Genomic DNA, 47,217 nt, shown 5'->3' with positions numbered 1-47,217 from the left:
AGTACGTCCAGTACGAGGACTTCCGGCCGGCACACCGAGAGCACGCACCGGACGCCGCTCCTTGACGGGCAAACGTTGCCTGCCGCGGCACTAGAGGTGAAGACCCCCGCCAACCGCGGCCCCGGCCGCGCAGGGGAGGGGCCCGGCCATCGACGCCGCCGTGCCGGAGGCCTCGACGAAGCCCACGAGAGTGGGGTACGCGAGGTGCAGTACCGCCCAGCAAGAGCTCCAGAGCCAGCTCGACTCCCTCGCCGAGGCCGGGTGCGACCCGGTCTTCTCCGAGAAGATCAGCACCCGGATCAAGGTGCGGCCCGAGTTCGTCAAGGCGATGGACTTCGCCCGCACCATCAAGGAGGCCGTCCCCCACCAGCGGGTGATCTGCACCGTGCACGAGATGAAACGCCTGGGCCGCGGCGCCGCCGAGCTCCTGGCCATCGCCGAGGACCTGCGCCACCACGACATCGAGCTCGAACTCCTCACCGGCCCCCTCCAAGGGGTCTGTGACCCGTCCGGTCACGGCGCCGCCCTGTTCGCCTTCTTCGCCGGCATGGCCGAGTCCGAGCGCGAGTACATCCGGGAGAAGTCTCTGGAAGGCCAGGCGTCCGCCCGCGAGCGCGGCCGTCACGGCAGGCGCCCCAAGGTCGTCGACAACGACATGGCCGACTACGCCCGCGCCCTGCGCGCCCAGGGTGTCCCCGTCCCACAGATCGCGAACAAGCTCGTCATCCCCTCGGGCAAGAACAAGGGCGAACACCCTCGGTCGCCACTGTCTACCGCCTCCTCGCCGAAGCCGACGGCAACGCCGACGAGTGAGTTGGTGGGCCAATCAGGGCTTCAAGATCATCTCATTGCCCCTTTGCCGCGTATCTCGGAACCGTCGCGAATCGCATCTGACGCGAACTGGATGCGCATTGTGCTGTGTTGGCCGGGTCGACATGGAAAAGTCGCTGATCAGCGGATAGCACCCCTGTCACATGCCCGCTGAGACGGTAGCCGAAGGGTGAGGCCGCGCCGTTGCGCTTCACTCGATCGGATGGCTGGCCTGCCGTTCCCGTCCGGCTCTCGCATCTGATGCGAGATTCTCGCGCTCAATGCGACCAACGGAGCGTGACGAAATGGTGGGCAAGGACGGGGTGGCGCCAGGGGCCGTGCGGCTGCATCTGGCTGACGGGTTACCGCTGTTGCGGCCCGAGGAGCAGGTCTTCGAAGCAATGCTCGATGGCTGGCGGAACCAGCAGTTGGCGCGGAACCTCGCGGTATCGACCATCAACGGCCGAGAGCGGAAGGTGCGGGCGTTCGCCGCGCACGCGGATGCCTTTCCGTGGAGTTGGTCCTCGACGCTGGCGGACGACTGGTTCGGCGATCTTCGGGCGGTCGGGGGCTGCGTCCGCTCGACCCTGCGCGGCTACCAGGTAGCAGTGCGGCTGTTCTGCGATTACGCCACCGACCCGGCCTACGGCTGGGCGGCCGAGTGCGAGCGCCGCTTCGGTACCCATCCGATCCAGGTGTGTCACGAGTGGAACACCGCTGTACACATGCAGGAGTGTGAGGCCGAGGCCCCTAAACGGGCATTCACCCGGGACGAGTTGCAGGCGTTCTTCGACCACGCCGACGACGAGGTGAGCCGGGTCCGTGGCCGTGGCCGGAAGGGCTGGCTTCCCGCGTTCCGCGACGCGATGCTGTTCAAGACTGCGTACGCCTACGGGCTGCGACGTAACGAGACCCGGATGTTGGACACGGCCGACTTCGGACGCAACCCCGAGGGGGTGGAGTTCGGCGAGTACGGCGTCTGCTACGTCCGGCACGGCAAGGCGAAGAAGGGCTCACCTCCGAAGCGCCGCAGCGTGCTGACCGTGTGGAAGTGGTCGGCCGAGATCCTCGAGCAGTGGGTCAGCGAGGTGAGGCCCGCGATGCGACACGCGGACGGGCCCGCGCTATGGCCGTCCGAACGTGGCCGCCGGGTCGGACTGCAACGGCTCGACTCCCGCTTCGCCACCTACCGCGACGACCTCGGCCTGGATCCGGTCCTGGATTTCCACTCGCTGCGAAGGTCCTATGTCACCCACTTGATCGAGGACGGCTGGGATGCACTGTTCGTGCAGCAGCAGGCCGGCCACGATCACGCGTCCACCACGGCCATCTATACCTGCGTGTCCTCCGACTTCCGCACCCGCACGCTGCGTCGCGCCCTGGACGCCACGGTCGAAGCCGCGCTCAAGCCCGCGAGGGGAGCCTGATGAAACGCCAGGTCAGCTATCAGTGGCGGCTGCGCGAGCGGATGGCCGCCGCCGGGATGTTCACCACCAGCGAGCTCGCCCCGCCCCTCGCCGAGCGCGGCATCAATCTCTCCCTCTCGCAGGTCCACCGCCTGGTCACCGGCACTCCCGAGCGGCTGTCCCTGCCGGTACTGGCCGCGCTCTGCGACATTTTCGACTGTACTCCGGCTGATCTGATCGCCACCAGGGCGGAGAACGCTGCCGTCCGCAGGGTCGCCACCGGCGACGCGGTCGTCGACCTGTCGGCTGTCCGGCCCAAGCGCGCCCGCATCCGGCCCGAAGGATGAGCCGCACCCGCGTCCGCGCCAAGGACCTGTTCTGCGCACGATGCCGACGGGCGGTGCGAGTGGGGGCAAACCACTGGCCGGAGGGCTACCTCTGCGGTCGCTGCTTTGGCCAAGCCCTGGAAACCTACGGGGCTTGCGCCGGCTGCGGCGTTGATCGGCTGACCCCGGGGATCGCTGCCGACGGCGGCAGGCTCTGCACCGACTGCGCCGGTGGCCTCGGTGACTTCACCTGCGAACGGTGCGGCCAGGAAGCGCGACGCTACCGCCGAGGAGTCTGCGGGCGATGCGTCTTGGCCGAGCACCTCCACGAACTACTCGACGATGGCTCTGGCAGCATCCGGCCCGAACTTCTTCCGCTGTTCGACATGCTCCGACAGATGAGACGCCCTTGGGGCGGGATCACCTGGGCCAAACTGCCTCATGTTCAGCGCAATCTGCAGGCCCTGGCCCGCAGCCAAGTCCCGCTTACCCACGAGGGGCTGAGCCAGCTCATGCCCTGGCGATCGGTCGCCTACCTGCGCGATCTCCTCGTGCAGTGCGGCGTCCTGCCGCAGGCCGACCGGCACTTGCTGCTGTTCCAGCGGTGGCTTGCCGAGAAGCTGTCAACCGTCAGCGATCCCGAGCACAGCAAGCTTCTGGAACTCTTCGCCGCCTGGCACGTCGAACGCCGTCTGCGCACCCTGGCCGGTCGCGGCCCGCTCACCGGCAGCCAGACCAAGCAGGCCCGCAACGAGTTCCACCTTGCCATCACCTTCCTCGACTACCTTGCTCAGGGCGGACGGGCCCTCGCCGACTGCACACAGACCGAGATCGATGGCTGGTACGCAGGCGGCTACACCGCCCGACGCCTCACCCACACCTTCCTTCGCTGGGCCATGCGATCCCAACACATGGCCGCCGTCACCCTTCCGCACCGCTCGACAGACAATCCCGCACCGATCACCCAGCAACAGCGACTTGCGCTACTGCGACAACTCGTCAACCGCGACGACGTCCCGCTCCAGGACCGCGTGGCCGCTGTCCTTGTCCTTCTTTACGCGCAGCCCCTGACGCGGATTTCCAGACTCAGCACCGACGACGTCCAGCACGAGGACGGCAACGTCCTCGTGCGGCTCGGCGACCCATCGTCGCCTGTTCCCGCGCCGTTCGACAGAATGCTGCTCGACTACCTGGGACAGCGGCCGAACACCAGGACCGCGACCAACCCCGAAGCCCGATGGCTCTTCCCTGGACGCCGGGCCGGACAACCCATGACCCCAGAAGCTCTGGCACCTCGGCTCCGCAACCTTGGCTTCCCGACCCGGCCAGGCCGCACAGCCGCGATTCGCCACCTCGTCCTCCAGGCCCCCGCCCCGGTGATCGCCAGGATGCTCGGCTACAACGACGACCACACCACCCGGATCGCCGAAGAGGCCGGAGGAACTTGGCGGCACTATGCCCCCGGTGACCACCGGCGGTGACTACCGCCCGTCAGACGCTGCTTGACCTTGCCGCTGGCGGCAGGGTTGCACGATGACCGGCATGAACAGCACCGCACCGCAGAGCAGCAGGATCGTCGCCGTCACCGGAGCCGGCACCGGGATCGGCCGGGCCACCGCCCACGCCTTCGCCGCCGAGGGCGCCCACGTGGTCGCGATCGGGCGGCGGGCCGAGCCCCTCGAGGAGACCGCGGCCAGGCACGACCGAATCACGCCGCTGGCCGCCGACATCACCGCCGAGGGCGAGCCGGATCAGATCATCCGGGCCGTGCTGGAGACACACGGCAGGCTGGACGTTCTGGTCAATAACGCAGGCATCGTGCGCAGCGGCGCCCTCGGCACGCTGACGCCAGAGACGATCACAACTCAGCTTGCCACCAACCTCGTCGCCCCCATCCTGCTGGCCCAGGCCGCGCTGCCGCTCCTGGAGAAGTCGGGCGGGGTGATCGTCAATGTCAGTACGTCGGTGGGGCAGCGGGCCTGGCCCGGCAGTTCGGTTTATGCGGCTACCAAGACCGCTTTGGAGTTGCTGACCCGCAGCTGGGCGGTCGAGCTGGCACCCCGCGGGATCCGGGTGGTGGCGGTCGCCCCTGGCGCGATCGACACCCCCATCGGCGAGCACCAGGGTCTGACTCCGGAGCGGATGGCAGCGGTGCGGGAGTGGCAGCTGGCGCACACCCCGCTGGCCCGGATCGGCCGTCCCGAGGAGGTGGCCTGGGCAATCACCCAGCTTGCCGCACCGGCCGCATCGTTCGTCACCGGAGTGGTACTCCCCGTCGACGGCGGAGCGGTCGTGGCGTGATAGGAGTGGCCCGGGAGGTGGGACGGGTGCGGATCGGTGAGCTGGCCAGGGCGACCGGGACAACCGCCCGTGCGCTGCGGCACTACGAGCAGGCCGAGCTGATCACCTCGCAGCGGGCTCCCAACGGCTACCGCATCTACGACGAGCAGGCGGTGGTGCGGGTCCGCAATATCCGCTGCCTGCTGGCCGCCGGGCTCACTCTGGACGACGTACAGGTGTTCCTGCCGTGCTTGGACGGCGATGTGGCCGCCGGACCGCCCTCGGACAAGGGCCTGCGGGTCGCGCTGGAACGGCTGGCGGTCCTCAATGAACGGATCGCTGCCCAGACCGAGGCCCGCGACCGGCTGGAAGCCGCGTTGCGGCAGGCAACCGGTGGCCGGATCCGCCCAGTGGCCTGAACGCCGCCTCGCCCCAGAAGCCGGAGGAACCTGGAGTCGCTATGCTCCCCACGGTCACTCATGGTGACCACGAGCCCTCACCGGCCAAGGAATACGCGACTCTCGATTACGCGAGGTCGCCAGTTCCACACCTCTTCTATCCGTTGCAGCGGCTCATGCGCTGGGTGAACGACGAGTGAGCCCGACTGCTGTCCGGAAGCCGGTCTCCGCAGCACCGCGGCGGAGACCGGCGTGGGCAGGGCGCGCAGCGCCCGGACCGGCGCCGCCGCGGGCCGGGGGAAGGCGTGGGCGATCAGCCCGCCGTCCCGCCGGCCGCCCATCCGGGCGATCAGCAGGTCGGGGTCGGGGTCAGCAGGCCGAGAGTGCCGGACCAGCGTGTGGCCGCGGACGCGCTGGCCGCGCGCCGGGGCCCGGTCGGCGATCTGGTCGGCCGGGACGAAGTTGAACGAGCCGCGGGAGCGCTCGATGGTGTCCCACTTCATCTCGTTCTCGGGGGTGACCATGTTGAACTCACGGTCCAGGAGGGTCGAGTACGTCGAGTCGCCGAGCTTCCCGGCGGCCCGGGCGGTCCCGAAGTGCCGCCCGGACCGGGCGGCTTGAGCGCCGAGGGCACTGGCCCGGACGGCCTCGGGAGCGGTTGTCGGCTGCGAGGCGGCGGGCGTCGCGGTGGCGGTGCCGGTCGTCGCCATGACGGCGGCGGCCAGCAGAGCCGAGGCCGAGAGCCGAGGCCGACTCGATCCTTTTAGCAGGTGCATGTCACTTCTGGGGGTGGACGGGGCGCGGGAGCGTTCCCATACTCCGGATGACAGGAGTCGCCCAGGGAGCGTCAATACCTCTCGCGCTCGGCGGCGCCGACGACTCTGCCGCCGTGCGGAGACGGGAAGGTCCGCACGGCGGCAGTGTCCGGCCGGCCCACAGGACCGTACCGGGGCCGGCGCGTCAGGGGGGCGGGGTGATCAGGGGCGGGTGGTGAGGTAGCCGCCCATCGACGTGAAGTACTCCGTCGCGGTCAGCTCCTTGCCTTCCTCGGTCCGTACGCGCGTGATGGCCAGGCCGCGGTTGCGGCCGGTGCGGGCGTCGGCGCCGGCGACGATCACCACGCCCTCGCCCTCGCGGTAGAAGATCCGGCCCGGCGTGCCGCCGTAGTTGTTCTCGGAGACCATCGCGGCGAGGACGTCGAGCCGCTTGCCCTTGTGGAAGGTGAAGGCGCTCGGGTAGGGCGCGGACTGGGCGCGGACCAGGCGTTCGAGGTCCTCGGCCGGCCAGGTCCAGTCGATGCGGCTGTCCTCGATGGAGCGCTTGTGGAAGAAGCTCGCCCGGGACCGGTCCTGCTTGGTGAACTCCGTCTGCCCGGTGGCGATGAGGTCGAGCGCGCCGATGGTGACCGGGGCGATGAGGTCGCAGGTCTTGTGGAAGAGGTCGGTGACGGTGTCCCGCGGCCCGACCCGCACGGCGTCCTGCCGGACGATGTCACCGGCGTCGAGCTCGTCGTTCATCATGTGCGCGGTGACGCCCACTTCGGGCTCGCCGTTGATCAGCGCCCAGATCAGCGGGGAGAAGCCGGCGTACTTGGGCAGCAGCGAGTCGTGCACGTTGAGCGTGCCGCGGCGCGGGAGGTCGAAGATGCGCGGGGGGATCCACGTCCGCCAGTTGTTGGCCACGATGATGTCCGGGTCGGCCTCCTTGAGGCGCTCGAACAGCTCGTCGTCGTCGGGGCGGTTGCGGATCAGCACCGGCACGCCGTGTTCCTCGGCGAGGTCGGCGACCGAGTCGCTCCAGATCTTCTCGTACGCGTGATCGCTCTTGGGGTGTGTCACGACCAGTGCGACGTCGTGCTCGGAGTCCAGGAGGGCTTGCAGGGTGCGGTGCCCCCAGGTCTGGTAACCGAACATGACGACCCGCATGGGGTTCCTCCTCGAGGCAGGGACTGGCCGGTGGTAAGTAAAGCAAGGCTTACCTTAGTTTTCAATGGGCGTGCCTCGCCTCGCGGTTGAGTGATGGATCACCCGACCCCTCCTATCGACAGCATCACAAGATTAGCTTAGGCTCACCTAAGTTGAGGGTGTGCCGCTCCGTCGGCATGCCCGCCCTGCGAACTTTCCCCACGCCTGACAGGCGTCTGCCCCGCACGATGGGAGAGACATGTCACAGGTTCAGCCTGGTGACGCATCACTGGTCCACGACCTCATTGGCATCGGCTTCGGGCCGTCCAATGTGGCCATGGCGATCGCGATCAGCGAGCACAACGCACGCGCCGACGAGCACGAGGCGGTCACCGCCCGCTTCTTCGAGCAGCAGCCGCGCTTCGGCTGGCACCGAGGCATGCTGATCGACGACGCGACCATGCAAGTGTCCTTCCTCAAGGACCTGGTGACGCTCCGGAACCCGGCCAGTGAGTTCAGCTTCCTCTGCTACCTGCAGAGCAAGGGACGCCTGATCGACTTCATCAACCACAAGAGCCTCTTCCCGCTGCGCGTGGAGTTCCACGACTACTTCGAGTGGGCCGCCGCCAAGGTCGAGGACATGGTCTCCTACGGCCACGAGGTCGTCGGCGTCGCTCCTGTCGTCCGTGACGGAACCGTGGACCACCTGGAAGTGACGGTCCGGTCGGGGGAGGGGCTCGCGGTCCACCGCGCCCGCAACCTCGTCATCGGCACCGGGCTGCGTCCGCTCATGCCGGAGGGCGTCGAGCGCGGCGAGCGCGTCTGGCACAACTCCGAACTGCTTGCGAAGGTCGACGGCTTGGAGGGCGCCTCGCCCTCGCGGTTCATCGTCGTGGGAGCCGGGCAGAGCGCGGCCGAGAACGTCGCCTACCTGCACCGTCGCTTCCCCGAGGCCGAGATCTGCGCGGTCTTCTCCCGCTACGGCTACAGCCCCGCCGACGACAGCGGCTTCGCCAACCGGATCTTCGATCCGGAGGCCGTCGACGAGTACTTCGCGGCGCCCGCCGACGTCAAACGCAGGCTGATGGACTACCACGGCAACACCAACTACTCCGTGGTGGACATCGACCTGATCGACGATCTGTACCGGCAGATGTACCGGGAGAAAGTGCTCGGCGCCGAGCGGCTGAGGTTCATCAACATCTCCCGGCTCACCGGCGTCGAGGAGACCCCGGACAAGGCCCTTGCCACGGTGAAGTCCCTGGTCACCGGCGAGGAGACCACGTTGGCCGCCGACGTCGTGGTGTTCGCCACCGGCTACCGCCAGGCCGACCCCGTCGGTCTCCTCGGCGAGGTCGCGGACCGCTGCCTGCGTGACGACGAGGGCAACGTCCGGGTCGAGCGTGACTACCGCATCACCACCGACCCCGATCTGCACTGCGGCATCTACCTCCAGGGCGGCACGGAGCACACGCACGGCATCACCTCGTCCCTGCTCTCCAACACGGCGATCAGGGTCGGCGAGATTCTGGACTCGCTCCTCGACCGGGGCCTCAAGTCCGCTTTCGACGAGGCCCGTTCGGTCACCGGCGGAACCGGCAGCCCGGCCCGCTAGGGCCTGTCCGGCCGATCGAGTCGCAGGAGATCGGCGGTGCCTCGGCAGTACCGGGGAGCGGGGTGACGGGGGTCCCCCCTCGCTCGAGCGCGGCCGAGAGTGGGGGAGTCGGCAACCGACGACAACGCCGCTGGGGGTACCCCCTCTTGGGGGGCGCGTGCCACACCCCGCGTCTGCGGCGTGATCGGTCGGACAGGTCGTAGGACCGGTTCCGCCCCCCCGGGGCACCGAGCGGCTCCGGTTTCTCGATGTGTCCCGGGCCATGTCTCCCGGTTGATCAATAGGGATAACGTACGTGGACATGGGCATGACTGCAGTGGAGCGCCCCGCTCCGAGGGGCTCGACACAGGCCCGTCGAGGGCGGGTTGTCGGGCTCGGCGCGCTGGTGACGGTCCTCGCGATCGTGGCAGTGGCGTCGTTGGCCGTCGGTGCGCGCGCCTTGACCCCCGCCGAGGTGTGGCACGGGTTGTTCGCGGGGCCCGAATCCGACCAGCGGCTCACCGAGATCAGACTCATCGTGCAGACCGTGCGCGTGCCCCGCACGGTGCTCGCGATCGTGGCCGGCGTCGCCCTCGGCGTCGGCGGCGCGCTGATCCAGGGGTACACCCGCAACCCGATCGCCGACACGGGCCTGCTCGGGGTGAACGCCGGCGCGTCCTTCGCGGTGGTGTCGGCGATCGCCCTGTTCGGGTTCACCGACCCCTTCCAGTACGCCTGGTTCGGCTTCCTGGGAGCGGCGGTCGCCGGTGTCGTCGTGTTCGGTCTCGCGAGCATCGGCCGCGGGGCCGGCAACCCGCTGACGCTCGCCCTGGCCGGTCAGGGCATCACCGTGTTCCTCGCGGCGATGACCACGGCGATCGCGCTCTCGGACCAGGCCGCGCTCAACGCGCTGCGGTTCTGGAACGCGGGCTCCGTGGCCGGTGTCGGGTTCGACGTCATCTGGCCGGTGACCGCGTTCATCGCGGTCGGGCTGGTGCTGGCCCTCGGCATGCTGCCCTCCCTCAACCTGCTCAACCTCGGTGACGACGTCGCGCGCGGACTGGGCGTCGACATCGCGCGCAGCCGGACCGTCGGCATCGTCGCCATCACCCTGCTGGCGGGCGCGGCGACGGCCGCCTGTGGCCCCATCTCCTTCCTCGGGCTGATGGTGGCCCACGTGGCCCGCCGTCTCACCGGGCCGGACTACCGCTGGCTGGTGCCCTACGCGGGTCTGCTCGGCGCCATCGTGCTGCTGGTCTGCGACATCGTGGGCCGCTTGGTGGTGCGGCCGGGCGAGCTGGACGCGGGTGTCGTCGTCGCCCTCCTCGGCGCCCCGTTCTTCGCGGCCCTGGTGTGGCTCGGAAAGTTCAAGAACGCATGACCGGGATGAACGGGACAGACGTGAAGCCGTCGGTGGCGCCGGGCGTACGGCTCGGCCAGGTGTCGTTCGTATGGCGGCCCTGGATGGTGCTCGTCACGCTGCTGCTGGCGGCGGCGACCTTCCTGGTGTTCTGCGTGTCCATCGGCGTCGGGGACTTCCCCATCGGCCTGCCCCAGGTGATCGCCACGATCTTCGGGCACGGCGAGGCGGTCGACGAGTTCGTCATCATGGACCTGCGGATGCCACGCGCCCTGGCCGGGCTGGTCGTGGGCATCGCGCTGGGGGTGTCCGGGGCGCTCACCCAGTCCATCGCGCGCAATCCGCTGGCCAGTCCGGACATCCTGGGGATCACCGGGGGCGCCGGCGCGGTCGCGGTGTTCCTGGTGACGGTGTCGGGCGGGACCGCCACGGCGGTCGTGAACTCGGTGGGCCTGTCCGTGGCGGCGCTCCTGGGCGGTCTCGGCACGGGGCTGCTGGTGTACTTCCTGGCGTGGCGGCGCGGGATCGACGGCTTCCGGCTCATCCTCATCGGCATCTCGGTGAGCGCGGTGATGGAGGCGATCATCACCTGGCTGCTGGCCACCGCGGACATCCGCGATGTGGCCCGGGCCCAGGCGTGGCTGGTCGGCTCGCTGGACAACCGGTCGTGGGACGAGGTCTGGGTGGCGCTGTGGTGCTCGCTCGTCCTGCTGGTCGTCGTGTCGTGCGTCGCGTTCCAGTTCAAGCCGATGCACTTCGGCGACGAGGTCGCCGCGGGCCTGGGCGTCCGCTACTCGGTGGTGCGCGCGGTCCTGCTGCTGTGCGCGGTGCTGCTGGCGAGCGTGGCGGTGAGCGCGGCGGGCCCGGTCCCGTTCGTGGCGCTGGTGGCGCCGCAGGTGGCGATGCGTCTGACGCGGTTCCCGACACCGCCGTTGGCGGCCTCCGGGCTGGTCGGGGCGCTGCTGCTGATCGGCTCGGACCTCGTCGCGCGCACGGCTCTGCCGGTCTCGCTGCCGGTCGGTGTGGTCACCGCCGCGATCGGCGGCCCCTTCCTCGTCTACCTGTTGGTGCGGGCGAATCTCAAGTAGCTGGTACAAAGGTTAGGCACACCTAAATCAGGGGGGCTTGTGGGCGCTCAGCACATCACCGAGACCGAGTCCGAGTCCGGGACCGATGACCGGTCCGCGACCGACGCCCCGTCCGGGACCGGGTCCGCGGGTCAGGACGTCTCGCGCCTGGCGGCCAGGGGTGTCACGGTCGGGTACGGCGGCCGGACGGTCATCGACGAACTCGACGTGGCGATCCCGCCCGGGGTGATCACCACGATCATCGGCCCCAACGGCTGTGGCAAGTCGACCCTGTTGCGGACCCTGACGCGGCTGCTCAAGCCGACCCGGGGCACGGTCGTGCTGGACGGCGAGGACATCGTCCGGCTCAAGACCCGGGACGTGGCGAAGAAACTCGGCCTGCTGCCGCAGGCGCCGGTCGCGCCGGAGGGGCTGACGGTGGCCGACCTGGTCGCCAGGGGCCGTCATCCGCACCAGAGTTGGCTGCGGCAGTGGTCGTCGGACGACGCCGCGGTCGTGGAGCGCGCGCTGGCCATGACCGGCGTCTCCGACCTCGCCGACCGGCCGGTCGACGCCCTCTCCGGCGGCCAGCGGCAACGGGTCTGGATCTCGATGACCCTGGCCCAGGGCACCGATCTGCTGCTGCTCGACGAGCCGACCACCTATCTGGACCTGGCGCACGCGATCGATGTGCTCGACCTGGTGGACGACCTGCACGAGTCGGGCTGCACCGTGGTCATGGTGCTGCACGATCTGAATCTGGCCACCCGTTACAGCGACAACCTCATTGTGATGAGGGCGGGTTCGATCCTGGCGCAGGGGCACCCGCGTGATGTGATCACCGCCGAGCTGCTGCACGAGGCGTTCGGGCTGCGCGCCGAGGTGATCGACGATCCGGTGGGCGACCGCCCGCTCATCGTGCCGATCGGCCGCACCCATGTCCGGGGGAACCTCCCAGGCAAAAAGCAGTAGTTAGGCTAGGCTAACCTCACTTTTACGGATAAGGTTTGCCTGCCCTTAGAACAAGGTGCGGCAGGACAGTGCGAGAGCAAGGGATTGCGGATGCTCCTCCATCGAACGACGCTCATGAAGCCCTGGCGGCGATTCGCGGCGGTGTTGTCGGCCGCGACGCTCGGCTTGGGGCTCCTGGCCGGATGTGGCTCGGATTCGGCGGACAAGGACACGTCGAGCGACACCACCCCGGCCGCGGCCGCGGGAGGCGCGTTCCCGGTCACCGTGGAGCACGCATTCGGAACCACGACGGTGAAGAAGGCGCCCGAGCGGGTCGTCACCGTCGGCTACACGGACGACCAGTCCGTCCTGGCGTTCGGCATCAAGCCGGTCGGCATGGTCGACCAGTACCCGAACCCGGCGGGCCAGAGCCCCGACATCAACACGCAGTGGCCTTGGGTGAAGGACAAGTGGGGTGACGCCAAGCCCGAGGTCATCATGAACAACGGCGACTCCGGCCCCAACTACGAGAAGATCGCTGCGCTTCGGCCCGACCTGATCATCGCGGTCTACTCCGAGATCGACCAGGCCGCCTACGACAAGCTCTCCAAGATCGCTCCGACGGTCGGCCGCACCAAGGCCGAGAAGGAGCCGTTCAGCGCCCCGTGGCAGGACAACGCGCTCCAGATCGCGACGGCGGTCGGCAAGGCCGCCGAGGGCAAGAAGATGATCGCGGCCATCCAGGCCCAGCTCGACGCGGCCAAGGCCGCGCACCCCGAGTTCGCCGATCAGACCGCCGTCGCGCTGTCCTGGTACAAGGACGCGGTGAACCCGTTCACCTCCACCGACGTGCGCGGACAGCTGCTGACGGGCATCGGCTTCAAGTACCAGACCGAGATCGACAAGATCGCGGACGGCAGCTTCTCCGTGGCGCTCTCCCCCGAGCGCATGGATCTCGTCGACGTCGACCGCATCTTCGTCATCAACGACAAGGCGGACACGGAAGCCATGAAGAAGGACAAGCTGTTCGCCAACCTCGGCGCCGTGAAGAACGGCAAGGTCTCGTACCTGCTGGACAGCGAGGGCCCGGCGATCGGCGCGGCCATCTCCCAGGGCACCCTGCTGTCCATGCCGTACGCGATCGACGAGCTCGTCAAGTCGGCGGCAGAGTAGGTGTGAGCACCACCGACACACGCGTCGCCCCGGCGACCCTGCGCACGGCGACCGGACGCGAGGCCACCCGATGGGTCGTGGCGCACTGCCGCGAAGTGCCGGGGCTGACGGCGGCCACCGTGCTCACCACGGTGGCCGGCGCGGCGCTCCAGGTGCTCCCGGTGCTGCTGCTCGGCCAGGTGGTCGACTCGGTGGTCGGCGGCGAGCCGCGCTCGACCCTGGTCACGATCGGCGCGTTGATGGTGGCCGCCGCGCTGTTCGGCGCGGCGGCCACCGCCCTGTCCACCTGTCTGATCGGGCGGCTGGGCGCGGATCTGCTCGCCCGGCTGCGCGAAGGCGCCGTCCGGGCCGTGCTCGGGATGCCGAGCGCGCGCATCGAACAGGTCGGCCGGGGAGACGTGCTCTCCCGGGTCGGGGACGATGTGGCCGTCATCTCCAAGGGCATCCGCACCGCCATCCCCACGGTGTTCTCCGCCGGGGTCCTGGTCGTCATCGCCACGGCCGGCATGTTCGGCCTGGACTGGCGACTGGGTCTGGCGGGGGCCGGCGCACTGCCCGCCTACGCGTTCGCCCTGCGCTGGTACCTCCCCAGGTCCGCTCCGCTCTACCGCAAGCAGCGGGTGGCCCAGGCCGACCGGGCGCAGGCGCTGATCAGCGGACTGAACGGGATCGACACGGTCCGCGCCTACCGCCTGGAGGACGCCTTCCGCGAGAAGGTCACCGTCGAGTCGAAGCGGGTGCGCGATCTCGGCATCGACGTGTTCCGGTTCTTCGGCCGGTTCGTCGGCCGGGAGAACCGCGCCGAGTTCATCGGGCTGGTTCTTATCCTGGTGGTCGGGTACGTCCTGCTGGAGGCCGATGCCGCCACCCTGGGCGAGGTGTCGGCGGCCCCGCTGCTGTTCCACCGGCTGTTCACCCCGCTGGGCGCCATCATGTTCACCTTCGACGAGGCGCAGAAGTCGGGTGCGAGCCTGACCCGACTGGTCGGAGTGCTGGGGGAGGACGCGGAGGACCGGCTGGTGGGCGACACGACCGTCGCCTCGGCGGACTCCGGGCCCCACCCGGTGAACGTGCGGGGGCTGACGTTCCGTTACCCCGACTCCGACGAACCGGTCCTGCGGGACGTCGATCTGACGATCCCGGCCGGCGGTTCGCTCGCGCTGGTGGGGGCGACGGGCGCGGGCAAGACGACCCTGGCCGCGCTGATCGCGGGCATAGGGACCCCGGAGTCCGGGTCGGTGCGGGTCGGCTCGACCGACCTCGCCGAACTGGACGAGGCCGGGGCGCGGGCCTTGGTGAGCATCCTGACCCAGGAGACGCATGTCTTCTCCGGTCCGCTCGCCGACGACCTGCGGCTGGCCGCGCCGAAGGCGACCGACGCCGAGTTGACCGACGCCCTGCGCACGGTCGGCGCCGACGGATGGGTCGAGGCGCTGCCCGACGGCCTCGACACCATGGTCGGTGAGGGCGGCGAGCGCCTGGACGGCACCAAGGTCGCCCAGATCGCCCTGGCCCGCCTGGTGCTGGCCGGGTCTCCGGTGGTGGTGCTCGACGAGTCGACCGCCGAGGCGGGCAGCGAGGGCGCGGCCGAGCTGGAGCGGGCGGTGCTCGCCGCGTGCGCGGGCCGGACCACGTTGTTCGTGGCGCACCGGCTGACCCAGGCGATGGCGGCCGACCGGATCGCCGTGCTGGACGCGGGGCGCGTCGTGGAGCAGGGAACGCACGAGGAGTTGGTCGCGCTGGGCGGCCGGTACGCACGACTGTGGCGGGCGTGGCGAGAGGGTAGCCGGAGACCTGGTTAGGCAACCCTAATTTAGGTTAGGCTAACTTTCATACCATGGAAGGGATGCTGAGTCTTCGATGAGGGAACCCCGCGCGCGCGTTGCACTGCTTTCTCCCACGCGCCTGGCCGACGTACGCCGGCGTACCGGCGACTTCTCCGACAGGACCATCGCCGAAGCGTGTGCCATCGGGCTGTCGTACTGGGCCACTGGCCGCAGCCCCGACGGCATCGACCTCGCCCCCGGCACGCTGTTCGCCGATGTCCTCGGCTGGGTCGACAACGGCGGTGCCGGGCCCGGCGGTTGGGAAACCGACGCGGCCGGCCGCAGCATCGCCGTCCCGGACGGCGTCGACCTCGCCGAGGCGCAACTCGCCCTCGACGACCTGGCCGACTTCCCCGACCGGCCCCTCGGCGCCATCGGCCCGTCCGACGTGACCGCGCGGCTCGAAGCCCTGACCGGCTGGAACGACACCCACGCCGACCGGGTCCGCCCGACCGTCGTGGAGCTGTTCCGCGAGCAGGCGCGGACCCGGCCGGACGCCGTCGCCGTCGTCGACGAGCACCGCTCACTGACATATCGTCAGACAGCCGAACACGCCGCTCAGTTGGCCCACCGTCTCATCGACCGCGGACTCACCGCCGAACAGGTCGTCGGCATCTCGCTCGGCCGCTCCGCCGACATGGTGATCGGCCTGCTCGGCGTGCTCCAGGCCGGGTGCGCCTTCGTGCCGCTCGACCCGCACTGGCCGGCCGCCCGCCGCGCCGTCGTCATCGAGGACGCCCGCGTCGTCGTCCAGCTCAACGACTCGGGCGAGCACGCCCCGGAGGAACCGGAAGCCGTCGCCGTGGACCTCGGCGACTGGAAGTTCGGCGCCTACCCGGCAACGGCCCCCGAAGTCGCCGTCCCCGGCGACGCGCTGGCGTACGTGATCTTCACGTCCGGTTCGACCGGGCGGCCCAAGGGCGCGATGATCCGGCACGAGGCGATCAGCGAGCGCCTGCTCTGGCAGGTCGACGAGATCCTGCGCTTCGGCCACGACGACGCCTCCCTGTTCAAGGCGCCGCTCTCCTTCGACATCTCCATCAACGAGATCTTCCTGCCGCTGGTCAGCGGCGGCCGGCTGGTCGTCCTGCGGCCCGGCGGCGAACGCGACCCGCACCATCTGCTGAGCGTCATCGCCGAACAGCGCGTCACCTTCACCTACCTGGTGTCGTCCATGCTGGACGTGCTGCTGGAGATCGCCGGCGACTCCGGACGGCTGGACAGCCTGCGGCACGTGTGGTGCGGCGGCGAGGTGCTGACCCCGGAGCTGTACGAACGGTTCCGCACCCGGCTCGACATCCCCATGTACCACGGCTACGGCCCGGCCGAGACGACGATCGGCGTCTCGCACGTCATCTACCGGGGGGCGGCGGAACGCCTGTCGACCTCCATCGGCAAGGCCAACCCCAACACCCAGCTGTACGTCCTGGACGACGAACTGCGCCCGGTCCCCGTCGGGGTCGGCGGCGAGCTGTACGTGGGCGGCTTCCTGCTGGGGCGCGGCTATGTCAACGCGCCCGGCCTGACCGCGTCCCGGTTCGTCGCGAACCCCTTCGCCGACGACGGCTCCCGGCTCTACCGGACCGGTGACCTGGCGCGGTTCGCCCCCGACGGCTCGCTGGACTTCCTCGGCCGCGCCGACAACCAGATCAAGATCCGCGGCATGCGCCTGGAGATCGAGGACGTCGAGGTCGGCCTCGCCGAACACCCCGGAGTGCGGCACACCTGCGTCGTCGCGAAGAAGAACTCGGCGGGCGGCACCTACCTCGTGGGCTATGTGATCCCGGCCGCCGGCAACGCGGACCTGGGCGCGGACGACGTCAAGGCGTGGGCCGTCGAGCACATGGTGGAGTACATGGTGCCCACCCACATCGTCGTGCTGACGGAGTTCCCGCTCACCGCGAACGGCAAGCTCGACCGCAACGCGCTCCCCGAGCCCGTGGTGGTCACCGGCACGATCGTCCCGCCCGGCACCGAGAACGAGCGCATCGTGTGCGCGGCGGTCGCGGCGGTGCTGCGGCTGGACGAGGTCGGCGTCGACCAGGACATCTTCCGCCTCGGCGGCGACAGCATCCTGGCGATCTCGCTGCTCAGCGCCCTGCGCGAGGCGGGTCTCCATGTCACGGCACGGCAGATCTTCACCCACAGCGTCGTCGGGGCGCTGGCGGCGGTGGCCGGCCGGGAGGACGTCTCCACGGTCGACCACGCCGATGTGCCGACCGGCTCCGTCGTGGGATCGCCCATCGTGCAGTGGCTCGGCGAGACCACCGACGCGATTCGTGGCTTCGTGCAGTCGGTCGTGCTGAACACCCCGCCCGGGCTGACCGCCGACGCCCTCGACGAGATCCTCGCCGCCGTCCTCGGCCGGCACGACATGCTGCGCGCCCGTCTGGTGCGCGGCGACCGCTGGAGCTTCGACATCCCCGAGCCGGGCCCGACCGCCGAGCTCTGGCAGGAGAGCGACCGGCCGCTCGACGAGTGCGTCGCCCTCGCCACCGACGGACTGGACCCGACGGACGGCGCGATGCTGCGTGCCGTCTGGCGACGCCAGGCCCGGCAACTGGTCGTGGTCGTCCACCACGTGGTGATCGACGGCGTCTCCTGGCGGGTCCTGATGGACGATCTGGCCACGGCCTGGCGGCAGTCCGCCGCCGGCGCGCCGATCGAACTGCCCCCGGTCGGCACGTCGTTCCGGCGCTGGACGCAGGCGCTGGAACGCGCCGCGTTCGACGCGGACAGCGCCTACTTCTGGCGTCCCCTGCCGGGAACGGACCAACCGGTCGGCAGACGCGCGCTGTCCGAGGCCGACACCGTCGCCCGGGAACGGGTGCAAACCGTCTCCGTCGGCCCCGACATCACGGCCGCGCTGCTCGGCACGATCCCCGCGAAGTTCCACGCGGGCGTCAACGACGTCCTGCTGACGGCGCTCGCCGTCACTCTCGCCCGCTGGCGCCGCGACCTCGGCCAGGACCAGACGTTCGCGCACATCGAGCTCGAAGGCCACGGCCGCGAAGGACAGTTCGTCGCGGACGCCGTCGGCTTCGAACCCGAACTCTCGCGCACCGTGGGCTGGTTCACCACCCTCTTCCCGGTCGCCGTGGACCCCGGCGCGGCCCCCGACCTCACCGCCCCCGCGTACCTGGCCGCCGCGCTCAAGGCCGTCAAGGAAGACCTCGCCCGGGTGCCCGACAACGGCGTCTCCTACGGCGCCCTGCGCTACCTGACCCAGACCGAGTTCGACGCCCCGGCGCCGCAGGTGCTCTTCAACTACCTGGGCCGCTTCGACGCCGGCTCCTCCGAGCACTGGCAACTCGCCGGTACGACGGGACAGTTGGGCGAGAAGCGCGACCCGAGGATGCGCCTGCCGCGCGCCCTGGAGTTCAACGCGATCGCCGAACCCGCCGCCACCGGCGGATACGAGCTGGTCACCACCGTCTCCTGGCCCGACGCGATGTTCACCGACGAGGACATCGCCACGGTCGGCGCCTACTTCCGGGAGGCCCTGGCAGGCCTGGCCGCGCTGGAGGAAGGCGGCCACTCGCCCAGCGACTTCGCCGCGGTGCCCCTCACCCAGGCCGACGTCGACGACCTGGACGGCCCGGCGCTGCGGGACGTCCTGCCGCTGACCCCGCTCCAGGAAGGCCTGTACTTCCACTCGGTCTTCGACGACGACTCGGCCGGCGCCTACGTCGAGCAGCAACTGCTCACGCTGGGCGGTGAGGTGGACGCCCACCGGCTCGCCGCGGCCGCCACCCGGCTGCTCGCCCTGTACCCCAACCTGGCCGCCCGCTTCACGGCCCTCGCCGACGGCCGCGTGGTCTCCGTCCTGGAGAGCGGGGTGAAGGCCCCCTTCACCACGCTGGACCGCCCCGGCGTCACCGACGCCGAGATACGCGAGTACGCCGAGCGCGACCGCCGCGCCGGATTCGACCTGGCCACCGGCCCGTTGATGCGCTACACGCTCATCCGCGCCGGCATCGGCCGCAACATCCTGGTGCAGACCGTCCACCACATCATCGCCGACGGCTGGTCGGTGCCGCCGATGCTCCGCGCCCTGCTCGCCGAATACCACGCGCCGGGGACGGTGTACCCGCTCGGCGGCTTCCCCGACTATGTGCGCCGGCTCGCCGAACTCGACGACGACGAGAGCGACCGGGTCTGGGGCGAACAGCTCGCCGGACTGCCCGGCCCCTCGCTGGTCGCCGAAGGACACACCCCGTCCGACCGCTTCACCGACATCGCGGTGGAGCCGGGCGACGACATCGACGCGGCCGTCCGCGAGGCCGGCGTGCCGCTGAGCGTGGCCGTGCACAGCGCCTGGGCGGTGACCCTGGGCGGCCTCCTGCACGGCCGTGACGTGGTGTTCGGCTCCACGGTCTCCGGACGCGACGCGGAGGTGCCCGGCATCGGGGACATGGTGGGTCTGTTCATCAACACGATCCCCGTGCGCGCCCGTTGGGCCACCACCACCACATCCTCCGACCTCCTCGCCGCGGTGCGCGAGCACCAGAGCGCGGTCCTGCCGCACCAGCATGTCTCGCTGGCGCGGATCGGCCGCCGGACCGGCGCCGGCTCACTGTTCGACACCCTGGTGGTGTTCGACGTCGCGACCGACGTGGCCGGTCTGCGGCGGCCCGGCGACACACTGGTCATCGCCGACATCGTCAACGAGGGCGCTCCGCACTACCCGTTGACCCTCGTCGTGGAGCGCGCGCTCGACGGCCGTCCGCGCTTCAACCTGATCTACGACGGCGAACTGCTGCGGGAGTCGAGTGCCCGGACGATCCTGGACACGTTCACCGCGACCCTCACCGGCCTGCTCGCCCGGCCCGAGGCCCTGGTCGACGAGCTCGCGCCGGAGCGGGCCCGGCGCCCCGAGCAGGCCGCCCCGACGACCCTGGGCGCGCTGTTCGACGCCGCCGCGCACCGCGACCCCGCCGCCACCGCCGTCACCCAGTGCGCCCTCGACGGCGCCACCCGGTCCCTGACCTACGGCGAACTGGCCGACGCGAAGGACGAGTCGGCCTCGATGCTGCGCGCGGCCGGGGTCCGGCCGGGCAAGCGGGTCGCCGTCGCCGTCCCGCGCTCCCTCGAACAGGTCGTCGCCCTGGTCGCGATCGTCACCGCGGGCGGCGCGTACGTGCCGCTGGACCTGGCGTACCCGGACGAGCGGCTGGAGTACATCCTCGCCGACGCGGCCCCGCAGGTCGTTCTCGTGGAGCGCGAGCAGCGCGACCGCTTCACCGGGCTGCTGGCCCGGGCGGGCGTCTCGGCGCGCGTGCTCGTCCAGGGGGAGGAGCTGCCGCAGGCTGCCGGCACCGAGCCCGAGGTCGGCCCGCACGACCCCGCGTACGTGATCTACACGTCCGGATCGACCGGCCGGCCCAAGGGCGTCGTGGTCCCGCACTCCAGCGTGGTGTCGCTGCTCGCGGGCACCCGGCCGGACATGGACTTCGGCCCGCAGGACGTGTGGGTCCAGTTCCACTCCTTCTCCTTCGACTTCGCGGTCTGGGAGCTGTGGGGCGCGCTGGCCCACGGCGGCGAGCTGCTGGTGCCCGAGTACGGGCTGACCCGCTCCCCGGTCGATTTCCACCGGCTGGTCCGCGAGCGCGGGGTGACCGTGCTCAACCAGACCCCGTCGGCGTTCTACCAGTTCATCGAGGCGGACCGGCATGCCGGCCGGTCCGCCACCGCACTGCGCCGGATCATCTTCGGCGGCGAGGCGCTCGACCTCGGGCGGCTGCGCGGCTGGGTCGAACGCCATGGCACGGTCCGGCCCGAGCTGGTCAACATGTACGGCATCACCGAGACCACGGTCCATGTCACCCACCGGGTGCTGACCGACGAGGACTTCGCCCTCGGCGACGACGTCAGCCCGATCGGCGGTCCGATCCCGGGCCTGGTCACCTACCTGCTCGACGACCGCCTCCGGCCGGTGCCGCCGGGCCGGGTGGGCGCGATCTACGTGGCCGGCGACCAGGTGTCGCTCGGCTACCTGGGCCGGCCCGGGCTCACCGCCGGCCGGTTCGTGGCCGACCCGTTCGCGGGCGACGGCTCCCGCATGTACCACACGGGCGACCTCGCCCGCCGTACCCTCGACGGCGAGCTGGAGTTCGCCGGCCGCGCCGACGACCAGGTCCAACTCAAGGGCTTCCGCATCGAGCCCAGCGAGGTGGAGGCCGCGGTCCGGGAACTCGACGCAGTGGTCGACGTCGCCGTCACCGTGGCCGACAGCGGCGATCACCTGGTCGCCCACATCGTGGGCCGCGTGCCCGCCGACCTCACCGGCCTGCTCTCGGCGAAGCTGCCCGCGCACATGGTGCCGGGCCGGGTCCTTCTCGTCGACGCCCTGCCGCTGACGGTCAACGGCAAGCTGGACCGCAAGGCGCTCGTACAGAGTGCCGCACAGGCGCCGGACGACGTCCCGGCGGCCGCGAACGACTCCGCGCTCTCCGCGTTGGTCGCCGTCTTCGCCGACACCCTGCCCGGCTCCGACGCCGACGCCGACGCCGACACCGACTTCTTCCGCGCCGGAGGCGACAGCATCGTCGCCATCACCGTCGTCAACCGGGCCAGGGCGCTCGGCCTGCCGATCGCGCCCCGGGACGTGTTCCTGTTCCGGACGCCTCGCGCGCTCGCCGAACAGCTCGGCACGAGTACCCCGCAGCCCGTGGTCTCCGCGCCCGCCCGCCACGAGGACGGCCCGCTGACGCCGACCCCGATCATCCTGCGCCAGCGCGAACTGGGCGGCTCGCTCGACCGGTTCGCCCAGGCCAGGACGCTGACGGTCGGCGAGGGCACCGCCTTCGCCGACGTCGAGCGCGCCGCGACCGCCGTCGTGGCCGCCCACCCGGCCCTGCGGCTGCGGCTGCGCGTCGAGCACGGGGTGTGGGCCCTGCGCACCGAACCGGCGACCGGCGAGGTCAGTGTCGTGCGACCGGAGACGACCGACGCGACGGCCGCGGCGAACGAGGCCGCCGGGCGGCTCGATCCCGAGGCCGGGGACGTCGTCGCGTTCTCCTGGCTGGAGGCGAGCCGGACCCTGGTGGTCACCGTGCACCATCTCGCCGTCGACTCGGTGTCCTGGCTGGTCCTCCTCGACGACCTGGCCACCGCCCTGACCGGGGCGGCCCTGCCGCCGCCGACCACCTCCTACGCCGAGTACGCCGAAGCGCTGACGCTCCGGTCCGCGCAGGACGTCGACGACCTCCGGCACTGGGTCGACACGCTCCGGGCGCCCGCGCTGCTGCCCGCGGTCGAGGGGCTGCGCGAGAGAACCGTCGTGCTCGCGCCCGACGTCAGCGACCGGGTGACACGGACCGCGCCCGCCGCGCTCGGCGTCGGGCTCACCGAGCTGCTGTGCGGCGCCCTGCGCACCGCGCTGACCCGGATCCAGCCGGCGCCCACCGATCTCGCGATCGAGCTGGAGCGGCACGGCCGGGTCCCGGTCCTCGAACAGCACGACTACACCCGCACGGTCGGCTGGTTCACCTCCATCGCGCCCGTGCGGCTCTCCGCGCACACCGACCCCGTCGCGGCGGCCCGCGAGGTCGTCGAACGTCAGCCGGACGAGCGCGGGCACGTCGCCTACGGCCGACTCCGGTACCTCAACCCGCAGACCGCCCCGCTGCTGACCGCCCGCCCGCAGGTGCTGTTCAACTACCTCGGCCGGGGCAGCGAGTCCCAGGCACTGCACCTCACCGGCGGCGACCAGGGCAGCCCGTACGCCGTCGAGGTCAACGCGTGGATCGACGCGGCGACCGGCAGCCTGCACACGGCGTTCACGCTCGCCGAGGGCATCCCCGACGAGATCACCGAGCACTGGCGCGGTGCCCTGGAAGGCATCGCGGACGTCTCCGCCACGGCCGAACGCACGGCGCCGGTCACCCCGCTCCAGCGCGGCCTGTTCTTCCAGGCCCAGATGGCCGGCTCGGCCGGACACTACGTCGCGCAGAGCTGGTTCACCTTCGACCGGCGCCTGGACACCGACGCCCTGGCCGAGGCGCTGGCGCGGGTGATCGCCCGGCACCCGGTCGTGGGCGCCGGCTTCACCACCGACGACGACGGCAACCCGGTCCAGGTCCTCTCGGCGGGCCGGCGGGTCTACGTCCGCACGGTCGAGCCGGCGACGGACGCGGAGGTCGAAGAGCTGCGCGCCCGCGACCGCGACACGGGATTCGACCCCGGTGAACCGCCGCTGATCCGGCCGACCGTGGTCCGTCTGCCCGACGGCCGCGACGGCCTGCTGCTCAGCTACCACCTGCTGCTGTGGGACGGCTGGTCGCGCGAGATCGTGCTGCGCGACCTGTTCGACGCCTACGAGGCCGTCCTCGCCGGCGAGCCCTGGGACGCGGCCCCCGCCACACCGAGCTTCGAGGACTACGCCCGGGAGCTCGACGCCGAGGACGCCTCCGCAGCGGAACGCTTCTGGGCGGAGCATCTGGCCGCCCTCCCCGGCCCGACACTGCTCGCCGGACCCGCGCCGGCCCTCTCCGACGACCTGCCGAGCGCGCTCGTGCACACGCTGACCGCCGAGCAGTCCGAACTGCTGCGGGAAGCCGCCCGCGTGCACGGCGTCACGCTGAACTCGGTGCTGACCGGCGGGTTCGGCCTGCTGCTGGGCGCCCACACGGGCCGCGGCGACGCCGTGTTCGGGGTGACCGTCTCCGGCCGGGACGGCGACGGCCTGGACGGCGTCGTCGGCGTGCTGCTCAACACCGTCCCGCAGTGGACGCGGGCCCGGCCCGAAGACACCGTCCGGGAGTATCTGCTCGCCGTGCAGGCGGCCCGGGTCGAGGCGATGGAGCACGAGCACCTCGGGCTCGGCGAGATCCAGCGGGCCAGCGGGCACGACGCGCTGTTCGACAACCTGTTCGTGCTCCAGAACTTCCTGGACATGGACGCGTTCGCCGAGATGAACGCCCGGCACGGCATCACCTCGGTGAAGGCCGACGACTCCACGCACTACCCGTTCACCTGGGTCGTCACGCCCGGCGACCGGCTCACGGTCAAGCTGGAGTACCGCGACGAGGACACCGCGAACGCCCGCCGGCTCCTCGACGACTACCTGCGCGTGCTCGAGGACCTGGCCCGCTCGACCGGCCCGGTCGGCGCGCTGCGGGGCCTGGCGCCGCAGCCCGAGCCCGCCGAGCGCACGGATGTCGGCACCGACACCGTCGTCGACCGCTTCGACCTGGCCGCGGACCGCGACCCGGAGCGGGTCGCCCTCGTCGCCCACGGCTCGACCATGACCTTCGGCCGACTCCGGGACCGCAGCCGGGCGGTGGCGGGCGTGCTCGCCCGGCGCGGCATCGGCCCCGAGACCAACGTGGGCCTCGCGATCCCGCGCTCCCTCGACTGGATCGTGGCGCTGTTCGCCGTGCTGCGCGTCGGCGCCGCGTACGTGCCGCTGGAGCTGGACCACCCGGACGAGCGGATCGCCGCGATCGTCGAGGACGCCCGCCCGGACGTCACCCTCACCGTGAGCGCCGTGTCGCCGAGGCTGACCGGCGACCTCATCGAACTGGACCGCCCGCTGCCCGACGCCGAACCGTATGTGACGTTCGCGCCGGACGACCCGGACCGGCTGCGGCACCCCGCGTACACGATCTACACCTCCGGCTCGACCGGGAAGCCCAAGGGAGTGGTGACCGAGTACGCCGGGCTCACCAACATGCTGATCAACCATCAGCGCCGGATCTTCGAACCGGTGCTGGCCGACCACGGCCACCGGATCTTCCGGATCGCGCACACCGTGTCGTTCGCCTTCGACATGTCATGGGAGGAACTGCTCTGGCTCGCCGACGGGCATGAGGTCCACATCTGCGACGAGGAGTTGCGCCGGGACGCGCCCCGGCTGGTCGAGTACTGCCTCGAACACGGCGTCGACGTCATCAACGTGACCCCGACCTACGCCCAACAGCTCGTCGCCGAGGGCCTGTTGGACAACCCGGCGCGTCGCCCGGCGCTGGTCCTGCTGGGCGGCGAGGCCGTCACCCCGACCCTGTGGCAGCGGCTCGCCGAGACCGAGGGCACCGTCGGCTACAACCTCTACGGGCCCACCGAGTACACCATCAACACCCTCGGCGTCGGCACCTTCGAGTGCCAGGACCCGGTGGTCGGCGTCGCGATCGACAACACCGACGTGTACGTCCTCGACCCCTGGCTGCGCCCCCTGCCCGACGGGGTGCCCGGCGAGCTGTACGTGTCCGGCATCGGCATCGCGCGCGGCTACCTCGGCCAGCCGGCCCAGACCGCGCACCGCTTCGTCGCCTGCCCGTTCGGCGAGCCCGGCGAGCGCATGTACCGCACCGGGGACCTGGTGGTGCGCCGGCCCGACGGAAACCTGCTCTACCTCGGCCGCACCGACCAGCAGGTCAAGATCCGGGGCCACCGGGTCGAACTGGGCGAGGTGGAGGCCGCGTTCGCGGCGCACCCGGCGGTGCGCTTCGTCGCCGCCGTCGCCCAGCCCGACCCGCAGGTCGACGGCTCGTACCGGCTGGCCGCCTATCTCGTCCTCGACGGCGCCGAGCCCGCCGCCGTCGCCGCCGAAGTGGGCGCCGCGCTGCCGGACTTCCTGCGCCCGACGCACTACGCCCAGGTCGACGGCATCCCGCTCACCGTGAACGGGAAGGCTGACACCAAGGCGTTGCCGGAGGCCAAGCCGCTCGGCGCGCTGACGACGGCGGGGGAGCGCGGCCCGCGGACCGAGACCGAGACCGTGGTCTGCGAGTTCTTCGCCGAGGCACTCGACCTGGACGACGACGAGGTGAGCGCGGTGAGCGACTTCGTGTCCCTCGGCGGCCACTCCATGCTGGCGGTGCGGCTGAACGGGCTGCTCCGCCGCGAGTACGGTCCTGTCATCACCATCCGTGATCTGTTCACCCTGCGAACCCCGGAAGCGATTGCCCGCCATCTCGATGACAACTCCTGACACGCAGCGGCCCCGACCGGGGTCCGACATCGTCCGGTCCGCTCTGCGCCGCAACGTCGGCGCCATGGTCTGGGGCACCGTCCTCATGGGCCTCTACCAGGCCGGTGAGACCGCCTTTCCCATCGCGCTCGGCCTGATCGTCGAACACACCATGCAGGGCGACCGGAACCTCGGCGCGCTCGCGGTGTCGATCGGCGCGCTCGCCGTGATCATCACGACCGTGTCGCTGTCGTGGCGGTTCGGCATGCGCATCCTGCAGAAGGCCAACACGACCGAGGCGCACCGCTGGCGGGTGAAGGTCGCCGCCTGCGGCCTCCAGCCGGTGGCCCGGGACATGGACCTCAAGTCCGGCGAGGTGCTGACCATCGCCACCGAGGACGCCGACCAGACCGCCGACATCATCGAGGTGGTGCCGCTGCTGATCAGCTCCCTGGTCGCGGTGGTGGTCGCGGCGGTGGCACTGGGCCTGGCCGACCTCCGGCTCGGCGCGTTGGTGATCGTGGGAACCGTCGCGATCCTGTCGATCCTCAGCGTGATGTCCAAGCGGATCGGCGCCGGCACCCAGGAACAGCAGGCCCGGGTGGCGCGGGCGGGCGCGAAGGTCGCCGATCTGATCATCGGCCTGCGCCCGCTGCACGGCTTCGGCGGCAACCACGCGGCGTTCCGGTCGTACCGGAAGGTCAGCGCGGAGGCGAAGCACCAGGCGATCACCGTCGCCAAGGTGAACGGCGTGTACGCGGGCACCGCGCTGGCCCTCAACGCCGTCCTGGCCGCCGCCGTGACCCTCACGGCGGGCTGGCTGGCGTTCGGCGGCGAGATCACCATCGGGGAGCTCGTCATGGCCGTCGGCCTGGCGCAGTTCATCATGGAGCCGCTCAAACTGTTCTCCGAGATGCCCAAGTACGTGATGATCGCGCGCGCGTCGGCCGAGCGGATGGCGCTGGTGCTGACCGCCCCGCCGGTGACGACCCCGGGACCGGAGCGCCCGGCCGCGGGCGGGGACCTGGAGATCGACGGCGTCCGGCACGGGTCGCTGCGCAAGCTGAAGCTCCAGGTGTCCGCCGGCGAGTTCGTGGCGATCGCCGCCTACCAGCCGGGCGCGGCGGCCGACCTCGCGTCGATCCTCGCGGTGAACGTCCCGCCGGACGCGTACGAGGGCGTGGTGCGGGTCAGCGGGCAGGAGCTGGCGGACCTGTCGGTCGAGGCGGTCCGCGCGCACCTGTTGGTGAACCCCTACGACGGGGAGATCTTCGCGGGCACCCTGCGCACCAACATCGACCCCTCGGGCACCAGCCGGAGCGTCCCCGAGGCCGTCGAGGCGTCCATGCTGACCGACGTCGTCGCCCTGCACCGGGACGGCCTCGACTACGCCGTCCGCGACCGCGGCGCGAACCTCTCCGGGGGCCAGCGCCAACGGCTCTCCCTGGCCCGCGCGTTGGCGGCCGACACCGACGTGCTCGTCCTGCACGACCCGACGACCGCCGTGGACGCGGTCACCGAGCAGCTCATCGCCCGCAACGTCGCGAAGCTGCGCCGGGGCCGCACCACCGTCGTCATCACCAGCAGCCCGGCCCTGCTGGACGCCGCCGACCGGGTGTTGGTCCTGGACGACGGCGTCATCGCAGCAGAGGACACCCACCGCAACCTCCTGGCCACGGACGAGGACTACTGCGCGGCGGTGGCGCGTTGACCTACTGAGGGCCCCCGGCGAGGACGCGCCCCCCACAGGGGCGCGGGGCTGTCACATCTGCGGCTCCGCCGCGTGGGCGCGACCAGCCCCCACCGACCCGCAGACAGATCACTGCCCCTCGAGAACCCACCCGACGTCCCTCAACAAGGCATGCCGCCACCCCACCCGGTCATGTCCCGCAGGGGACCGCGAAACGTGCACGGTCGCACCGGCCTTCTCGACGAGGCCCTCCACCACCGCACAGTGGGGCAGCATGCCCGCCTCGTGCTCGCCCACGTCGAACGCGATCCGCGACCCGGACAGATCGGCGCCCTCCCGCAGCCGCGCGGCGAGGGTGCCCCCGACGGGCCCGTCGCGCAACGGATCCGGCAGATCCATCGCGTCGGGCGTCCACCAGAACGACCCCGACTGACAGGCGACGCGCGACACCAGCTCCGGAAAGGCCAGCGCAGCGTACAGCGCGCCGAGCCCGCCGAGGCTCTGCCCGGCGACCACCAGCCGGTCCAGGTCGGCGGGTACGCCGGACTCCGCCACCAGTGGCAGCAGTTCGTCCCGGACCGCCTCCCACAGCTCGGGCCGGCACGCGAACTCGACCCGCCGGTCCTTGCTCGGGAGGAAGACGAGGGTGACCGGAGGCAGGTCGCCGGCGGCGACGGCCGAGTCGAAGGCGGTCATCGCCGGGTGCAGATACAGCCAGTCGTCCCCGTCGAGCAGCAGGACCACGGGTCCGCCGCCGCCCGCCGGGTGGACGCGCACGGTCCGCCGTCCGCCGAGCCGTTCGCTGTTCCAGCGGATGCGGGTGCGCGGGACGGGCAGGACGTCCTCGGCGCCGACGACGGGCCAGTGCGGCTGGGCGGGGGCGTCCGGGGTCGCGGCGATGGACCGGTCACCGCCCGCACCGACCGGGTTCAGCGGGTCGGCGCAGGCGGTGTCGTCCACGAGGAACTGGTAGGTCGTCCACCGCCGTTCGGGCATGGGCACCTCGGCGTACCAGCAGTCCGTGTCGCGCCACCGGCGCAGCGGGACCGACGCGGAGCCGTCCTCGAAGCCGATGCTCGCCTGAGATCCGCGCCACAGGAACAGGGTCAGCCAACCGCCGCCGGGGGCCGGCGCCGACGCGGGTGTCCCCGCCGCGGCCCAGAACTCGTCGCTGCCGGGTTCGCCGGGCAGTCCGAACGCGGCGAAGGAGTCGGCTGTCTCGGCATCCATGTCGGCCGGGGGGCGCATGAACGTCTCCTTGTGAGAGGGGAGCGGGAAACGCTAGGCTCATCTTAATTAGGCGAGCCTAACCTAAGAATGGCGTTACGAGGAGGCACCGCACATGAGCACCAACCCCTTCGACGACAGCGAAGGTCGTTTCCTGGTCCTGGTCAACCACGAGGGCCAGCACTCGCTTTGGCCGTCCTTCGCCGAAGTGCCCGGAGGGTGGACCGTCGACTTCGAGGAGAACACCCGGGCCGCGTGCCTGGACCACGTCGAGGCCAACTGGACCGACCTGCGGCCCCGTTCCCTCGCGGCGTCCAAGGACGCCTGACCCGCCGCATCGAGGCCCTTGCCCGGAGAAGAACCATGCTCACCCCCCACCCCGTCCCGTTCCCGGCCGCGGCGGTGTCGTCCGTCCTGCGCGTGCGCTCCGCACGCCAGGACGACGCCGCCGCGCTCGCGGCCCTGTCCCGGCCGTTCGTCCGCTCGGGAGCCCTGCGCGAGCGTCCCGCCTCGCTGTACGTCCGTCAGGCGGCCGAGTTCCTCGTGGCGGAGGCCGCCGACGGCACGCTCGACGGCTGTGTCGCCCTGCGTGTCCACGCGGCCTCCCTGGCGAACGGCCACGGCCCCGTCGGCGTGCTGTACAACTTCTGCGTGGCGGGCCACCGGCAGGGGAACGGGGTGGGCGCACGGCTCATGACCGCGGTCCTCGCCCGGGCCGGCGCGCAGTCGCTGACGGCTCTGTACACGGCCACCGTGGGCAGCGGCGGGCTCTTCCTGCGCCACGGGTTCACCCCGGCGTCCCCGCGCACGGCGCCGCCCGCCTGGACCAGGTCCCTGGACCCGCGCCGCGGGGCCCGGGTGCTGGCCCGGTTCCTGTGAGAGTCGGCAACCGGGGAACGCTCACGTCGGTCACGGCCTGAGATCAGATCTGGTCCGTCACGGCCGGTCCGTCACGGCCGGTCCGTCTCGCCGTCCGGGACCACCGTCGTGCCGGGGCAGGTCCGGTCGAGGAGCCCCCGCAGCAGTGCGTGGGGTTCCCGGCCGTCGAGGACGTGCGCCTTGCGGACCCCGGACCGGACGGCCCGCAGGCAGCCCTCCATCTTCGGCAGCATGCCGCTCGCCAGCCCCGGCAGCATCTCGTCCAGCTCGGTGGCGGTCAGCCGCTCGACCACCTCCGTGCTGTGCGGCCAGTCGGCGTACAGCCCCGCCACGTCGGTGAGGACCACGAGCCGCTCGGCGTCGAGCGCCGTGGCCAGCGCGGACGCCGCGAGATCGGCGTTGACGTTGTAGACCTCGCCGGCCGTGCCGCGGGCCACCGGCGAGAGCACCGGGATGCGCCCCTGGTCCAGCAGGGCGCGCACGGTGTCCGGGTTCACGTCCACGATGTCGCCGACGAGGCCGATGTCCACCGCCCGGCCGTCCACCCAGGCCGGCCGCCGTCGCGCGGTCATCGTGTGCGCGTCCTCGCCCGTCATGCCCACGGCGAAGGGGCCATGGGCGTTGATGCAGCCGACCAACTCCCGCTGCACCCGCCCGGTCAGCACCATGCGCACCACCTCCATGGTCTCCGCAGTGGTCACGCGCAGCCCCGCCTCGAAGCGGACCTCCAGCCCGAGACGGTCCAGCATGGCGCTGATCTGGGGCCCCCCGCCGTGCACGACGACCGGACGCAGTCCCGCCCGCCACAGTTCCACGACGTCCTCGGCGAACGTGCGCTGGAGGCTCGCGTCCACCATCGCGTTGCCGCCGTACTTGACGACGACCACGCTGCCGCGCAGTTCCGGCGGCCAGGGAGACGGCCCGAGGGATTCCCGGGCGGCGGTCACGGTCACGGAGCCACTCCATTCATGGACGGGCGCAGCCTTTCGGGCAGGCCCAGGTCGACGGTCATACGGTCACGCCTGGCGCCGTCCGCGGCGCAGAAGCAGATCGCGCAACACGGCGTCCGTCGCACGGCGCGCCTGCGGATCAGCGCCTTCCGGGTTTATTAGGTTAGCCTAAACTAAGAAACCCTTGAGGGGATCCTCTCAACGTCCTTTCGCCGAAGGCGCGTTGAGGGCGGGCGAGGGACGGGCGGGCGACGAGCGCGTTCCCGGATCGGCTCGGTGTTGAGCCGCATCGTGGTCCTCCCCTCTCAGGCCCCGCTGCCAAGGCCACGCGCTTGCAGGATCGTCGACCCTGCCGGGCTTTCACCTGGAGCACCCCCTCGCGGAGGAGGGTTGCCGGTCAGCAAGCCAGGGCTTGACGCTGACACTCGATGCCACCGGCGATCCTGCGGATCAGGTCCGCGAGCCGTCGATATCGCAATATCGTCGGCCTGGAAGCGCTCGCCCCGCACCGGGCTCCATGCCGTGAAGCGCCGGTGAAAACCCTGTGGAAAAGGTGTCGGTGGTGGCGCTTATGCTGCACCGGATGATCACGCGGGACCAGGGGAGGGCGCGGCATGTTGGGCAGGCTGTTCGGAAAGGGTGCGGAGGCCGGGAAGGAATCCTGCCAGGAGGAGCCCGCCCGCTCCGTCTCGTACGCGCTGCTGCCCCTGCTGCGCACCGGCCGCGCCCGCGAACTGCACCTCGCCGGCTATCGCAGCTGCCGCCGCAACCCCTCGATGTCCCAGGAGGTCGGCCGGCACCTGGAGTTCTGCGCGCTGACCGGCAACGAGGCACGCGGCCTGGAACTGCTCGCCGAGAACCGCAGCCTGTTCGACGAGGTCGACTCGCCGCTGGACCTGCTGGGCTTCCTCACCGGCGTCGAGGTCCTCCTCCGGCGCGTCGAGCTCCTCGGCCACGGCGAACTGCCCGCCGCCGGGTACGCGGGCCGCACCTGGACGGTGGCCGGCCTGCGCGCGGAGGTGCGCGGCCGCGCCGACGACATCGCCGCCCGCTTCGACGCCCGCAACGGAACCACGCTCCACGCCGACCGCCGCAGGGCCCGCCTCGACCGTGCCCCGCTCCTGGACACGCTGGAACTGACCCTGCGCCCCCGCCGCCTCGACGACGCGGTCCCGGTCGCCCCGGTCGCCGCGCCCGCCGCCCGCACGGCCGCCGCCGTCCCCGACTCCCTGCCCGAACTCATCCTCGAGGCGAGGGCGTTGGAGGAGCGGGGGCACCCGGACGCAGCCGCCCGCTGGGCGCGGCTGCGCACGCTCGTGGCCGCCCGCGGCTACACCCACCCCGACGATCCGGCCGTCGGCCCGCACCTACAGCTGTGCGCGGATCTGCTGGCCGACGAGGCCAGCCGGGCGGGCGAGAAGGACGAGTTCGCCGACTCCGCCGCACTCTACGAGGAGGCCGCGGGCCTGTACGAGGACGCCGGACTGCCGGGTGACGCGGCGCTCGCCCGCGCCTGCGCCCTGCTCGCCACCGCGGAGATCCCCGCGGAAGGCGCGGAGAAGGGCGCGCAGAAGGATGCCGAGGAGGACCCCGACGGAGCCGAGGCGAAGGTCGCCGCGCTGACCGCCGCCCACGCCTCCATGGTCGGCATCGCAGAAGAGACGTCCGGACTCGCTCCGTACCAGGAGGCCCGCGTACTGCGGCTGCGGGCGACCGCGCTCGCCCTGCGCCTGCAGACCTCGGGCAGCGAGGAGCACGTCGCGCCGGTCTTCGCCGAGCTGGACCGGTTGCACGCGTTCGCCACCCGGCACGACATCGCCGGGCAGGTCTCCGGCGGCCTGTTGCTGCGGGCCGGCGCCCACGCCGTCTCCGGCGACCTGCCCGCCGCGGTCACCGGGATCGACGCGCTGCTCGACCTGCTGAAGGCGCAGGGCCCCGCCTGGCACCTGCCCCGCACGCTCGGACTGCGGGGCAGGCTCCAACTCGGCCTCCGGGACGCCCAGGCCGCGTACGCGGACCTCACCGAGGGCCTGCGGCTGGCAGCCGACTGGCCGGTGGACGCCGTCGACACCAGCCGCCTCCAGGGTGATCTGGCGCAGGCCTGCCTGCACCTGGGCCGCTCCGACGAGGCGCTGCGGCACCTGACGCGCTCCGCGGAGGCGGACCTTCGCCGCGGCAGCCGGACGGACGCGTTCTGCGCCTACAGCAACGCGGCTCAGCTCAGCCTCGAACTGGACCGGGTCGAGGACTGCATCGCCCTGCTCGACTCCGTGCTGGCCGAACCGGACGTCGTCGCCGGAGAGGTGGACGACCGGATCGTCGCCCAGCTGCGCCTGACCCGTGCCCGCGCGCTGCACGCGGGGGAGGACCCCAAGGCCGCCACGGCGGAGTTCGTCACCGAACGCCCGGCCCCCGCCCTCACCCGCCTCGACGCCGCGATCTCCCGGCTGACCGCCCTGGGCCACACCGAGGAGACCGAACCGCTGGCCTCCTTGGCGGCCCGGCTGCGCGACGAGAAGTGACGCCATTGGACTCCAAGTGTAAATCTGGACAATCAAGCTAGGGATTTGTATCGTTCCGTGCAGGAGAGCCGTCCCGGGCGTGCTCGTGTGCGGCCGGAAGAGGAACCATGGACCACGTCGCGGAGCCCACGGAGCAGGGCCGGTGCGCCGACGCCGCCGAGATCGCTGCGGCCGGAGCGGACGAGCACTTCATCCGGGAGGCCGAGAAGATCGCCGTCGCCCTGGGCCGGATGTTCCCGGGACTCTGCGAGGTGGTCCTGCACGATCTGCGTGACCCGCAGCATGCGATCCGGGCGATCGAGAACAACCTCTCCGGACGTCGGGTCGGGGATTCCGCGACCGAACTGGGCCTGGCCCGCATCGCCGACCCGCAGTACCCGAGCGTCCTCCAGAACTACCCCAACCGGTTCCCCGACGGCCGCCCCGCCAAGAGCACCTCGATCGGCATCAAGAACGCGGCGGGCGAGTACATCGCGGCCCTCTGCCTGAATCTCGACGTCTCCGTGCTGTCACCGGTGACGCTCGCCCTGGCCAACCTGGTCGCCACGGACACCGAGCACCGCGACCAGCCCCTGGAGTCGCTGCGCAACCGCAACGCGCGTGAGCTGCGCCAGGCGGTCGAGGCGCGGGCCGCGGAGCGGGCCGGCACGCCGAGGTCACTGAGCCGGGAGGACAAGAAGACGCTGGTGCAGCAGTTGCACACGGACGGCTACTTCGACTCGCGCGACGCCGCGCAGACCATCGCGGACCTGCTCGGCGTGTCGCGGGCGACCGTCTACAACTACACCAGGCGACCGTCTGCCACTCCGCCAAGTGAAGGGTCTTCATGACGACCGCCGGTTCGACCGCCGATCCCGCTTCCACGACGCCGCCCTCGACCGATCCGCGCCAGGAGCCGCGCACGTCCCGGCTGCTGTACATCACCGAGGAACAGACCGCCGCGCTCGTGGACGAGGAGTCGGCCCTCGAAGCGGCCCGCGCCGCCTTCGCCGCGACGGTGGACGGCACCGTCTTCCCCGCCCTCGCGGTACACGGATCCGACCCGCGCAACCGCTTCACCCTCAAGCCGGCCGCTTCGGCGACCCACGCCGGGGTGAAGATCGGCACCTACTGGCCGGGCAACCCCGAGCACGGCCTGCCGCGCCACCACTGCACCCTGCTGCTGTTCGACCAGAGCGTCGGAAGGATCGCGGCCGTCCTGGAGGTCGGCACGGCCAACGCCTACCGGACCGCCGCCGCCGACGCGCTCGCCGTCGACCTGCTGGCCCGCCCGGACGCCGGCACCCTGGCCGTCTTCGGCACCGGTCACCAGGCCGCCTACGAGGCCCGGGCCGTCAGCCGGGTCCGGGCCGTCGACGAGATCCTGATCGTGGGCCGCGACGCGGGACCGGGCCGGGCAGCTGGCCGCCGCACTGTCGGCAGACCGACCCGGCGTCCGCGTGGCCGACGCCGAGGAGGCCTGCGCCCGGGCCGATGTGATCGTCACCGCCACCACCGCCCGGGCCGACACCCCGCCCCTGTTCCGGGCCGACCGGATCCGCCCCGGCACCCACATCTCCTGCATGGGCGCCGACGCCCCCGGCAAGCGGGAGCTGCCCCCCGAGCTGTTCGCCCGAGCCCGCGTCTTCTGCGACCTGCCCGAGCAGGCCCGCCGCATGGGCGAGAGCCGGAACGCCCCCGAGGAGACGGTCCTCACCCCGCTCGGCGAGGTCCTCGTCGGCCGTGCCCCGGGACGCCGTGACGCCGCGGACGTCACGATCTTCGACAGTTCCGGGATCGGTCTGCAGGACCTGTACCTCGGTCTGGCCCTTCTCGAGGAACTGGACATCACGCTGTGAACGCCACCCCGCTCACCCCCGGTCGTACCCTGGCCGATCCCGACACCCCGTTCGCGGTCGTCGACGTGCACAAGGCCCGGCGGAACATCGAGCGCCTCGCGGCCAGGGCCGACCGACTCGGAGTCGCCCTGCGCCCGCACGTCAAGACGGCCAAGAGCCTCGACGTCGCCGCCCTCATGAACGGCGGCACACCCTGCCCCGTGACGGTCTCCACCCTCGCCGAGGCCGAGGCGTTCGCCGACGGCGGCTACACCGACATCACCTACGCCGTCGGCATCGACCCCCACAAGCTGGCCCGGGTGATCGCGCTCCTGCGCCGCGGAGTCACCCTGCGCGTCCTCCTGGACAGCACCGAGCAGGCGACCTTCGTCGCGCAAGCCGCCGCCCGGGCCGGGATCGGCATCCCCGCCCAGATCGAGATCGACTGCGACGGCCACCGCGGCGGCCTCAGGACCGACGCCCCCGCGCTCCTCGACATCGGCCGCATCCTGCACGACGCCGACTGTCTGGACGGCGTCCTGACCCACGCGGGCGAGTCCTACTTCGCCTACTCCCACGAGGAGCAGCGGCTGGCCGCGAAGAACGAACGCGACACCGCCGTCACCGCCGCCGGGAAACTGCGCGCGGCCGGGCTGCCGGTGCACACCGTCAGCGTCGGCTCCACCCCGACCGCCCACGCCGCCGAGGACCTCACCGGCGTCACCGAACTGCGCGCCGGCAACTACGTGTTCTTCGACCTGGTCATGGCCGGACTGGGCGTCTGCCAGGTCGACGACCTGGCGCTGTCGGTCGTCGTCACCGTCATCGGACACCGCCCCGAGTACGGCTGGATCCTCACCGACGGCGGCTGGATGGCCATGTCCCGCGACCGCGGCACCGCGAACCAGTCCCAGGACCAGGGCTACGGCCTGGTCACCGACCTGGCGGGCAACCTCGTCGAGGGTCTGGTGATGAGCGCCGCGAGCCAGGAACACGGCACCCTCACCGCCCGCGACGGGGCCGTCCTGCCCGAACTGCCCATCGGCGCCCGCCTGCGCATCCTGCCCAACCACGCCTGCGCGACGGCGGCCCAGCACCGCGGCTACCACGTCGTCGACAGCACCCTGCCGACGACCGACGCACCCGCCGTCCGAACGGTCTGGAACCGCGTCACCGGCTGGTGACCGCCCTGCACTCCCGCTCGCCCTCGCCGGTCCGCCGACCGGCAGACGACCCCCACTGCACCGACAGCCCCCGGCTCACGGCTGCCCCCGCAGGAGGCCGTCGTCGCGCACCCGCCGTAGCGCCGCCCGCGCGCGGTCGGCGACCTCGTCGAGATCTCGCTGCTCATGGGCCGTCGACAGGTACATCTTGAAGCCGGGGTAGGCGAACACCCCGGCCCGGATGAGTTCGAGGCCGAAGGCGCGTGACGCGACCCGGTCCTGTGCGTCGTACGAGCTCTGATCCACGACAGGCCCGGGGCCGAAGACCGGTTCGATGAACGCTCCCGGCCCGATCACCTGGAGCGCGACGTCGAACTCGGCCGCCACGTCCAGCAGGCGCTCGCGCAGCGCCCGGCCCGACTCGGCCATGCGGCTGATCCCGTCCTCGTCCTCCAGGACGCGCAGCGTGGCGAGCCCCGCCGCGCACGACAGAGGATTGCCGAGCGTGGATCCGCTGACGTAGACATCGGGTTCGTGCGACCTCCCGGCGGCCTCGATCGGCCGGGCGGCGGCGAGTTCGATCAGCTCCCGCCGGCCGGCGACCGCGCCGATCGGAAGCCCGCCGCCGAGCGCCTTGCCGAGCGCGCACAGGTCCGGGGTCACGCCGTACAGTGCCTGCGCGCCGCCGAGAGCGAGCCGGAAACCCGTCACCACCTCGTCGAAGACGAGTACGGCGCCGATCCGGTCGCACAGGGCGCGCAACCCGGCGAGGAAACCGGGGGCCGGCTCGATCGCGCGCTGCACCGGCTCCACGATGATCGCGGCGAGGCGCTCTCGACGGGCCTCGGCCAACCGGGTGGCCGAGGCGAGATCGTTGAACGGGGCGTGCAGCACGTCCGCGGCCACCGCGGCCGGAACGCCTCCGCAGGCGGGTCCTTCGACCGCCCGGCCGTAGTCGTGCGAGCCCAGGTATCCGCCGTCGAACTTCAGGATCATGTCGCGACCGGTCGCGCGCCGGGCGAGCCGCAGCGCGCTGAAGGTCGCGTCGCTCCCCGACGCGCAGAACTTGACCGCGTCGGCGCACGGGACCAGTTCGACGATCCGCTGCGCCAGCCGCGCCGCCGACGCGTTGAGGTAGTAGTACGTCGTGCCGTCGCGCAGCTGGCGCTCGACGGCCTCGACGACACGCGGATGAGCATGCCCGAGGACGAGCGGCCCGCAGCTCATCACGAGATCGATGAGCTCCCGCCCGCGCGTGGTCCTGATCCGTGACCCGGCGCCCGACGCGATCACGAAGGACAGTTCGTCGGGCAGGCGGAACGCGCCCAGGCTCGCGTCCGGCAGCGCCGAGTCCGCGGCAGGCGGGTCGAAAGGCGAGTCGGCGCTGCCCTGATGCACGATCTGCCGCACCTTTCGCACCTCCTGGTCGGTCGGTCTCCGCACACGGACAGGCGCCCGGTGTTCGTCACCCCGTTGCGGGCCGGGCCCCTGGCCCGGCCCGCTGCCCGCCCTGCTGTCCGTTGAAGTACTTCCTGGCCTGAGTCCTGCCCAGCGGGGTCGGGAAGAGTCCCTTCCCGTTGATCTGTACGAGCGCCTTCACGGCCGACTCCTCGGACTTCAGGACGTTGATTCACGCCCGCACTCGGTCCGCCGGGAGCTCCGGCTTCTCGGCGAGGTCCGGCGGAGGACGGGCCGGCCTGGGCGAGGCTCTTGAACGCGCGGTAGTCTATTGACCGGTCAATTGGCTTAATGTACGGTCCAAGAGTGACCGTGCCGCTCTATGTACAGATCAGGCGAGAGTTCGAAGCGAAGATCCGGGCCGGGGCCCTGGCGCCCGGCTCGCGCTTGCCGAGCGAGATGGATATCCGCGCCGAGTACGGCGTCAGTCGTGCCACGGCCCAACGGGTCCTCAACGACCTGGCCGAGGCGGGGCTGGCGATCCGCCGACGGCGCCATGGGACGTTCGTCGCGGATGTGACGCGGCAGATCAATCTGCTCAACTTCGTCACCCCCGCGGTCGCCGCGAAGGGCGTGCCGGGCAGGCACGATGTGGTTTCCGCGCGGATCGTCAGGGCCGCCGACGCCGTCCTGGCCCTCCCGGGCGCCTCCGCCGACACGGCCGTGGTGGAACTGGTCCGCCGCAAGCTGAACGTGCGTGAGGAGCCGCAGTCGGTCGAGCGGCACGTCGTGCTCTTCGCGGCCGCCCCGGACCTGCTGGACCAGAACCTCGAAGACGTCGTCACCCTCCCGTATCTACAGCGCAGAGGCGTGCCGATCGACGCGATCCGGCTCTACCTCGACCCGGTGGTCCTCGGCGAGGACGACGCCGCCCTGCTGCACAGCGAGAGCGGAACGCCCGCGCTGATGAGGCGCAGGGAGTTGCGTGCCGGTGACGGCAGCGCCGTCGAGGTGGTCACGACCGTCGTCCGACCGGGAACCGCCGAGTTCTTCCTGGAGCTTCCCGTCCCCGCGATGTGAGCAGCGTGTCGCTGCCAGAGAGGAAGGCACACAATGAAGGTCATCATCGTCGGTGCCGGTGTGCTGGGGGTGAGCGTCGCAAGGCAGCTCGCCGTCGCCGGCGAGGACGTTCTCCTGCTCGATCAGCGGGGAGTCGGCGCCGGTACGACCGCGACCACGTTCGCCTGGACCAACTCCAGCCGAAAGCTCGACCCGGACTACCACCGGCTGAACGTCGCGGGGATGGAGGAGCATGCCAGGCTCGCCGGGCAACTGCGCGGCGCCCCGTCGTACTTCCCCAGCGGGGCGCTCCAGTGGGCGGACGCCGCGAACGAGCGGAGGCTCGCCGACAACGTGGCTCGGCTGCAGTCCCTCGGCTACCCCGCGCACTGGGTCACCCCCGACGAAGCGGCGCGCATCGCGGGCGGCCTGCGCATCCCGGCGGCCGTCACGTCCATCGCGCATTTCCCCGGCGAGGGTTACGTTCTGCCGGAGCGTTTGGTCGACAACCTGCTGGCGGACGCCGAGCGGCACGGAGCCAGGTTCATGGTCGGCGAGGTCGAGGCCGTCGACGACAGGCCGGACGGCGTGGCCGTCACCCTGGCCGGAGGCGATGTCCGCACCGGCGATCGAGTCGTCCTGGCGACGGGCCGCTGGACACAACGGCTCGCCGCACGGGCCGGAATCGACATTCCCATGGTGACGGACACCGGTCGCGGAGCGCAGACCGTCGGCCTGCTCGGGTACGCCAGGTCCCCGCAAGTCGACCTGCGCTGTGTGGTCCACAGCCCCGGCCTCAACCTCCGCCCCGCCGCCGGCGGGCATACCGTCCTGCAGGCACTCGATCTGAACGCCGACGTCGACCCGGCCGACCCTCCGTCCGCGGACAGCGCCGTCGCGAGCACCCTCCGACAGCGGTTCTCCGCACTCCTGGCCGAGCCGGGCCGGACACCGGAGATCGACCTGCGCATCGGCTTCCGGTCACTGCCCGCGGACGGCCACACCGTCGCCGGCCATGCCCGCGCCCAGTCCCGCGTCTACTGCCTCGTCTCGCACAGCGGGGTCACCTTGGCGCCGATTCTGGGACGCCTGGCCGCGGCCGAGATCTCAACCGGCGAGGAAGAGGACCTCCTGGCGACCTTCCGGCCCACCCGATTCACCGGCCTACGGCGCTCGGAGATCGAGGTGGATCAACACGCCACCGGTCTGGGCGACCAGTAGCCGACGGCCCGCCACGCCGATTCCGCGACGAAGGCGGTCGGCCAGGGTCTGGAACCGGCGCGAGTGAACCGGCGCGAGTGGTCCGGCCGTCAGCCGGGCGCCACTTCCGAGATCAGCGCCCGGACGCGTACCTCGATCGCGTCCCGGATCGGGCGGACAGCCTCGACGCCCTGCCCGGCAGGGTCGTCGAGCTGCCAGTCGAGGTACCGCTTGCCCGGGAACACGGGGCAGGTGTCGCCGCAGCCCATCGTGATGACCACGTCGGACGCCCGGACCGCCTCCACCGTGAGGATCTTCGGGGTCTCGGCGGAGATGTCGATGCCGGCCTCGCTCATCGCTTCGACCACGGCCGGGTTGACGGTGCCGGCCGGGGCGGAGCCGGCGGAGCGGACTTCGAGGCGGTCGCCTGCCAGGTGGGTGAGGAAGGCGGCGGCCATCTGGGAGCGGCCGGCATTGTGGACGCAGACGAACAGCACCGTAGGGCGCGAGGCGGAAGCACTCATCGAAGGTGACTTTCTCGGGGCGTGGTCAGGAAGAGACGGGTTCGGGCTCGCCACCCGGGACGCCGGTCCCGCGGCGGGCCGCAGCGGCGGTCGGGCCGTAGACCGCGGCCACGATGCCGAGCCCGAGCGCGGTACCGAGCAGTTGCGCGGCGATGAACGGGACGACGGACGCGGGTGCGATACCGGCGAAGGTGTCGGTGAACGCCCGTCCGACGGTCACCGCCGGGTTCGCGAACGAGGTGGAGGAGGTGAACCAATAGGCGGCCCCGATGTAGGAGGCCACCGCGGCCGGAGCGAGCGCGGCACGGCCGATCCGGCCCAGGCCGACGACCAGCACGATCAGCCCGGCCGTGGCGACGACCTCGCCCAGCAGAAGGTGGCCGGCGGACCGGTCGTGGGTGGAGAACTCGACCAGCGGCTCGGCGAACATCGCGTCGGCCAGGACCGCCCCTGCGACGGCGCCCACGATCTGGGCGGGCACGTACACGGCGACGTCGCGCAGGGTCAGGCCGTCCGGATCACGGCGTCCGGTGAACCAGGCGGCCAGCGTCACGGCGGGGTTGAAGTGCGCGCGGGAAACCGGCCCCAGCAGCAGGATGAGCACACCCAGGCCGAACGCGGTGGCGAGGGAGTTGGCGAGCAGTTGCACGCCGACGTCACGCGACAGCTCGGTGGCCTGGATGCCGGAGCCGACCACCACCGTGACGAGCAGGCCGGTCCCGATCGCCTCGGCGGCCACCCGGCGGCCGAGGGAGGCGTTCACGTGCCGGCTCCGGCGGGCTGCCGGGCGGTCAGGAACGCGGCGATCCGGTCCAGGACGCCGGGCAGCACCCAGTAGTAGACCCAGGTCCCGCGCCGTTCGCAGTCGATGAGGCCGGCCTGCCGCAGAAGCTTGAGGTGGTGGGAGATCGTCGGCTGGGACAGGTCGAAGGCCGGGGTCAGCTCGCACACGCAGACCTCGCCGCCCTCGCCACGTGACGCGATCATCGACATCAGGCGCAGCCGGACCGGGTCGCCCAGGGCCTTGAAGACCTTCGCCAGCTCGGCGGCCTGGTCTTCGTCCAGCGGTGCGGCGGACAGGCCCGGGCAGCAGGCGGCGTCCTGGCCGATCACCTCAAGCTCTTGTTTCGACATGCCTCTATGTTGACGTTTTTCGATCCAGGGCGCAAGGTTGCATCAATGAACGTCAATACAGGCCGTTCCGGGCCCGTGCTGCGGCCCGTCACCTGGGAGTGAGTCATGAGCGAACAGTCCACCGACCTGCGTGAAACCGTCCGCCGGCGGTATGCGGCGGCGGCCGTGCAGGTCACCGAGGGCGGCAGCGCCTGCTGCGGGCCCGAGGCGGTCGAGGTCGACGAGAACTTCGGCTCCACCTTGTACGCCGCCGGCGAGCGCGACGCGCTGCCCGCCGAGGCCGTCGCCGCCTCGCTCGGTTGCGGCAACCCCACCGCCGTCGCCGAACTGCGCAAGGGCGAGCGTGTTCTCGACCTCGGTTCCGGCGGCGGGATCGACGTCCTGCTCTCCGCCCGCCGCGTCGGCCCCGCCGGCAAGGCGTACGGGCTGGACATGACCGACGAGATGCTGGCCCTGGCCCTCGCCAACGCCGAGAAGGCGGGCGCGACGAACGTCGAGTTCCTCAAGGGCACCATCGAGTCCATCCCGCTCCCCGCGGGGACCGTCGACGTGGTGATCTCCAACTGCGTGATCAACCTGTCCACCGACAAGCCCGCGGTATTCGCCGAGACCTTCCGCGTGCTCAAGCCCGGCGGTCGCATCGGCATCTCCGACGTCGTCGCCGACGACGCCCTCACCGCCGCGCAGCGGGCCGAACGCGGCGACTACGTCGGCTGTATCGCCGGGGCGTTGTCCTTCGCCGAATACCGCGCAGGACTGGAAGCGGTCGGTTTCACGGACATCGAGATCGCTCCCACCCACGCGGTCGCCGACGGTATGCACTCCGCCATCGTCCGCGCCGGCAAGCCCGCCACCGCCACCGGCCCGGACACCGCCGCGACGTCCGCGACGGAAGACTCCTGCTGCGGCGTCAACGCCTGCTGCACCCCGGACGAGCAGGCGACCGACCCGTCCGTCACCGCCGGCGAGGCCAAGAGCGCCGCCGGATGCGCCTGCCAGAGCTGAAGACATGTCCTGACGGGAAGGCGCAGTCGCCCGATGCGGTGATGGCGTCACGCCTCTTGCCCGGAGGACTCCCGCCCGGCGGGGGCAGGTCGGCAGTGCTCCCGTCCTGCGAAACGGACAGCTGTCCGCTGGCTTTCCAGTAGCGGACGGTTGTCCGTTCCGGCGTGTCGTCGTCGACCGATCGCGGTGCGGCGAGCTCGACGGCCCCTCGTCCGCATCCTGTCTCCACCGCATCCTGTCTTCTCCGACGGAAGATCTCTGCTGCCATGAGGCTGCTCATCCTCGGCGCGACCGGCCCCCACCGGCGGCCACCACGTCGCAGGGCGTCTCCCGCCCGGTGCGGCTGTCGTCGTTCGGCGTCGGTCGCGCCTTCGACTGGTCGAGCGCAACGCAGAAGGCGATCTACCGCACGCTGCTGCGGTCGATCTACGCGGACAAGGCGATCGCGGACGAGCGGATCCGCTCCAGCGAGTCGGACTGGACCGCGGTCCTCCCGACCAGGCTGACCAACGGCCCGGCCGGGGGCGTGTTCAGTGCGGGTGACCGGATGCCGCCGCACATCGCCGTCCACGACGGGCGGCGGCACCGCATCGGGCCGGCTGAAGTCCCTCGGCGATGATCTGCATGATCTCGCCGAGGGACTTCTGCTGTTCCGCGCTGAGCCGGTCGAACACCGCGTTGCCCGAGGGCAGGCAGCAGGTCGCCGCCGAGGCGGTGCGGTACGTGGGGGAAGCGGTCGCCCGGGTACCGCGCGGGGAACTCGACGCGGGCCCGGTCGCCGGACTGCGGGCCTTCCTGGCCCTGTGGAGCGGGCATCGTCGTCGACAGCGACTTCCGGGCGGGCTGCCCCGTACTCGCCGTCTCCGTCGAGGAACCGCCGGCCGACGAGATCCCGCCGGCGCTCGCCGCGGCCGCCGAGGCGTTCGAGGGCGGGGAGCAGTTGCTCGCCGAGGCGCTGCGGGACCACGGCGCCGACCCCGAGCAGGCTCTCCGCGCGCTGCGGGGTGTCACCCCTCGACTCCACTGACCCTCCTCCTGGACTCCGGAGCGGACAGATGTCCGCTTGGGCCGCCTGAGCGGGTGGCGAACACCATCCCGGCGGCCCTGCGCCGTCAGGCCGAGCGGTCCATCGCACCACCGATCAGGGCTTCGAGTTGCTGCGCCACCCGGTCCAGCGGCTGCATCGTGCGCTTCGCGCGGCACATGGCGATGGCGTCCTCGACGGACGCCACGACGAGGGCCGCGAGCCCCCGGGCGTCTTCACTCGCTCGGCGCTCGTCGACGCCCAGGTCGCTTGAGCGCATGGGGACCGCACAGGGCGCCTTCCCTGATTGGCAGCCCTCGATGTGGGCACCCGGCGATGGACATGACGATCCGGGAGGTGCTCGTGGCAGTACGGCATCGGTTGGTCAAGGCGACTCCGCGGACGGTGTGGGCCGTTCTGGCGGACGGCGATCGCTACACGGAGTGGGTGGTGGGAGCCTCGGCGTCACGGGAGACGCGGGGCCGGTGGCCGGAGGTGGGCGCCGCGCTCTCTTACGAGGTCAGGCTCGGCCCGGCTCGCCTGACCAACGAGACGGTCGTGCGGCGGTGCGAGGAACCGACCGCTCTGGAGCTGGAGGCGAAGGCGGGCGCGCTCGGGACGGCGCGCATCGCGTTCGAGCTGCGCTCGTGGGGCGATCAGTGCCTGGTCATCGTGGACGAGCATCCGCTGGGCGGCGTCGGCGGCCTGCTGCACAACGCGGCGGCGGAGGTCGTCATCCAGCTGAGGCACCGTGCCGTGCTGGCCCGCCTCGCCCGTATCTGCGAGGCGGAAGAGCGGATCGCCGAGGGCACAAGCGCGGTCTCGGCTGTGGGCGGTGTCTGACGCGCCGGTGATCGACGAGGCCGGGCCGACCCGGACCGGCCTTTCCGCGCCCTCAGCCGACCGCGGCCGGCGCCGGTGTCATCGGATGGGGCGTTCGTGCAGGCGGCGGGAGGACCGCACGCCGAAGTAGGCGATGTCAGCCACCACGATCACGATGCCGATGATCAAGAGATAGAACAGCCCCTCCGCCACCGCGCCGATGAGTCCCAGGACGACGGCCACGAGCAGCAGGAACAGGAAGATCGCCATGAGGGTGTGTCTCCTCTGCCGAGGGTTCGGGCAGTCGCCCGGTTTCAGGGTCCCGGGTACCCCCATTTCGACCGCCTATCCAATGCCGGGAGGGCTTTGGATTTGCACGCAAGGACCGTGAGCGCCTGGACAGCCGGTCTGCGCGGTGGCTGGAGGACGGGCTCGGTGTGGCAGACCCGCGGGCTCGTCCGGGTGGTTCATCCGGGCAGGAGACCCCTGCGGAGTTTGGCCAGGGTGCGGCTCAGCAGGCGGGAGATGTGCATCTGGGACACGCACAGTTCGCGGCCGATGTCCGCCTGGGTCATCTCCTGGCCGAAGCGCATCTCGATGATGGTCCGCTCCCGGTCGTCGAGCCGTTGCAGCAGGGGGCCGAGCGAGTGCAGGTCCTCGAACAGGTCCAGTGCCGGGTCGACGTCGCCCATCGTGTCCGCGTAGGTCGGCGCGCCGTCGGCTTCGGCGTCGCCGCCCGGGGTGTCGATGGAGCCGGCGATGTAGCCGTTGGCGGCCACGAGGCCCTCGATGACCTCGTCGTCGGTCCGCTCCAGGTCGGCCGAGAGTTCCTTGACCGTGGGAGCGCGGCCCAGCGTGCTGGTGAGTGCCTCCTTGCTCTTGGCGAGCTCGATGCGCAGCTCCTGCAGGCGTCGTGGGACGTGGACGGCCCAGGTGGTGTCGCGGAAGAAGCGTTTGATCTCGCCGACGATGTAGGGGATCGCGAACGAGGTGAACTCGATCTGACGGCTCAGGTCGAACCGGTCGATGGCCTTGATCAGACCGATCGTGCCGACCTGGATGACGTCCTCCGTCTCGCCGCTGCTCCGGTTGCGGAAGCGGCGGGCCGCGAAGGACACCAGGGACACGTTCATCTCGATCAGCGTGTTCCGGGCGTACTGGTACTCCGGGGTGCCTTCTTCCAGCGTCCGCAGCCGGTCCAGGAACAGTTTGGACAGCACGCGCGCGTCCTTGGGGGCGACCTTGCTCCCGTCCTCGATCCACGGCAGGTCGTCCAGGACGTCGGGTGTTCTCGCGCTGACGGCGGTCGGTTCGCGGGCATTCATGGAAAGGGTCACGGTGCCGCCTTAGCTGGAAACCAGGAGAAGCGTCTCCTGCCCCGTCCGACCGCATACATGTCCGGACAGCACGAGTGCTGACGGTCGGTCCGCCGAACGACGCGCGGGGCGATGTCACCCGCGTCGTGCAGCGACAGCAGAGGATCGTCCGCCGGGAAGTCGTCGTGGGCCTCCTCGAGGAGGAACCTCACCTCGACGGCGGTGTCGCTTTCGGAGTGGACGCCACCGCGTATCTCGAAGACCGCCTTGCCGAGCGTCTCCTCGGCGCGTGGCGGACCGGGGAGTCATCGGCTGCCCTACCGGTCTGACCGACGTGCCGACGACGTCAGATCCAGCCGCGTTGTGTTGCCCGCCAGCCCAGTTGGATGCGGTTGTCTGCGCCGGCGAGGTCCATCATGTGCCGGATTCTGCGGGTGACGGTGCGCAGGGACACACCGAGTTTGCCTGCTACGGCGCGGTCGGTGAGGCCTGCCAGCAGGAGGTCCAGGATCTTGGCGTCGAGGGGGGCGAGTCGGGCTGGGCCCGGGACGCCGTCCGCGTAGGGTATCGGGACGCCTTCTTTGACCGTGCGGGAGTTCAGCGGGTACGCCTCGGTCCACGTCTTCTCGAAGAGCGTGACGAGCGGGCTCAACAGGCCGCTGGAGTTGATCAGGACGGCCCGGGGTGTGTCCTGCGGGTCGGCGAAGGCAGGCACCAGTGCGATGGCCGCGTCGGCGATGACCATCGACACGGGCAGTTCGGCGGCGATGGCGATTTCCTGCCCCCGGCCGAGCGCCTGGTCGATGTCGACTCTTGCACAGGGGTCGGCTAAGTAGGACTGCTCGATGACCGTTCGCATGCGCAGCCCTCGTCCCGCGACGACGGCTTCGGCGGGGTTGTCCCGCGGCCCGACCGCGACCGGCGGGGCTTTGGTGAAGCCGCATATCTCGCGCTCGGCCGATTCCAGGACCTGAAGGAAGCGCCGGCTGATGGGTTGTACTCCGGTCACGATCTCGATGAGGCCGCCCAGGTCGCGACTGGCGGCGGCACGGTGGCGTTCAGCCAGTTCGGTGATGGCGAACTCGACCTGGTGCAGCACGTCCCGCCGGGCGGCGAGCAGTGAGCCGAGCGTGACGGTGGGCGGACCGGCGACATAACAGCCGGGTTCGTCGGGTGCGGCGGTGACCAGACCGTGGCGGGCGAGGCTGCCGAGTGCTTCCACGACGGCGTCTGCCGGGTGGTCGAGGGTCGAGCCGAGTGCGGCCGTGGTGGCTTCGCCGCGGTCGACAAGGTGCAGGTAGACCTCTTCCTCGACAGGGCTCAGGCCGAGACCAGCCAGCATGGGGCCCGCCCTCCTTCCGGCCGACAACAGGTGGATCAGCACAGCCTAGTGCCGCGGCAGGCAACGTTTGCCCGTCAAGGAGCGGCGTCCGGTGCGTGCTCTCGGTGTGCCGGCCGGAAGTCCTCGTACTGGACGTAC

Annotated in this window: 37 protein-coding genes, 5 pseudogenes and 1 riboswitch; of the genes and pseudogenes, 28 read left to right on the top strand and 14 right to left on the bottom strand. The window is 71.4% G+C overall.

The features are described 5' to 3' along the window. Positions 1-190: 190 nt before the first annotated feature. From AB0J04_RS28225 to AB0J04_RS28200, 6 genes are all read left to right on the top strand, one after another. Positions 191-985: a recombinase family protein gene (locus AB0J04_RS28225; RefSeq protein WP_363171366.1), complete on the top strand. Its 795-nt coding sequence runs from the start codon at positions 191-193 to the stop codon at positions 983-985. Between the two features lie 130 nt (positions 986-1,115). Then, entirely contained in the window at positions 1,116-2,237 is a 1,122-nt protein-coding gene (locus tag AB0J04_RS28220; protein ID WP_363171365.1) for a site-specific integrase, read from the top strand. Then, a complete protein-coding gene (locus AB0J04_RS28215; RefSeq protein WP_363171364.1) occupies positions 2,237-2,563 on the top strand; it encodes a helix-turn-helix transcriptional regulator in 327 nt (108 codons plus the stop codon). The genes AB0J04_RS28220 and AB0J04_RS28215 overlap by 1 nt, the downstream gene beginning before the upstream one ends. A gap of 290 nt (positions 2,564-2,853) precedes the next feature. Further along, positions 2,854-4,023 carry a hypothetical protein gene (locus tag AB0J04_RS28210; RefSeq protein ID WP_363171363.1) on the top strand — a complete coding sequence of 390 codons (1,170 nt, stop codon included), beginning with the start codon at positions 2,854-2,856 and terminating at the stop codon, positions 4,021-4,023. A gap of 52 nt (positions 4,024-4,075) precedes the next feature. After that, a complete protein-coding gene (locus AB0J04_RS28205; protein ID WP_363171362.1) occupies positions 4,076-4,843 on the top strand; it encodes an SDR family oxidoreductase in 768 nt (255 codons plus the stop codon). Positions 4,844-4,869: 26 nt separating this feature from the next. Continuing rightward, complete coding sequence (locus tag AB0J04_RS28200; RefSeq protein WP_363171361.1) at positions 4,870-5,241, top strand: MerR family transcriptional regulator; 372 nt, start codon at positions 4,870-4,872, stop codon at positions 5,239-5,241. 356 nt (positions 5,242-5,597) lie between these two features. Here the strand turns inward: AB0J04_RS28200 and AB0J04_RS28195 are convergent. Next, positions 5,598-5,930, bottom strand: a pseudogene (locus tag AB0J04_RS28195) (endo-1,4-beta-xylanase); the annotation flags it as partial. Positions 5,931-6,197: 267 nt separating this feature from the next. Continuing rightward, the gene (locus AB0J04_RS28190; protein WP_363171360.1) at positions 6,198-7,145 is read right to left on the bottom strand and encodes a methionyl-tRNA formyltransferase; all 948 of its coding nucleotides are present in this window, start codon (positions 7,143-7,145) and stop codon (positions 6,198-6,200) included. A gap of 238 nt (positions 7,146-7,383) precedes the next feature. On the opposite strand from AB0J04_RS28190, the gene AB0J04_RS28185 reads away from it, so the two are divergent. The 8 genes from AB0J04_RS28185 to AB0J04_RS28150 all read left to right on the top strand — a co-directional run bounded on the left by AB0J04_RS28185 (position 7,384) and on the right by AB0J04_RS28150 (position 27,718). Further along, positions 7,384-8,739 (top strand): lysine N(6)-hydroxylase/L-ornithine N(5)-oxygenase family protein, encoded by a 1,356-nt coding sequence (locus AB0J04_RS28185; protein ID WP_363171359.1) that lies wholly within the window; start codon positions 7,384-7,386, stop codon positions 8,737-8,739. A 301-nt stretch (positions 8,740-9,040) separates the two neighbouring features. Beyond that, complete coding sequence (locus tag AB0J04_RS28180; protein ID WP_363171358.1) at positions 9,041-10,099, top strand: iron ABC transporter permease; 1,059 nt, start codon at positions 9,041-9,043, stop codon at positions 10,097-10,099. A 5-nt stretch (positions 10,100-10,104) separates the two neighbouring features. Next, positions 10,105-11,166 carry an iron chelate uptake ABC transporter family permease subunit gene (locus AB0J04_RS28175; protein ID WP_363171357.1) on the top strand — a complete coding sequence of 354 codons (1,062 nt, stop codon included), beginning with the start codon at positions 10,105-10,107 and terminating at the stop codon, positions 11,164-11,166. Between the two features lie 147 nt (positions 11,167-11,313). Further along, positions 11,314-12,117 (top strand): ABC transporter ATP-binding protein, encoded by an 804-nt coding sequence (locus AB0J04_RS28170; protein ID WP_363171371.1) that lies wholly within the window; start codon positions 11,314-11,316, stop codon positions 12,115-12,117. Between the two features lie 90 nt (positions 12,118-12,207). Then, positions 12,208-13,269 carry an iron-siderophore ABC transporter substrate-binding protein gene (locus tag AB0J04_RS28165; RefSeq protein WP_363171356.1) on the top strand — a complete coding sequence of 354 codons (1,062 nt, stop codon included), beginning with the start codon at positions 12,208-12,210 and terminating at the stop codon, positions 13,267-13,269. A 2-nt stretch (positions 13,270-13,271) separates the two neighbouring features. Further along, positions 13,272-15,071, top strand: a complete 1,800-nt coding sequence (locus AB0J04_RS28160; RefSeq protein ID WP_363171355.1) for an ABC transporter ATP-binding protein — start codon at positions 13,272-13,274, stop codon at positions 15,069-15,071. Positions 15,072-15,129: 58 nt separating this feature from the next. Beyond that, positions 15,130-26,028, top strand: a complete 10,899-nt coding sequence (locus tag AB0J04_RS28155; RefSeq protein ID WP_363171354.1) for an amino acid adenylation domain-containing protein — start codon at positions 15,130-15,132, stop codon at positions 26,026-26,028. Beyond that, positions 26,015-27,718: an ABC transporter ATP-binding protein gene (locus AB0J04_RS28150; RefSeq protein WP_363171353.1), complete on the top strand. Its 1,704-nt coding sequence runs from the start codon at positions 26,015-26,017 to the stop codon at positions 27,716-27,718. Before AB0J04_RS28155 ends, AB0J04_RS28150 begins: the two co-directional genes overlap by 14 nt. Before the next feature lie 108 nt (positions 27,719-27,826). Here the strand turns inward: AB0J04_RS28150 and AB0J04_RS28145 are convergent, their stop codons facing one another. Beyond that, the gene (locus AB0J04_RS28145) at positions 27,827-28,945 is read right to left on the bottom strand and encodes an alpha/beta hydrolase-fold protein (protein ID WP_363171352.1); all 1,119 of its coding nucleotides are present in this window, start codon (positions 28,943-28,945) and stop codon (positions 27,827-27,829) included. Between the two features lie 94 nt (positions 28,946-29,039). On the opposite strand from AB0J04_RS28145, the gene AB0J04_RS28140 reads away from it, so the two are divergent. Beyond that, positions 29,040-29,252, top strand: coding sequence for an MbtH family protein (locus tag AB0J04_RS28140; RefSeq protein ID WP_363171351.1), 213 nt, complete (start codon positions 29,040-29,042; stop codon positions 29,250-29,252). Between the two features lie 35 nt (positions 29,253-29,287). Further along, positions 29,288-29,803 (top strand): GNAT family N-acetyltransferase, encoded by a 516-nt coding sequence (locus AB0J04_RS28135; RefSeq protein WP_363171350.1) that lies wholly within the window; start codon positions 29,288-29,290, stop codon positions 29,801-29,803. A 71-nt stretch (positions 29,804-29,874) separates the two neighbouring features. On the opposite strand, the gene argB is transcribed toward AB0J04_RS28135, so the two are convergent. Continuing rightward, positions 29,875-30,750, bottom strand: coding sequence for an acetylglutamate kinase (gene argB / locus AB0J04_RS28130; protein WP_363171370.1), 876 nt, complete (start codon positions 30,748-30,750; stop codon positions 29,875-29,877). Between the two features lie 326 nt (positions 30,751-31,076). Then, a riboswitch (SAM riboswitch) is annotated at positions 31,077-31,186 on the bottom strand. A gap of 181 nt (positions 31,187-31,367) precedes the next feature. On the opposite strand from argB, the gene AB0J04_RS28125 reads away from it, so the two are divergent. From AB0J04_RS28125 to AB0J04_RS28105, 5 genes and pseudogenes are all read left to right on the top strand, one after another. After that, entirely contained in the window at positions 31,368-33,275 is a 1,908-nt protein-coding gene (locus AB0J04_RS28125; RefSeq protein WP_363171349.1) for a hypothetical protein, read from the top strand. A gap of 107 nt (positions 33,276-33,382) precedes the next feature. Next, positions 33,383-34,105: a PAS domain-containing protein gene (locus AB0J04_RS28120; protein ID WP_363171348.1), complete on the top strand. Its 723-nt coding sequence runs from the start codon at positions 33,383-33,385 to the stop codon at positions 34,103-34,105. Beyond that, positions 34,102-34,596, top strand: a pseudogene (locus AB0J04_RS28115) (ornithine cyclodeaminase family protein); the annotation flags it as partial. The gene AB0J04_RS28120 and the pseudogene AB0J04_RS28115, both read left to right, overlap by 4 nt. A 118-nt stretch (positions 34,597-34,714) precedes the next feature. Continuing rightward, the gene (locus tag AB0J04_RS28110; RefSeq protein ID WP_363171347.1) at positions 34,715-35,113 is read left to right on the top strand and encodes a hypothetical protein; all 399 of its coding nucleotides are present in this window, start codon (positions 34,715-34,717) and stop codon (positions 35,111-35,113) included. Beyond that, positions 35,110-36,276 (top strand): DSD1 family PLP-dependent enzyme, encoded by a 1,167-nt coding sequence (locus AB0J04_RS28105; RefSeq protein ID WP_363171346.1) that lies wholly within the window; start codon positions 35,110-35,112, stop codon positions 36,274-36,276. Before AB0J04_RS28110 ends, AB0J04_RS28105 begins: the two co-directional genes overlap by 4 nt. A 75-nt stretch (positions 36,277-36,351) precedes the next feature. On the opposite strand, the gene AB0J04_RS28100 is transcribed toward AB0J04_RS28105, so the two are convergent. Next, the gene (locus AB0J04_RS28100; RefSeq protein WP_363171345.1) at positions 36,352-37,665 is read right to left on the bottom strand and encodes an aminotransferase class III-fold pyridoxal phosphate-dependent enzyme; all 1,314 of its coding nucleotides are present in this window, start codon (positions 37,663-37,665) and stop codon (positions 36,352-36,354) included. A gap of 55 nt (positions 37,666-37,720) precedes the next feature. Continuing rightward, the gene (locus tag AB0J04_RS28095; protein ID WP_363171344.1) at positions 37,721-37,855 is read right to left on the bottom strand and encodes a hypothetical protein; all 135 of its coding nucleotides are present in this window, start codon (positions 37,853-37,855) and stop codon (positions 37,721-37,723) included. A 164-nt stretch (positions 37,856-38,019) separates the two neighbouring features. Between AB0J04_RS28095 and AB0J04_RS28090 the strand changes: the two genes are divergently transcribed. After that, positions 38,020-38,733 (top strand): GntR family transcriptional regulator, encoded by a 714-nt coding sequence (locus tag AB0J04_RS28090; protein WP_363171343.1) that lies wholly within the window; start codon positions 38,020-38,022, stop codon positions 38,731-38,733. 33 nt (positions 38,734-38,766) lie between these two features. Next, the gene (locus AB0J04_RS28085) at positions 38,767-39,933 is read left to right on the top strand and encodes an FAD-dependent oxidoreductase (protein ID WP_363171342.1); all 1,167 of its coding nucleotides are present in this window, start codon (positions 38,767-38,769) and stop codon (positions 39,931-39,933) included. 89 nt (positions 39,934-40,022) lie between these two features. Here AB0J04_RS28085 and AB0J04_RS28080 read toward each other — a convergent pair whose 3' ends face one another. From AB0J04_RS28080 to AB0J04_RS28070, 3 genes are read right to left on the bottom strand one after another with little or no spacing between them, the layout of a single operon-like run. Further along, positions 40,023-40,436, bottom strand: a complete 414-nt coding sequence (locus AB0J04_RS28080; RefSeq protein WP_363171341.1) for an arsenate reductase ArsC — start codon at positions 40,434-40,436, stop codon at positions 40,023-40,025. A gap of 25 nt (positions 40,437-40,461) precedes the next feature. Next, entirely contained in the window at positions 40,462-41,199 is a 738-nt protein-coding gene (locus AB0J04_RS28075) for an aquaporin (protein WP_363171340.1), read from the bottom strand. Further along, on the bottom strand, positions 41,196-41,570 hold the full coding sequence (locus tag AB0J04_RS28070; protein WP_363171339.1) for a metalloregulator ArsR/SmtB family transcription factor: 375 nt from the start codon (positions 41,568-41,570) through the stop codon (positions 41,196-41,198). The genes AB0J04_RS28075 and AB0J04_RS28070 overlap by 4 nt, the downstream gene beginning before the upstream one ends. Before the next feature lie 105 nt (positions 41,571-41,675). On the opposite strand from AB0J04_RS28070, the gene arsM reads away from it, so the two are divergent. Continuing rightward, complete coding sequence (gene arsM, locus AB0J04_RS28065; protein WP_363171338.1) at positions 41,676-42,575, top strand: arsenite methyltransferase; 900 nt, start codon at positions 41,676-41,678, stop codon at positions 42,573-42,575. A 106-nt stretch (positions 42,576-42,681) separates the two neighbouring features. Further along, positions 42,682-43,194 carry an NAD(P)H-binding protein gene (locus AB0J04_RS28060; protein ID WP_363171369.1) on the top strand — a complete coding sequence of 171 codons (513 nt, stop codon included), beginning with the start codon at positions 42,682-42,684 and terminating at the stop codon, positions 43,192-43,194. On the opposite strand, the pseudogene AB0J04_RS28055 reads toward AB0J04_RS28060, so the two are convergent. Next, a pseudogene (locus AB0J04_RS28055) lies at positions 43,172-43,252 on the bottom strand (MarR family transcriptional regulator); the annotation flags it as partial. The gene AB0J04_RS28060 and the pseudogene AB0J04_RS28055 overlap by 23 nt on opposite strands. A gap of 4 nt (positions 43,253-43,256) precedes the next feature. Between AB0J04_RS28055 and AB0J04_RS28050 the strand changes: the two are divergent. Further along, positions 43,257-43,563: pseudogene (locus AB0J04_RS28050) on the top strand (TetR/AcrR family transcriptional regulator); the annotation flags it as partial. A gap of 124 nt (positions 43,564-43,687) precedes the next feature. On the opposite strand, the gene AB0J04_RS28045 reads toward AB0J04_RS28050, so the two are convergent. After that, positions 43,688-43,879, bottom strand: coding sequence for a hypothetical protein (locus AB0J04_RS28045; protein WP_363171337.1), 192 nt, complete (start codon positions 43,877-43,879; stop codon positions 43,688-43,690). Between the two features lie 83 nt (positions 43,880-43,962). Between AB0J04_RS28045 and AB0J04_RS28040 the strand changes: the two genes are divergently transcribed. Continuing rightward, complete coding sequence (locus AB0J04_RS28040) at positions 43,963-44,442, top strand: SRPBCC family protein (protein WP_363171368.1); 480 nt, start codon at positions 43,963-43,965, stop codon at positions 44,440-44,442. A 78-nt stretch (positions 44,443-44,520) separates the two neighbouring features. Here the strand turns inward: AB0J04_RS28040 and AB0J04_RS28035 are convergent, their stop codons facing one another. Beyond that, the gene (locus AB0J04_RS28035; RefSeq protein WP_363171336.1) at positions 44,521-44,691 is read right to left on the bottom strand and encodes a hypothetical protein; all 171 of its coding nucleotides are present in this window, start codon (positions 44,689-44,691) and stop codon (positions 44,521-44,523) included. A 197-nt stretch (positions 44,692-44,888) separates the two neighbouring features. Continuing rightward, complete coding sequence (locus tag AB0J04_RS28030) at positions 44,889-45,746, bottom strand: SigB/SigF/SigG family RNA polymerase sigma factor (RefSeq protein WP_363171367.1); 858 nt, start codon at positions 45,744-45,746, stop codon at positions 44,889-44,891. 149 nt (positions 45,747-45,895) lie between these two features. Here AB0J04_RS28030 and AB0J04_RS28025 point away from each other — a divergent pair. Then, positions 45,896-46,066 (top strand): annotated as a pseudogene (locus AB0J04_RS28025) (iron-containing redox enzyme family protein); the annotation flags it as partial. Between the two features lie 17 nt (positions 46,067-46,083). On the opposite strand, the gene AB0J04_RS28020 reads toward AB0J04_RS28025, so the two are convergent. Continuing rightward, positions 46,084-47,079 (bottom strand): helix-turn-helix domain-containing protein, encoded by a 996-nt coding sequence (locus AB0J04_RS28020; RefSeq protein ID WP_363171335.1) that lies wholly within the window; start codon positions 47,077-47,079, stop codon positions 46,084-46,086. Positions 47,080-47,217: the final 138 nt, after the last annotated feature.

The sequence above is a fragment of the Streptomyces sp. NPDC050263 genome, assembly GCF_040655955.1.
Lineage (GTDB): Bacteria > Actinomycetota > Actinomycetes > Streptomycetales > Streptomycetaceae > Streptomyces.
Note: the sequence above shows the minus strand (reverse complement) of the source record. Positions and strands in the feature narration are given on the sequence as shown.

Coding starts and splice junctions, on each gene's coding strand:
- AB0J04_RS28220 (WP_363171365.1), top strand. CDS start 1,116: ATGGTGGGCAAGGACGGGGTGGCGCCAGGGGCCGTGCGGCTGCATCTG.
- AB0J04_RS28215 (WP_363171364.1), top strand. CDS start 2,237: ATGAAACGCCAGGTCAGCTATCAGTGGCGGCTGCGCGAGCGGATGGCC.
- AB0J04_RS28205 (WP_363171362.1), top strand. CDS start 4,076: ATGACCGGCATGAACAGCACCGCACCGCAGAGCAGCAGGATCGTCGCC.
- AB0J04_RS28190 (WP_363171360.1), bottom strand. CDS start 7,145: ATGCGGGTCGTCATGTTCGGTTACCAGACCTGGGGGCACCGCACCCTG.
- AB0J04_RS28185 (WP_363171359.1), top strand. CDS start 7,384: ATGTCACAGGTTCAGCCTGGTGACGCATCACTGGTCCACGACCTCATT.
- AB0J04_RS28180 (WP_363171358.1), top strand. CDS start 9,041: ATGGGCATGACTGCAGTGGAGCGCCCCGCTCCGAGGGGCTCGACACAG.
- AB0J04_RS28175 (WP_363171357.1), top strand. CDS start 10,105: ATGAACGGGACAGACGTGAAGCCGTCGGTGGCGCCGGGCGTACGGCTC.
- AB0J04_RS28165 (WP_363171356.1), top strand. CDS start 12,208: ATGCTCCTCCATCGAACGACGCTCATGAAGCCCTGGCGGCGATTCGCG.
- AB0J04_RS28155 (WP_363171354.1), top strand. CDS start 15,130: ATGAGGGAACCCCGCGCGCGCGTTGCACTGCTTTCTCCCACGCGCCTG.
- AB0J04_RS28150 (WP_363171353.1), top strand. CDS start 26,015: ATGACAACTCCTGACACGCAGCGGCCCCGACCGGGGTCCGACATCGTC.
- AB0J04_RS28145 (WP_363171352.1), bottom strand. CDS start 28,945: ATGCGCCCCCCGGCCGACATGGATGCCGAGACAGCCGACTCCTTCGCC.
- AB0J04_RS28140 (WP_363171351.1), top strand. CDS start 29,040: ATGAGCACCAACCCCTTCGACGACAGCGAAGGTCGTTTCCTGGTCCTG.
- AB0J04_RS28135 (WP_363171350.1), top strand. CDS start 29,288: ATGCTCACCCCCCACCCCGTCCCGTTCCCGGCCGCGGCGGTGTCGTCC.
- AB0J04_RS28125 (WP_363171349.1), top strand. CDS start 31,368: ATGTTGGGCAGGCTGTTCGGAAAGGGTGCGGAGGCCGGGAAGGAATCC.
- AB0J04_RS28120 (WP_363171348.1), top strand. CDS start 33,383: ATGGACCACGTCGCGGAGCCCACGGAGCAGGGCCGGTGCGCCGACGCC.
- AB0J04_RS28085 (WP_363171342.1), top strand. CDS start 38,767: ATGAAGGTCATCATCGTCGGTGCCGGTGTGCTGGGGGTGAGCGTCGCA.
- AB0J04_RS28080 (WP_363171341.1), bottom strand. CDS start 40,436: ATGAGTGCTTCCGCCTCGCGCCCTACGGTGCTGTTCGTCTGCGTCCAC.
- AB0J04_RS28070 (WP_363171339.1), bottom strand. CDS start 41,570: ATGTCGAAACAAGAGCTTGAGGTGATCGGCCAGGACGCCGCCTGCTGC.
- arsM (WP_363171338.1), top strand. CDS start 41,676: ATGAGCGAACAGTCCACCGACCTGCGTGAAACCGTCCGCCGGCGGTAT.
- AB0J04_RS28045 (WP_363171337.1), bottom strand. CDS start 43,879: ATGCGCTCAAGCGACCTGGGCGTCGACGAGCGCCGAGCGAGTGAAGAC.
- AB0J04_RS28035 (WP_363171336.1), bottom strand. CDS start 44,691: ATGGCGATCTTCCTGTTCCTGCTGCTCGTGGCCGTCGTCCTGGGACTC.
- AB0J04_RS28030 (WP_363171367.1), bottom strand. CDS start 45,746: ATGAATGCCCGCGAACCGACCGCCGTCAGCGCGAGAACACCCGACGTC.
- AB0J04_RS28020 (WP_363171335.1), bottom strand. CDS start 47,079: ATGCTGGCTGGTCTCGGCCTGAGCCCTGTCGAGGAAGAGGTCTACCTG.